Origin of the sequence: Shimia sp. R9_3, from assembly GCF_017743755.1 — a bacterium.
Lineage (GTDB): Bacteria > Pseudomonadota > Alphaproteobacteria > Rhodobacterales > Rhodobacteraceae > Shimia.
Genome location: NZ_JAGHRP010000001.1, coordinates 1 through 57,671 on the forward strand (window position 1 = coordinate 1; position 57,671 = coordinate 57,671).

Here is a 57,671-nt window from a genome sequence, read left to right on the forward strand (position 1 = left end):
GAAAAACTTCCTAGCGCAACCCGCTGATACTGCTCGATATTTCCAGAACTTCCCAACCCAGAGCCTCGCTCCCCGCCAGTCCGTCCCGCCGTTGTGCGCCTCAGCGCCGCCGGTGAAGGGGGTTCTAAGGTTATCACCCACCAGCCGCAAGCGCTTTTTTCACTTTTTTCCCAAATTCAAAAACTTTCTTGCAAAAATAAACAATATCAATGACCTAACCAACCAAAACCACACCCAAAAACCCACAAACCATACCCAAACCAACACAAAACAACCTTATCCACAGAGTAACCCACAGACTCGTGACGGACTCGGCCAAAGACTCGCTTCAGGAGTCGCCTGAGATACGCTGAAGACTCGCCACAAAATCAGAACGATCTCCCGAAACACCACACGCAACGCCAAACCATAACGTCGGTATCACGTCGGTAACGCATACGTTTCGCGGAGGTGGAATAATCGGACCGCAGGACCCAACGGGCGCGAAAACGCAGAATCCGCAACGGGGGCAGAAGGCAAAAAGGGCTGCCCCGCTCTATATGAGCGAAGGCAGCCCTTGGCGCCAAACTGGCGGCGGCCGGGGGAGGGAAACAGCCGCCGTCCGGTTTATGGCTGCTGACGCGTTGCGGTGATCACCACGTCGCGAATGTTCACGCCCTGAGGCTGGGCATACATAAAGGCTGCGGTGCGGGCGATGTCGTCTGCTACCAGCACGCCACCCATGCTGTCTTTCCAGGCTTCATAACCGTCGATGATCTCCTGATCGGTGGTGTGACCCAGAAGTTCGGTTTCCACGGCACCGGGGCAGAGACTCATCACACGCACATTTGCGTCGGCCACTTCTTCGCGCACGTTTTCACTGATCGCGGAAACCGCAAATTTGGTGCCCACATATGCGGCGTGGTTCGGGAAGGACTTTTTGCCCGCAATAGAGGAGACGTTGATGATGGTGCCGCTGTTGCGCGCCTTCATGTCGCCAAGCACGGCCTGCATGCCATTGAGCAGAGCAACAACATTGAGGTCATACATGCGCTGCCATTCCACCGGATCTTGGGTGTCGATCTGACCCAGCAGCATCACGCCTGCGTTGTTGACCAAACAATCCACCGGACCATAGGCGGCCTCTGCCTCGGAGATCGCGGCGCGGAAAGCGGCGGCATCGGTCACATCCACCTTGCGGCAGAGCGCATTGGGCAGACCCAGCGCTTCAATTTTCTCAACACGACGCGCAACCAGCAGCAAAGGGTGGCCCGCTTCGGAGAAACGCTTTGCCATGGCGGCCCCGATACCGGAGCTGGCACCAGTGATAACAATAAGACCTTTGGTGTGTTCGGACATTTCACTCTCCATATGATGTGCGGCTCTGGGCCGTTTGATCTGACAGGGAGATAGGACCGTTGGCGCATTTGGTGAATGATGCATTCTGTCGAAGACTTGCGCATTCCTATCAATTGGGCGCAAAAGCCCCGAAACGATCGGGCAAAACATGATCTATTGCACCTCAGGCACATGAGGTTTGGCACAGGGAGCCAGAGAATGCAGCATTTGGAAGCGGTGAAAGCACAACATGGCTTTGGCCCCGGGGCGGGGTATGTGGCAACGCAGCTGCCGCAGGTGCAGTTCTTCTGGTCCACACAGACCGTGCCGCGCGCGCCGCTGATCTATAATGCGGGCATTGTGCTGATCCTGCAGGGCCACAAGATCGGCTATCTGGGCGATCACGTCTTTACCTATGATCCGGACCATTATCTGGTGGTCAGCCTGCCGACCCCGTTTGACTGCGCCACCTTTGCCACCGCAGAGGACCCGATGCTGGGGCTCTTCATCAATATTGAGCCTGCCGAGCTGCGCAGCCTTGCACCTCTGGTGGACAGCGACACATTGAGCCCGACCGCCGCGCCTCTGGGGCTGTCCCCTGCCCCTGTGGATGCCGAACTGAAAGGATCGGTTGACCGGCTGCTCAAGGCGCTGTGCTCTGAGGCGGAAAGTCAGGCTTTGGGAAATGGCATTGTGCGCGAGATTCTGTTTCACGCACTCAAAGGGCCCCATGGTCCGGCGCTGCAGGCCTTGGCCAAGTCCGATTCACATTATGACCGGGTGGCGCGCAGCATCACATTGATCCGCGAACACTACCCCGACAACATCAGCGTGGATGCTTTGGCGGAAACCGCAGGCATGAGCGCGCCGGTGTTTTACCGCGCGTTCAAGAGCATCACGGGATCATCCCCCTTGCAGTATCTGAAGGCCACGCGCCTGAGCCGGGCCAAAGGTCTGTTGCTGGAAGGCGGCATTGGCGTGGCCGAGGCGGCACATCGGGTGGGATATGAAAACGCAGCCCATTTCAGCCGCGAATTCAAAAAGCATTTTCAGGTCAGCCCCAAAGAGGCGCAATCATCAGGTTATCATCCGATTGATCTGTGATCGCCCGACGGTGAGCTGAGAGGGCCGGTTTAGAACTCCGCCCAGATGTCGGCCGCCGCGCTGCCATCATCAAAGGTGATCGCCGGGGCCGGGGCCGCAGCCGTTGCAGCCGCCGGGGCTGCGGGCTTGGGCTGAGCGGCTTTGGCTTTGGCGGGCGCGGGTTTCGGCTTTGGCTTCGGTGCTGAGGCCGCTTTGGCGGGCGCATCATTGGCTTCGGCCACTGGAGCCTCTTCGGCAGTCTCAACAACTGGGGGCGTCGGACGTTTGCGCGCCGCTGCATCAATATTGAAACGACCCACCAGATCCGCAAGCTGCGTGGCATCGCCTTTGAGCATGTGGCCTGCGGCAGTGGCCTCTTCGACCATGGCCGCGTTTTTCTGTGTGACCAGATCAAGCTGAGAGACACCGGCGTTGATTTCACCCAGACTTGCGGATTGCTCCACCGCGCCTTCGGCAATGTCAGACACCATCTGGGAAATGCTCGCCACACGTTCGGTGATGCTGTTGAAGGACTCGCCGCCCTTGCCCACCAGCTCAACGCCCTGTGCCACCAGCTTGGAGGAGTCTTCGATCAGGTTCTTGATTTCCATTGCCGCCTCAGAGGAGCTGTGGGCCAGATTGCGCACCTCGGAGGCCACAACCGCAAAGCCACGGCCCGCATCCCCGGCGCGCGCGGCCTCGACCCCGGCGTTCAGGGCCAGCAGGTTGGTCTGAAAGGCGATGTCATCAATCACCGAGATGATCTGTGCGATCTGGCTGGAGCTGCGTTCGATTTCGGTCATGGCCTGAACCGCGTTTTGCACCACGGCGCCGCTGCGTTCGGCCTCGGATTTGGCCTCATCCATCGCGCTTTCCACGCTGCGGGCGCCTTCGGCGGCGGCTTTCACAGAGGTGGTCAAGTCATCCAGCGCGGCGGCGGTTTCTTCCAGTGTGGCCGCCTGGCTTTCGGTGCGTTTGGAAAGATCGTCAGAGGCCTGACTGATTTCACCGGCACCATTGCGGATCGAGCCTGCGGCCTCGATCACCTCGGTCATGGTCTGGCTGAGGTTGGCGATGGAGGCGTTAAAATCTGTCCGCAGCGCTTCGTAGTGCTCCGGGAAGGAGGTGGTGATGCTGGCCGCCAGATCCCCTTTGGACAGGCTGGAAAGATGGGCGGAAAGCGTCTGCACCACTTCGCTCTGGGCGGCATCGCGGCGTTTCTGCTGTTCTTCCAGCGCGCCCTGACGCACCAGCGCATCGCGGAACACAGCCACCGAGCGGGCCATATCCCCCACCTCGTTTTTGGTCTCTGTGAACGGGATGTCGCTGTCGGTGTCGCCATCCGCCATAGTGCCCATACGGGTGCTGAGCTGATTGAGCGGGCGGGTCACGCTGCGGGTGATAAAAAAGGCCGCAATCCCCAAAATCAGGAGCGTGCCAGTCAGCGCTGCGATGGCTTCGTTGCGCAGCAGAGCCAGATCGGCCTCGATGTCAGAGACATAGGCGCCGGTGCCGATCGCCCAGCCCCAGGGCTCAAACTGCAGCGCATAGCCCAGTTTGGCCTCGGGCTCATCGCTGTCCGGTTTGTTGAAATGATAGAGCACGCTGCCATGGCCGGTTTCAAAGGCGGCGTTGTAGAGCGCCTCAAACAGGCGCAGACCGTTCACATCCTCCAGTTCGCGCTGGCTGGTGCCGATCCAGTTGGGCCGGTGGGGGTGCACCTGCATGATGTAGTTCTTGTCAAAGACAAAGAGATAGCCGGTTTCATCATAGGAAAACGTATTGAGACGTTCGCGGCCGATGGCCTGTGCCTCTTCCAGCGTGTAGGCGCCGGATTGCACGCCGGCGTGCAGATCGTCGAGCAGGCTCGCGCCGATTTCCGTGATGTGGTGCAGTTCCTTTTCGCGCATGGTTTCGATGGAGCTGCGCATGTGGGTCTGCAGGATGGTGGTCAGGCCAACGGACAGGGCAAGCGCCAGCACCGCAAGCGCCACGATGCGGGTGGAGAGTTTGGACAGGAAGGTTGGCATAATTTGGCGGCCCCAATTTAGAAAAGAGTGTGCTTACTTTTTTGGTAGGACCGCAGAGGTTAAGGCCGACTTACTGTGTGTCATTGAGCAGGGCATTTGGGGCTCGGATGGGACGATCCGCAGCAAAGTGCACAAAAAACGCGCAAAGTTGAGACGCGGAAAACCGCGCGGTTTCAAATGATTAAAACATCTTTGAGTTGTGCGTCTCTCGCCCTCACCTCAATACCTAAAATTCTTCCGATTTCAGGTTGTTTTTGCGGTTTGGGCGCGGGGGGCTAGCGGAATGCCGTTGGATGGCTGGGGGGATGCAAAGAAAAACGCGGCCCCTGAGGGACCGCGTTCTTCGTGGTGTAGGAGGGCAGAGGGTTTAGAATTCCGCCCAGATGTCGGCCGCTGCATTGCCATCATCAAAGGTGATGGCCGCCGGTTGGCGCGCAGGCTCGGCCTTGGCGGGCTGCTCTGCGGCGGGTTTGGGCGCTGCCGGTTTTGGTGCTGCGGCCTTTGGTTTGGCGGCAGGTTTGGCAGCTGGTTTCTCAGAAGAGGTCACAGCTTTCACCACAGGGCGTTTGGCTTTGGCGGCGCCGAGGTCGAAGTTGTTGACCAGATCCACCAGACGCGCCGCATCGCTTTTGAGCAGGTGACCGGCGGCGGTGGCCTCTTCGACCATGGCGGCGTTCTTCTGGGTCACGTGATCCAGCTGGGACACACCGGCGTTGATTTCGCCCAGACCAGTGGATTGCTCCACCGCGCCTTCGGCGATGCCTGACACCATCTGGGAAATCTTGACGACGCGCTCCACAATGCTGCCCAGCGCTTCGCCGGTTTTGCCAACCAGATCCACACCCCGTTCCACATGTTTGGAGGATTCATCAATCAGCGCCTTGATCTCGTTTGCCGCCTCAGAGGAGCTGTGCGCGAGCTGGCGCACCTCGGATGCCACAACCGCAAAGCCACGGCCAGCATCGCCTGCGCGGGCGGCCTCAACCCCGGCGTTCAGCGCCAGCAGGTTTGTCTGGAAAGCGATGTCGTCAATCACCGAAATGATCTGAGAAATCTGGCTGGAGCTCTGCTCGATCTCGGTCATGGCTTTGACCGCGTTCTGAACAATCTCGCCGCTGAGCTCCGCTTCGTTTTTGGCATCCGCCATGGTGGATTCCACATCACGCGCGCCGGTGGCGGCGGATTTGACCGAGTCAGTCATGTCATCCAGCGCCGCAGCGGTCTCTTCCAGCGTTGCCGCCTGGCTTTCCGTCCGTTTGGACAGATCGTCAGAAGCCTGGCTGATCTCATCTGCACCGTTGCGGATGGAGCGGGCCGACTCGACCACTTCGGTCATGGTCTGGCTGAGCGTGGTGATGGAGGAGTTGAAGTCTGCGCGCAGCGCTTCGTAATGCGACGGGAAGCGCTCGATGATTTTGGCCGACAGATCGCCTTGAGCCAAACGTGACAGATGGCTGGAGAGCGTGGTCACAACTTCGCTTTGCGCGGCGTCGCGCTCTTTTTGTTCTTCTTCCAGTTCTTTCTGACGCACCAGCGCATCGCGGAAGACACCCACGGTGCGGGCCATGTCGCCCAGCTCGTTCTTCGTTTCGGTGAACGGGATGTCGCCGTCGGTGTCACCCTCGGCCAGATCATTCATGCGGTTGCTGAGTTTGCCCATCGGGCGGGTGACGCTGCGGGTCAGGACGACGGAGGCCACAACCAGAAGCACCAGTGTGATGCCAAGCACCATCAGCGCCTTGTTGCGGATTACTGCGATCTCGGCGTCGATGTCGGACACATAAGCGCCGGTGCCGATCACCCAGCCCCAAGGTTCAAAATACCGGATAAAGCCAATTTTGGCTTCCATCACATCGCTGCCCGGCTTGATGAAGTGATAGATCAGCGTACCGGCACCGGTGGCGCGGGTCGCGTTCTTCAGCTCCTGATAGACATAGATCCCGTTGGTGTCCTGAAAATCCTTGCGGTTCACACCAACGGTTTCTGGTGCAACGGGGTGGGCCTGAATGACGTAGTCATCGTCAAAGGCGTAGACATAGCCATTCTCCCCAAAAGCCATGTTCGAGAGGCGTTCGCGCGCCAGATCTTTGGCCTCTTCTTCTGTGTAGCGACCCGCTTGAACATCGCTTTCAAGATCTTTGAGCAGGTTCACACCAATTTCGGTGATCGCGTGCAGCTGCTGGTCACGCATGCTTTCTGCTGCGCGGGTGGCCTGATTTTGCAACACGATGGTCAGCACAATCGACAATGCCAGCGCCATAGCGGCGAGTGCAGCGATACGCGTGGAGATTTTGTGAATGAATGGGGGCATGATTTCGGGATTCCTACACCAACCGATACTTTTGGAGGCGGGAGATAGGGGGCACCGGGTTAATGTTCGCTTACTGCCAGAGGGCGATTTTCGCGGCGCGATTGGTGAATTTTCTCGGCGAGACGGCAAAAACCGATTGGTGCCTCAAAACGACCGGTGTGAAAGCCAGTGACAACAAGGGCTTAGGTCAAGGCAAAGCGGGCTGAAGAAATAGAGAGAATGCGAGAGGAATTCTCAGCGGCGCACAACGTTTTTGCCCGCCCTTCAGGAGCGGGCGAAACTGGCCGCCCGGCAGACAAGCGCAGAGACGTCAGGCGGCGCTGCGCAGGGGGCCTTTTTTAGGGTGGCGCATCTGACGTTTGGGCAGGCGGCGCAGGGCGATCAGGCCGACGATCACGATCAGATAGACATAAGGCTCATACTGAAAGCTCTTGATCTGCATGATGTAGTGGATGCCGCCCAGCAGCACGGCGAGGTAGGTCGCCTTGTGCAGTTTGCGCCAGTTGGGGCCGAGCTTGCGCACGGAGCGGTTGTTGGAGGTCACCGCAAGCGGCAGCAGGATCAGCAGAGAGGCCATGCCCACGATGATATAGGGGCGTTTGGCGATGTCCGCCCAGACCTGGCTGAGGATCTGAACATCGAGCACCATCCAGACCAAAAAGTGCAGCAGGATGTAGAAAAAGCTGATCACCCCAAGCGCGCGGCGCCAGCTGAGAAAGTTCAAAGGGGTGAAACGGCGCAGCGGGGAGACCAGCAGAACCGCCACCAAGACCTGAAGACCCGCCTTGCCCAGCGCGTGCTCCATCGCCTTGACCGGATCCACGCCCAGACCGCCGGTGAAGCCCGCATAGAGCAGCCAGACCGGATAGGCGGCCCCGACAAGATATAGCAGCCAGCTTGGTGTTTTGCGAATGGCGGTGTTCAGAGCGTCAGTCATCGCTACCTTCCCCGTATGTTTCGCCACGCTGGATCGGCGGGCACGGCGCGGTGCCGTATGAGCAGAACACACAGCAATCGCCGGGCAGCGGTTTGATCAGCCCGTCACAGGAGGGGCATTCCAGAAAGAAAAGGCAGCTGTCCTCAGGCATCTGATGTGCCTCCTCGTGACCGCAATGCGGGCAGATCACTTGGGATATGAGGATCAGCCCCTGCATCCGGCTTAGTAGTTCTTCCGCAGGTCCATGCCTTCATAGAGGCCGGCCACTTCTTTTTCATAGCCGTTGAACATCAGCGTCGGGATGCGTTTGGCAAAGAAGCCGCCACCGATCGGGCGTTCAGACGCCTGAGACCAGCGCGGGTGATCCACCTGCGGGTTCACGTTGGAATAAAAGCCGTACTCGCTTGGGATCGACTTGTTCCAGCTGGTGGGCGGCTCTTTGTCCGTCAGCGTGATGCGGACAATGGATTTGATCGACTTGAAGCCGTATTTCCAAGGCACCACCAGACGGATCGGCGCGCCGTTCTGGTTTGGCATGGGTTTGCCGTAAATCCCGGTGGCCATCAGCGTGAGCGGGTGGTTGGCCTCGTCCAGACGCAGGCCTTCGACATAGGGCCATTCAAGGAAAGGCTGGCGCTGGCCGGGCATTTCTTCCGGGCGGTAGAGCGTTTCAAAGGCCACGTATTTTGCCCCGGACTGCACACCGGCGAGATCCAGAAGGTCTTTCAGCTCAAAGCCGTTCCAAGGCACCACCATGGACCACGCCTCAACACAGCGGAACCGGTAGATGCGCTCTTCAATCGTCATCTTGGACATGATGTCGCTCAGCGCGTAGTCGCCCGGATTGTCCACCATGCCGTCGATCTTGATCGACCAGGGTTTGGTGGTCAGCGCAGCGGCGTAGCGGGCCGGGTCTTCCTTACGGGTGCCGAACTCATAGAAGTTGTTGTACTGGGTGATGACGTCAAATGGCGTTGGCTCCAGCGTCTCGGCGGCGGCCTGTGCCTTGGGCGCGATGGTTGCAAGGCCAAGACCGGCCATGCCTGCCATGATCTGACGGCGGTTCAGATAGGCGGACTTTGGGGTCACATCGTCATGTGTGAGGTCGTTGGTCCAGCGGTGGGCCATGTAGAGTCTCCTTTGTCTTGAGGAGAGACATAGCGCATTTGCCCCCCCAATCGCCACAAAGACAGGCCACACCAGCGGTCACGATGATGTGGGCGGGCTGTAATGTTTTGGTGCGGCCCTCGCCTGCCCTGCCAAACAGGAGGACAGGCGCGCGGCGCGGTCAGACGCTTTCGGGGCGCGGGAAGACCTCGTTCATCGGCACGGAGCGGCCGTTTTCCTGCACCAGACGCACGTGGCGGCGGCGCAGTTTGCGCGGATCAGACACGCCCACGGAATGTGAGAGCACCTCGACCTCTTTCACGATGGCTTTGGCATAATTGGCCACGCGCGGGGCCTTGCGGTCCACCACGAGACCTTTCTGGAACCGCGGGTCATGAGTGGTGATGCCGGTTGGGCAGGTGTTTTTGTTGCACTTGAGCGCCTGAATGCAGCCCAAGGAGAACATGAAGCCACGCGCAGAGGTCACAAAATCCGCGCCCGCCGCCAAGGCCCAGGCCACATCGCCGGGATTCACCAGCTTGCCTGACGCGATCAAGCGCACGCGATCCTGCAGGCCGAATTCTTCGCGCAGATTGGCCACCAGCGGCAGCGCTTCGCGCACCGGCATCCCCACCAGATCCATCAGCGGCATGGGGGCCGCACCGGTGCCGCCTTCGCCGCCGTCAATGGTGATGAAATCGGGCGCAAAATCCGCGCCGCGCCGGGTGATGGCTTCAAAGAACTCCCGCATAGTGGTTTCCGCGCCCACCACGGTTTTGATCCCGACCGGCTTGCCTGTGACCTCGCGCACATGGGTGAGCATGTCGATCAGGTGATCAAAGCTGTCGATTTCGCGGTGGCGGTTGGGGGAGATGCCATCCTGCCCGACTTTGAGGCCGCGAATGGCGGCGATTTCCTCGGTCACCTTCTCGCCGGGCAGAATGCCACCTTTGCCGGGCTTGGCCCCCTGCGCCATTTTGATTTCAAACATGCGGATGGCCTCGTGGCTGGCTACCTCCGCCAGTTTGGCATCATCCAGACCACCGTGTTCATCACGCACGCCAAACTTGGCCGTGCCGATCTGAAACACCAGGTCGCAGCCGCCCTCATAGTGAAATGGCGACACGCCGCCCTCCCCGGTATTGAGCCATATCCCAGCCTGCGCCGCACCCTGGCTGAGCGCCTGAATAGCGGGTTTGGACAAGGCACCGTAGCTCATGCCCGAGATATTGAAGAAAGAAGGCGCCAGATAAGGGGTGCGGGCGGTTGGCCCGATCAGCAGAGGCTCTGATTTGGCATATTGGTCATCGAGCGGCGGGAAAGGATCATTCACAAAGATCGGCGTGCCCGGCACGCTGAGGTTGCGGGTGGAACCAAAAGCAATGGTGTTGGATTTGCCTTCGCCGGCGCGCCCGACCCATTCCCGCTGCGCACGGTTGAAGGGCAGCTCTTCGCGGTCCATGGCAAAGAAATACTGGCGGAAAAATTCACCAAGCTCCGAGAAGATATGGCGGAAGCGTCCGATCACCGGATAGTTGCGGCGGATGGCGTCTTCGGTCTGGCTGCGGTCGACAACAAAGAGGACAAGGGCCAGAAGCACCAGAGCGGCAAAGATCAAAACAAAGACGAGACCCAGCACTTCGACGATGTCAAAGGCGGTTTCCATTGAGGCTGCCATTTCCATAGGTGGCGCTCCTTATGATTATTTTGGCCTTAAAGTGATCTTATGTGGCCCAAGGGGCAAGTCACGATCAGACAACAAATGCGTGTGTTGGGCGACAAACAGCGCGCAACGTTGCGAGGTCAGGAGTTTCGATCTAGGCTGATCTTACTGTTTCTGAGCCCGCAAATCCTGCCTTTCTTCCGCCTATGGGGATCATTTATGAGATCGCTGCGGTGGGGCTGCGTATTTTGCAGGATGTTGGGCCATTTGTGCGCTGCGCGATATTCAGCGCTTTGTTTATTGAGTGGATGTGTCTCATGTTATTTATCACCAATCGTTTTCCCACCCAAAGCATTCGCAGCCGTAAGGGCCGCCGCTTTACCTTTGATCTGGACAACAACGCGCCGTCCAACTCGGTGTTTTACTGCGAGACGGGCGCGGATGGGCACCACACGGAGATCACCAGCGATGAGTTGTTGAAGCGGGTGCGCGAAAGCCAGCGCCGTCAGATCCTGCTCTATGTGCATGGGTTCAACAATCTGCCGGATGTGGTGTTTGAGCGTGCCGCCGAGCTGCAGGCGTTTTGTGATGCGGCCAAACCCAAGGAAGTTCTGGTGCTGCCGCTGATCTGGCCCTGTGACAACGGGCTGGGTGTCGTGCGGGATTATTGGGATGACCAGAAATCCGCCGACCAGAGCGGCTATTCCTTTGCGCGGGTGCTGGAGCGGTTCATGAAATGGCGCAACAGCGCGGACAATGAGCCCGAGGTGGCGCCATGCCTGAAGCGGATCAATCTGATTGCGCATTCCATGGGCAACCGGGTGCTGCGCCAGACTCTGGTTGCCTGGGATCAATATGACCTGGCCGCCGGCGTGCCGCTGTTGCTGCGCAACACATTTATGGTGGCCGCCGATGTGGTGAATGAGACCGTGCATGAGGGCAAGCCCGGCGCGCTGATCAGCCATGCCTCGCGCAATGTGGTGGTCTACTACGCTTCAGACGATCTGGCCTTGCGGGCCAGCAAGGCGGCAAACCTGCGCAACAAGGTGGCATCCCGGCGGTTGGGGCATACGGGGCCGGAAAACATCGGCCGCACGCCGCGCAATGTGTTTCAGGTGGATTGTGACGATGTGAACACCAGCTATGACACCCCCACCGGGCATATGTATTTTCTCGACGACGGAGGCGGCAAGAAGCCGGGCAAGGTGTTCAACCACATGTTTGACTGCATCCTGAACGGGCGGGTATTCCCCGATGACCCCGATCAGCGCTCGATCATTTTGAAGTAAGCCCCAGCAGGCCCGGCAGCGCACGCATTTCGTCAAAGACGTCGTCACAAATCGGCATGAGGCGGGTCGGGTCTGTGTCTGCGGTGAAGCCCAAGGTACGCATGCCTGCCGCTTTGCCTGCGCGGGCACCGCTGGGGCTGTCTTCCACCACCACGCAGTTTGCAGGGGCAATGCCCGCATCGGCCGCAGCCTTGAGATAAACGTCAGGTGCGGGTTTGGGGTTAGTCACATCTTCGCGGGAATAGATGCGGCCTGCGAGACGTGAGGCGATGCCGCAGCGGGTGAGCGTGATCTCCATTTTGGCATGCGGGCCGTTTGAACAGACCGCATAGGGAATACCTGCAGCATCCAATGCATCGAGCGTGTCAATGGCGCCGGGGATCGCGGCGACCTCGGAGGCAAGGCGCGCAAACATTTCCGCGTAGATCAGATCAATCCAATTGTCCTCAAGGGTGGCCCCAAGACCGCGCACTGTTTTGGCAACGCCCGCGATGGTGCCGCCGACAAAGAGGTCTATGACCCGGTCATGGGACACTTGCAGGCCGCGCGCGGCGAGGTTTTCCACCAGCAGCGCGTTGGTGACAGGCTCACTGTCCACCAGCACGCCGTCACAATCAAAGAGAACAAGATCTGGGGTCATGGGCATGTCAGGCGGTGCCCGAAACCATTTGGGCGGAAGCAATGGCGTGGCGGTCTGTCATGCCGGAGACAAAATCGGTGATCCCATGGGCGGCGGTATAAGGATTGCTCACGTCACGCAGATCCAGGCCAAGGGCGCGGACAAGTTGCGCCTCGTAGCTGGGCAGCGCGTCTGCGTTCCAGTTGTTTTGGCGCAGCGCTTCATAGACCGGCAACACGCCATCAAGCACCCGCCAGATTGCGTTGCGGCCCTGAATTTCCAGCCGCGTTTTACGCGGGGCGGTAAACAGGCGCTCGCGTGCAGTTTCCTTGATGCGCGCGAAGGCTTCATTTTTGTCCGACACGGCAATCAGCTCATCTGAGAACTGGCCGGACAGGATGGCATCGTGATGGGCGATGAAGGCGGCCACACAGGCGTCAATCGCGCCGCCAATGGCGCGGGCGCGCAGGTAGCTGATGCGCTCATAAGGCGTGTAGGCGGATTGATCGCGGTTGGTCAGACGGCAGAGCGGCGCGAGCAGCTGCTCCACCCGTTCAAGGCTGAGGTCGCCGGCAGAGTAGCCGTCTTCGAGATCCACAATGTTGTAGCAAATGTCGTCTGCCGCCTCGACCAGATAGACCAGCGGGTGACGCCGCCACCAGAGGCTGCCATCAGGTGCGGTTTCTTCGGGCAGGCCCAGCGCCTGTGCCACGGTTTTGAGCGTGTCATATTCGCTGTGAAAGGCGCCAAACTTCTTCGCGCCCACATAAGGCGCCTTGCCGCCATTGGCCGCTTTCAGCGCGGCGGAGGTGCTCGCCGTCATTGGGTATTTGGTGAAGGCTCCAAGTACGGCGTTAGACAGACGCATACCGCCCTCGTTGCGGTACATTTCCAGCCGGGTGACGATGCGAAAGCCCTGTGCGTTGCCTTCCAGCGGGGTGAATTCCGCCTGCTTGGCGGGGTCAAAATCCGCAAATAGCCCCTTGTTTGCCGCAAATTTTTCAGCAAACCAGCCGCCCATGGCCTCTTCGCCTGAGTGGCCAAATGGCGGATTGCCAATATCGTGTGCCAGACAGGCCGCGTGGACGATGCCCGCGATCTTGGGCGCTTCGCCAGCGGTCAGATGCCCCTGCTCTTCCAGCCAGCTGCCAACTTTCATACCCAAGGTGCGACCGACGCTGGCGACCTCCACCGAGTGGATCATGCGGTGGCGCAGGTGATCGTGCTCATAGAGCGGGTGGACCTGTGTTTTGTTGGCGAGCCTGCGAAACGGCGCAGAGAAGGTGATCCGGTCGGCATCCTGCACGAAGTTCTGGCGAAGGGGGTCTTCCTGTTTGCCAATGTCAGAAGCGCGGTCGGTGTTGATCAGGGTGTGCCAGTCCAAAATGTGAGGTCCGTTTGTCTGTCAGTGAAGTCTGTGGGTGAAAAGAAAAAGCCCGCTGCGGACAGCGGGCTTTCTGGAAGATTTCAGATCAATGCACAACCGCATCGTCGGGTTTTGATTGCCCGGAAGTGCCAAGCCGGTCGCCGATGATCAGCCCATCCGCCCCGGCGCTAACCGGGATGGTGTCGCCGTCTTTCACATCCCCCGCCAGCAAAGCCTCGGCCAGCGGGTTTTGCAGGGCGCGCTGGATCACGCGTTTGAGTGGGCGGGCGCCGAATACCGGATCATAGCCTTCATCGGCAAGCCATTTCTGCGCGCCTTCGTCGAGCTCGATGCCGATTTTGCGGCCTGCGAGACGTTTCTTCAGGCGGGCGAGCTGGATCTCGACGATGCCATCCATATCGGCGCGGGCGAGACGGTCAAAGATGATGGTCTCATCAAGACGGTTGAGGAATTCGGGGCGGAAGTGAGCCCGCACCGCATCCATCACATCACGCCGCGCATCAGAGGCATCCGCGCCCTCGGGCAGCTGGCTGAGCGCCTGTGCGCCAAGGTTGGAGGTGAGGATGATCAGCGTTTGCTTGAAATCCACCGTGCGGCCCTGGCCATCGGTTAGCACACCATCATCAAGCACCTGCAAAAGCACGTTGAAGACATCGGGGTGGGCTTTCTCGACCTCATCAAACAGCACCACCTGATAGGGGCGGCGGCGCACGGCCTCTGTCAGCACCCCGCCTTCGTCATAGCCGACATAGCCGGGAGGCGCGCCGATCAGGCGGGCGACCGCGTGTTTCTCCATAAATTCAGACATGTCGATGCGCACCATGGCGCTGTCGTCATCAAAGAGGAAGTCGGCCACGGCCTTGGTGAGCTCGGTTTTCCCCACACCTGTCGGGCCGAGGAAGAGGAAGCTGCCAAGGGGGCGGTTTTCATCGTTGAGGCCTGCGCGGGCGCGGCGCACGGCGTTGGACACGGCGGTGACCGCTGCATTCTGACCAATCACGCGGGCGTGTAGGTCGTCTTCCATGCGCAGGAGCTTTTCGCGCTCGCCTTCAAGCATCTTGGAGGTTGGGATACCTGTCCAACGCTCGACCACCTGGGCGATCTGTTCCGGGCGCACGGCTTCTTCCACCGTCATTTCGCCTTCGCCGTTTTCGGCCGCATCCAGCTGTTTCTCCAGATCCGGGATCACGCCATAGCTCAGCTCACCCGCGCGGGCGAGATTGCCTTCGCGTTTGGCGATGTCAAGATCGGCGCGGGCTTGATCCAGCGCTTCCTTGATGTGCTGCGCGGAGGCGAGCTTGTCGCGGCCCGCCTGCCATTTGGCGGTCAGCTCGGCAGACTTCTCCTGCAGATCGGCGAGGTCTTTCTGCAGGGTTTCTAGACGGTCCACAGAGGCGGCGTCATCCTCAAGCTGGAGAGCCTGTTCCTCGATCTGCAATTGCAGGATCTGGCGGTCAAGCGCGTCGAGCTCTTCGGGTTTGCTGTCCACTTCCATGCGCAGGCGCGAGGCGGCCTCGTCCACAAGGTCGATGGCTTTGTCCGGCAGAAAGCGATCGGTGATGTAGCGGTGGCTGAGCGTGGAGGCCGCGACCAGCGCAGAGTCAGAGATGCGCACGCCGTGGTGCAGCTCATATTTTTCCTTGATGCCGCGCAGGATGGAAATTGTGTCTTCCACTGTGGGCTCTTCAACCATCACCGGCTGGAAACGCCGCGCAAGGGCTGCGTCTTTTTCCACATATTTGCGATATTCATCGAGCGTGGTGGCGCCGATGCAATGCAGCTCGCCACGCGCCAGGGCCGGCTTGATCAGGTTGGCCGCATCCATTGCGCCCTCTGACTTACCTGCCCCAACAAGGGTGTGCATCTCGTCGATGAAGAGGATGATTTCGCCTGCGGCCTCAGTGACTTCGGTCAGAACGGCCTTCAGGCGTTCCTCAAATTCACCACGGTATTTTGCGCCTGCAATCAGCGCGCCCATGTCGAGCGCCAGCAGCTTCTTGTTGCGCAGGGATTCCGGCACGTCACCGTTGACGATGCGCAGGGCCATGCCCTCGGCAATCGCGGTTTTACCCACGCCCGGTTCCCCGATCATCACCGGGTTGTTTTTGGTACGGCGGCTGAGCACCTGCATGGCGCGGCGGATTTCATCGTCGCGGCCTATGATCGGATCGATTTTGCCTTCGCTGGCGCGTTCGGTCAGATCCTGGGCGTATTTCTTGAGCGCTTCATAGCCGTCCTCTGCCGACGCGCTATCAGCGGTGCGGCCTTTGCGGATGTCGTTGATGGCGGCATTGAGCGCTTTGGCGGTGACATTGCCTGCCTCAAGCGCGTCGCGGGCTTTGGATTTCACCATCACCAGCGCCATCAGGATGCGCTCCACCGGCACAAAGCTGTCGCCCGCCTTCTTGGCGAGGCTTTCCGCCTCCGAAAGCACTTTGGCGGAGGTGTTTTCCAGATAGGGCTGGCCGGTGTCTCCCGACACCTGCGGCTGTTTGTCGACAGCGGCATCGACGGCCTCGCGCACACGCGCGGCGTCACCACCGGCGCGGGAGATCAGATTGGCGGCGAGCCCCTGATCGTCGTCCATCAAAGCTTTCAAAATATGTTCGGGCACCAGACGCTGGTGGTTTTCCCGCATCGCGATCGTCTGCGCCGCCTGAATGAAGCCGCGCGACCGCTCCGTGAACTTGCTCAAGTCCATGGTCATTCTCCTTCTCATAAGCGCCCGATTGCCGATGACGCCCGCTTTGCGGCACGCCCGGTTGTGGGCCTCATCAAAGATGTGGGATGCGGCGTGTGTCAGGTCAAGATTGCCAGACAGGAATTTGCATTCGTCTCAACAAATGCGGGAATTCCAGTGCGAAAAGGGCACAAAAATTCCCCTAAATTGAGACAATTTTCGCCCTATTTTCGCGCCAGACTGAACGTCGAACAGAATGTTTATGGGGGTGGCATGCCATGCATGTGACAGAAATTCAGATCACCAACCCGATGTATCGCCAGACACTGGGCGAGTTGACGGCTGTGGTGAGCCTCAGCAGTGCATCGCGTGATGTGCGGGTGCATTGCGCAGTACCGGCAGAGGACAGCACCGAGCCGCAGAAAGGCGCCGGACGGCTGGCCTTGATCCGCGAAGCGCTGCGGCAGCTGCGCCGGATGCCAGAGATGCGCACCGGCCGCGAAGAGCTTTCCTTTGCGCCGGGTGTGTTGCCAAGCGAGGGCTGATCCGCCCCAAAGGGGATCCATTGAGCCTCCCGATGGGGAGGCTTTTTGCGTTTCTGGGCCTTTATCGGGGTTTCCGGGGCCTGCCCTGAAGCACGCAGGCTTGCCGGAGCGGGGATGAGGCGTTAGAAGGCGCACGTTTGCTTTGTGCCACCCTAAATTGCTGGAGACCTCCCATGAGTTCAGACGACCGCCTGATCGTAGCCCTTGACGTGCCCAACGCCCTGCAGGGTTTGCAGCTTGCAGAGCAGATTGGCGATGCCGTGTCTTTCTATAAGATCGGGCTTGGCATGCTGACCGGAGGCGGGCTGGCGCTGGCCAATGAGCTGAAAGACGAGCACGGCAAGCGCATCTTTCTGGACATGAAGCTGTTTGACATCGGTGCCACCATTGAGGCGGCGGTGCGCGGGCTGGCGCAGTTTGATCTGGATTTCCTGACCGTGCATGGCGACCCCCATGTGGTGGCTGCAGCCAAAGAAGGCGCGGCGGGCAGCAATCTGAAAATTCTGGGTGTGACCATCCTGACATCGCTGGATCGCGGTGATCTGGACAACTGTCTGATCAAAGAGGGCGAGATCAAGGACTTGGTGCAGGAGCGCGCGGGTCGGGCGTTTGACGCGGGCGCGGATGGCGTGATTGCCTCCCCTCAGGAAGCCGCACTGATCCGGGCCTTGCCGGAATCTGAGGGCCGCCTGATCGTGACCCCCGGCGTGCGCCCCGCAGGCGCAGCACTTGGTGATCAGAAGCGCGTGGCCACACCAGCCAACGCGGTGGCAGATGGCGCTGACCACATTGTGGTGGGCCGTCCGGTCTGGACCGCAGAAGACCCGCGCGCCGCAGCGCAAGCCATTGTGACAGAACTGGCCTCTGCTCAGGCCAAGCGCCCCAACCGCTAAGCCAAAGCCTGCGCGCCGCCCCTGTCAGGCGGCGCGACTGCTGCTATATTGAGGCTCCGAGACTCACACGAGAGACGCGCGGATGCCCGCATTTTGCCGAGACTGCCTGACCGAGAGCCAAAGCGCGGCGCGCTGTGGCCACTGTGGCAGCATGCGCATGATTTCCCATCCGGAGCTGTTTGATCTCTCTATCGCGCATATGGATTGTGATGCGTTTTATGCGAGCGTGGAGAAGCGCGACAATCCGGAGCTGGTGGACAAGCCGGTGATCATTGGCGGCGGGCGGCGCGGCGTGGTCTCGACCGCCTGTTATGTGGCGCGCATTCGCGGGGTGCGCAGCGCCATGCCGATGTTTCAGGCGCTGAAACTCTGCCCCGAGGCGGTGGTGATCAAACCGCGCATGTCGGTCTATGTGGAGGTCAGCCGCGCCATTCGCGCAATGATGGACGCGCTGACCCCGGTGATTGAGCCGTTGTCGCTGGATGAGGCGTTTCTCGACCTCACCGGCACCACGAAGCTGCATGGCGCGCCGCCAGCGGTGATGCTGGCGCGGCTGACAAAACGCATGAAAGACGAGCTGGGGATCACCGGCTCGATTGGGTTGTCGCACAACAAGTTCCTCGCCAAAGTGGCCAGTGATCTGGACAAGCCGCGTGGATTTTCGGTGATTGGCAAGGCCGAAACCGCTGACTTCCTGAGTGACAAGCCGGTGCGGATGATCTGGGGGATTGGTCCGGTGGCGCAGGAAAGCCTTGAGCGGGCGGGCATTCGCACCTTCACCGACCTGCTGCGCTGGGATCAGGAAGACCTGATCGCGCGGTTTGGCAACACCGGCTATCGGCTGTGGCATCTGGCGCGGGGGCAGGACAAGCGCAAGGTCTCTGCCCATGCGCCGATGAAGAGCATCAGCAATGAGACCACGTTTTTTGAGGACACCGCCAGTCTGGATGTGCTGGACGGGCACATCTGGCGGCTGTCGGAAAAGGTGTCGGATCGGGCGAAAGCCAAGGATCTGGCGGGGCGGGTGGTGACCTTGAAGCTGAAGCGCGCCAATCACAGCACGATCAGCCGCCGAGTGAGCCTGCGGGACGCGACACAGATGGCGGACACGCTCTATCGCACCGCGCGCGGGCTGTTTGATCAGGTCGGCAATGAGGGGCCTTACCGGCTGATCGGGGTGGGGCTGGCAGATCTGGTGCCCGCCACGCAGGCGGATCTGTCAGGTGACCTGCTCGATCCGCAGGCGGTGCAGCGCGCCAAGGCAGAGCGCGCCACCGATGCGATCCGCGCGAGGTTTGGCGCGGATGCGATCCAGAAGGGGCGTGGGATACGGTGAGGGAAAGGGCAGCGCCCGACCGCGGGTGGGCGTTCGAACGCTTGGTCATTGCCACATAGCCTGCAAATCTGCGCCAGATTCAGAGAGATTGGCTGACCTGTCAAAAGCGCCCGCCCATGGGGGCGGACGGGCGCTGCCCGTGCCGCAAGCGACACGGGCGTTGGTTTTGGATCAATCGTATTTGCGCTGGTCTTCGATGACGATGCCATCTTTGGGCAGGCTGCCCGGCGCGACGATTTCCACTGTGCCTTTGAGCTTGAGTGCATCCACAACGGAGGCCCCGTAGGCGGCCGCATCACCAACCGGAGATTCAATCTGCACCGTCATCACATCCATCTCACCTGAACGCGTGGCGATGACGCGCGCCTTTGCGATCTCGTCATGTTTGGCCACCAGTGCCGCGACCTGCTCTGGCCGCACAAACATGCCTTTGATCTTGGCGGTCTGGTCGGCGCGACCCATCCAGCCTTTGATGCGCATGTTGGTGCGACCACAGGGGCTTTCGCCCGGGAGGATTGCGGAAAGATCGCCGGTGGCAAAGCGGATCAGCGGGTAATCAGGGTTGAGCGTGGTCACCACCACTTCGCCCACCTCACCCGGCGCGACTGGGGTGCCGGTGCCCGGCGTGACGATTTCGACAATCACGCCTTCGTCGATGATCATCCCCTCCATGGCCTCAGATTCATAAGCAATCGAGCCCAGATCAGCGGTACCGTAGCCCTGAAGACAGGTGATGCCGCGATCGGCATATTCCTGACGCAGCGAGGGGAAGAGCGCGCCACCGCCGACGGTGGCCTTGGTGATCTGGAGTTTTTCGCCCATCTCCTCAGCTTTGTCCAAGATGAACTTGAGATAGTCGGGCGTGCCCGCATAGGCGGTGGTGCCGATGTCCACAGCGGCGCGGACCTGCATTTCGGTCTGCCCCACACCTGCGGGCAACACTTTGGCCCCCACGGCGCGGGCGCCGCTTTCAAACATCATACCCGCAGGGGTCAGATGGTAGGAAAAGCAGTTGTGCACGATGTCCGCCGCGCCAATGCCCACCGCATGCAGCACGCGGCCAAAGCGGAACCAGTCGTGGCTGGTGCCGCCGGGTTCATAGATCGGACCCGGAGACTGGAACACATGGGCGATGTTGGGATTGCTGAGATCGGCAAAGCCGCCCAAGGGGCCTGCGGCTTTCTGCGCGGCACCAAGCTCTGATTTGCGCAGCACGGGGAGGTCTGCCAGCGCCTGAGCCGAGGTGATCTTGGCCGGATCCACATCCGCCAGACTGGCCGCAAAGCCCGGCAAGGCCTTGGCGCGGGCCAGCTGCGCAGGCAGGGCTGCGCTCAGATCGGCGGCGCGCTGATCGGCGCTGCGGGTTTCCAACTCATCAAAAAAGCGGCTCATGTTGCCATCCTTTATGTGCTCTGCCGCCATGCGTGCGGCCAAAGATTTCTTGTGCGCGCGCTGAGAGAGAGCGGCGCGAGACGGGAAGTGGGTGCCCGGTCAGACCGGGCAGAAAGGGAGGCTGAGGTCAGCTCAGCCAGCGTTTGCGGCGACGATAGGAGCGCACGTCGCGGAAGGATTTGCGGCCTTCTTCAGACATGCCGAGATAAAATTCCTTCACATCCGGGTTTTCGCGCAGTTCGGCGGCAGGGCCATCCATCACCACGCGGCCGGATTCCAGAATATAGCCATAATGGGCAAAGCGCAGCGCCACATTGGTGTTCTGCTCTGCCAGAAGGAAGGTCGCGCCTTCTTTCTCATTGAGGTCTTTCACGATGGTGAAGATTTCTTCCACCAGCTGCGGTGCAAGGCCCATGGAAGGTTCATCCAGCAGAATACATTCCGGGCGGCTCATCAGCGCGCGGCCAATGGCGACCATCTGCTGCTCCCCGCCGGAGGTATAGCCCGCCTGCGATTTGCGGCGCTCTTTCAGGCGTGGGAAATAATTGTAGACCATCTCGAGATCTGCGGCGACTTCGCCACCGCTGCGGGTATAGGCCCCGGTCAGCAGGTTCTCTTCGACCGTGAGGTGCTCAAAGCAGTGACGGCCTTCCATCACCTGAATGACGCCCTTTTTCACCAGCGCTGCCGGATCAAGATCGGCCACAGGTTCGCCGCGATAGTTGATCGTGCCTTTGGTGACCTCGCCGCGCTCGGAGTGCAGCAGGTTTGAGATGGCCTTCAGCGTGGTGGTTTTGCCTGCGCCATTGCCGCCCAGCAGTGCGGTGATGCCGCCCTTGGGAACCGAGAGGCTCACGCCTTTCAGCACAAGGATCACGTGATTGTAGATCACCTCGATGTTGTTGACCTCCAGAAGGGTCTCTTCGGTGCGACCAGCGTCAAGCATAAGCGTTGTCTTTCGTCTCAGGATCAGGGTGCCCCGGCCAGCAAGTTCCGGCCGGGGCGGTTGGGTTTGCGCGGGGCTTACTTACAGGCCGCTTCGATGTTGTTTTCAGCGGCGTAGGCTGCGGAATCTTCCGCCACCAGCGCGCCGATCACCTCACCGTCGGTCTCTTTAAAGTCAGAGATCAACGACCAGGTCTGATTGGCCGCGTCCCACTGGGTCACACCAACGAGGCCCGGGCCACCGTGGTTCTGACAGGAGACGTTGAAGGCCGGACCAAAGTTCGGCATGCCGAGCGCGGTCATTTTGGCCTCATCAATCTGCAGCGCTTCCATGCCGTCACGCATCTGGCTTGGAGTGATGTCGGCTGTACCGTGGATGCCTTGAGCGGTTTTGGCCGCCTCAGCTGCGAGCATGGCGGCATACATGCCACGGTTATAGAGCACGTTGCCGACCTGATCGCCTGCACCTGCCGCTTTGCCCGCATCAACAACATACTTCTGGATGTCGTCAAAGATCGGGAAGTCACGGCCCACGTTGTGGAAGGTCAGCGCCTTGAAGCCATCGGCCTTCGCGCCCGCTGGCAGCACGTCATGCTCTGCACCGGACCACCAGATGCCGATGAAGTTTTCCATCGGGAAGCGGATGTTGGCGGCTTCCTGAACCGCAACCTGGTTCATCACGCCCCAGCCCCACATCAGAACAAAGTCCGGACGTTCGCGGCGGATCTGCAGCCACTGGGATTTCTGCTCCTGACCGGGGTGATCCACCGGCAGCAGGCTCAGCTCATAGCCGTGCTTTTTCTGCAGCTCTTCGAGCGTGCGGATCGGCTCTTTGCCGTACGCGGAGTTGTGATAGACCAGCGCAATTTTCTTGCCCTTCAGGTCACCGCCATTGGTCTCAAGCAGGTAGTTCACCGCACCGGAGGCACCATCCCAGTAGTTGCCAGGGTAGTTGAACACGTGGCTGAAGACTTCGCCGTTGGCGGCAGAGGTCCGGCCATAGCCCATGGAGTGAATCGGAATGTCATCCGCGGTCGCTTTGGGGATCAACTGATAGGTGATGCCGGTGGAGAGCGGCTGATAGACCAGCGCGCCTTCGCCTTTGGTGGATTCGTAGCATTCCACACCTTTGGCGGTGTTGTAGCCGGTTTCACATTCGATCATGCGGATCGGAACGCCACCAATGCCGCCATCACGCTCGTTCAGCAGAGTGAAGTAATCTGCGTAGCCATCCGCGAAAGGAATGCCGCCTGCAGCGTAGGGGCCTGTGCGGTAGCTGAGTGATGGGAACACCAGATCGGCCATTGCCGGGGCTGCCGCCATCACCGCGCCGAGCGCCATGGATGCGAATTTCAATTTCATCGGGTTTCTCCTCCCTTGGTTTTTGTCCGATGGTGAGCGCAAGGCCTCCCCGCCCCGCGCGCTGGTCATGGCCCCGCCTTAATGCGGGAAGGGCCACAACCTCAGCTTCTCCTTGGCCACGCGCCAGAGCTGCGCCAGACCATGGGGTTCTGCGATCAGGAAGACGATGATCAGCGCCCCCACGATCAGGAATTCGAGGTGTGCGGCGATATCGGTCGGCCAGCCAAGGCCCCCCACCAGCACGTTTTTCAGCAGGACCGGCATCAGAACCAGGAAGGCTGCGCCGGCAAAGGAGCCAAAGATCGAGCCCAGACCGCCGATGATGATCATGAAGAGCACCAGAAAGGACTGGTTGATGCCAAAGGCTTCGCCCACTTCCACCGCGCCCAGATAGACCGAGAAGAACAGCGCCCCCGCAACACCGATGAAGAAGGAACTCACAGCAAAGGCAGAGAGCTTGGCCTTCAGCGGGTTCACACCGATGATCTCAGCGGCGATGTCCATGTCGCGGATCGCCATCCATTTGCGCCCCTGCATGCCGCGCGTCAGGTTGCGCGCCACAATCGCCAGCAACGTGAGGATCACGAGGCAGAAGAGATACGGCGCCCAGGCGGTGGTGTTCGGACCGGTCACGGCGATGCCAAACACGGTGCGTTCCGGTGCGGAGATCTGACCGGAGGCGGAGTAGTTGTAAAACCACGGCACCCGGTTGAAGAGCCACACAAGGAAGAACTGTGCCGCCAGTGTGGCCACCGCCAGATAGAAGCCTTTGATGCGCAGCGATGGCAGACCAAAGAGCACGCCGACCAGCGCGGTCACGCCGCCTGCAAGCAGCACGTGGATGAAAATGTTGATCTCCGGGAAAGAGGTCATGAGCTTGTAGCAGGCATAGGCCCCCACCGCCATGAAGCCCCCGGTGCCCAGGCTGACCTGCCCGCAATAGCCCACAAGGATGTTCAGACCAATCGCCGCGATCGCGTAGATCAGGAACGGCAGGAAGATCGCGTTGACCCAGTAGTCATTGATCAGGAACGGCACCGCGCAGAAGGCAAAGAGCATCACCGCATAGTACCGATAGCGATCAAAACGGATCGGGAAGGTTTGGTTGTCGTCGGCGTAGTTCGTTTTGAAGTCGCCCGCTTCACGATAGAACATCAGCTGTTCTCCTCGTTATATTCTCTTTCAAGATGGGACCGGTCCGCCCGGTTCCCCTTTTTCGCATAGCCCGTGGCCTCTGAGTGCCGCACAAGCTTGAGGTAACACCACACTCCCAGCGCTCCCCCTGTCGCCGCGAGGACCGCGGCGGTGGTCATTTGCCCCGCATCAGCCGGGTCCGCCGTGATGGCGAGGTAGCCGAAGGCCCAGAAACCGGACCAGGCGATGACGTTCAGGATGGCTAGAAGTTTTGGCATATCCTGTGAGACCTTTCGTTTCAGACCCTCTCGATGATTTTTTCCCCAAACAGGCCCTGCGGCCGGAAGACGAGGAAGACGAGTGCCAGCACATAGGCGAACCAGTTTTCGGTTGCGCCGCCGACCAGCGGGCCGATGGTGAATTCAAAGAGCTTTTCACCGACACCGATGATCAGGCCGCCGACAATGGCACCTGGGATCGAGGTGAAGCCGCCCAGCATCAGCACCGGCAGCGCCTTGAGTGCGATCAGCGAGAGCGAGAACTGCACACCGGATTTGGCGCCCCACATGATGCCCGCCACCAGCGCGACAAAGCCTGCCACGGACCAGACCATGACCCAGATGAAGTTGAGCGAGATGCCCACCGACAGCGCGGCCTGGTGGTCGTCGGCCACTGCGCGCATGGCGCGGCCCTGTTTGGTGTACTGAGAGAACAGCACCAGTGCGATCACGAGAATGGTGGCGATCACCGTGGCAACCAGATCGAGCTGATCCAGGAAGAAGCCGTAGAAGTTCTCGTTGCCCATGCCGAGCCACTGGGTGTTTTCCTCAATCCAGAAGCTGCCGCCCTGGGGTAGGCCCACATCCAGCGTCTTGATGTCAGAGCCCCACATCAGGTCGCCAAAACCTTCGAGGAAATAAGCGAGACCAATGGTGGCCATGAACAGGATGATCGGCTCCTGATTGACCAGATGGCGGAACACAAATTTCTGCACCGCCCAAGCGAGGAACACCATAACACCCATGGTCAGAAGGATCGCCAGAATCGCGGGCACATGCCAGCCAAAGTGGTGGATTTCCGTGCCGAGTGCCGCGTTGATCAGATGCGCAAAAGGCACCTGCCCTTTCATGATCCCCACAAGGGTCGCCGCAGAGAACAGCGCCATCACACCCTGGGCGTAGTTGAAGATGCCGGAGGCTTTGTAGATCAGAACGAAGCCCAGCGCGACGAGCGCATAAAGCACCCCTGCCATCAGGCCGTTAAGCACAACCTCGGTGCCGTAGAGAAGACTTTCAGGCATCACAAACGCCTCCGAATTTTTCTTTGAAGTCAGGGATTTGCTTAGTCATGAGCCACCCCCAGATAGGCGTCGATCACATCCTGGTTGTTGCGCACCTCATCTGGTGTGCCGTCCCCGATCTTCTTGCCGTAATCCATCACCACCACGCGGTCCGAGAGATCCATAACCACGCCCATATCGTGCTCGATCAGCGCGATTGTGGTGCCAAATTCATCATTCATATCAAGGATAAAGCGGGACATGTCCTCTTTCTCCTCGACGTTCATCCCGGCCATTGGCTCATCCAGAAGCAGGATAGACGGTTCCGCCGCCAGAGCGCGCGCAAGCTCGACCCGTTTCTTCAAACCGTAAGGCAGACGCCCAACCGGTGTTTTGCGGATGTGCTGGATTTCAAGGAAGTCGATGATGCGTTCCACAAAGGCGCGGTTCTCCACCTCTTCCTGCTCGGCTTTGCCTTTCCAGAGCGCCTGCTGGATGAGATTGGCGTTCATCTGGCGCAGACGGCCGGTCATCACGTTATCAAGCACGGACATGCCCTCAAACAGCGCGATGTTCTGGAAGGTGCGGGCGATGCCCTGTTGCGCCACCTGATAAGGTTTCATCGGCGGACGCTTTGCGCCTTTGTACCAGACCTCGCCTTCCTGAGGCACATAGAAGCCGGAGATCACGTTCAGCATTGAGGATTTGCCCGCGCCGTTGGGGCCGATGATCGCACGGATCTCGCCTTCGCGGATGTCAAAGCTGATGTCGGTGATCGCCTTCACCCCGCCAAAGCGCAGAGTGATGTTTTTCATTTCCATGACCACACCGCCAATGGTGCGGCCGTCGTCGGTGACGAAGCTGTCGTTGCTCATATCATTCATTCTGCTGCCACCTTGCTGGCCACGGGCACCACTGCGGCGTCGCGCAATTCAAGCGTGGCGCGGATGCTGCCTTTGCGGCCGTCTTCATAGGTCACTTCGGTTTCGGTTGAGACCGAGCTGGCGCCGCCATAGAGCGCATCCACCAGATCCTTGAATTTGTCGGCCACAACCGCACGGCGCACTTTGCGGGTGCGGGTCATTTCGCCGTCATCCGCATCCAGTTCCTTGTGCAGGATGAGGAAGCGGTGAATCTGACAGCCTGCCAGCATCGGGTCATCGGCCACGGATTTGTTGACCGTTTCCACATGGCTCTGAATGGACTCAAGCACCTTCGGATGGCCTGCGAGCTCCTGATAGGAAGCATAAGGCACGTTGTTGCGCTCTGCCCAGTTGCCCACCGCCGTCAAGTCGATGTTGATGAAGGCCACGCAGCGATCCTTGCCGCTGCCAAAGAGCACGGCCTCAAGAATGTCAGGATAGAACTTCAGTTTGTTCTCGACATATTTGGGCGCGAACATGGAGCCATCGGCCATTTTGCCCACGTCTTTGGCGCGGTCGATGATGCGCAGGTGGCCGGTGTCTTTTTCAAAGAAGCCAGCATCACCGGTTGCCACCCAGCCTTCCGCGTCCTTGGTGGAGGCGGTGCTTTCGGGGTTGTTGTAGTATTCCACAAATACACCGGGGCTGCGGTAGTGGATTTCGCCGGTGTCGTCGATTTTGATTTCCACATCCGGGCTTGGCACGCCCACGGTGTCCGCGCGCACCTGACCGTCCGGCTGGGCGGTGATAAAGACGGTGGCTTCGGTCTGGCCGTAGAGCTGTTTCAGGTTGATGCCGAGGGAGCGGTAGAACTCAAAAATCTCCGGACCAATCGCTTCGCCCGCCGTGTAGCCCACGCGCACGCGGCCAAAGCCGAGCGTGTCTTTCAGCGGGCCGTAGATCAGCATATCGCCCAGTTTGTATTTCAGACGGTCCATGAAGGGGACAGGGTTGCCGTCCAGAATATCGCCGCCCACTTTTTTGGCGTGCTCCATGAAGTTGTGGAACATGCGCCGCTTAAGGGAGCCTGCGTCTTCCATGCGGATCATGACGTTGGTGAGCTGGGTCTCAAACACGCGCGGCGGGGCGAAATAGTAGGTCGGCCCGATTTCGCGCAGGTCGGTCATCATAGTGTCTGCGGATTCAGGGCAGTTCACGCAGAAGCCTGTCCAATACGCCTGACCAATGGAGAAGATGAAATCCCCAACCCATGCCATCGGCAGATAGGCGAGGATCTCTTCGCCCGCTGTGAGCTTGTCAAACTCGGAAGAGTTCTTCGCGCTCTCGATCACGTTGCGGTTGGAGAGCACCACGCCTTTGGGTTTGCCTGTGGTGCCTGAGGTGTAGAGCATCACGCAGGTGCTGTCATAGGTCAGCTTGCCACGGCGCGCCTCAAGATCGGTGATCCATTCATCCCGTGCTGCGAGGCCCTGCGCCTGAATGTGGCTGAATTCATGCAGCTGGTGGTGATCATACTTCCGCAGCCCGCGCGGATCGACGTAGATCATATGTTCGAACTGATGCAGGCTGTCCTGAATGTCGATGATCTTGTCGACCTGTTCCTGGTCTTCGACGATGGCGTATTTGGCGCCGCAGTGACCGAGGATATATTCCATCTCCTCTGCCGCGCTGTCCTGATAGACCGGCACCGGCACCGCGCCCACGGACTGGGCGGCAACCATCGACCAGTAAAAATAGGGGCGGTTGCGGCCGATGATGGCGACAAAATCGCCCTCCGACACGCCCAGATTGATCAGGCCGAGCGCGAGCGCTTCGATTTCTTCTGCTGTCTTTGCCCAAGTCCAGGTCTGCCAGATCCCAAACTCTTTCTCCCGGTATGCGTCTTTATCCGCAAATTGGGTGGCGTTCCGCTGCAACAGCGCCGGAATGGACGCGAGTCCGCCGGTCGCCTGTGACGACTGTGCCAAATTTCTTTCCTCCCTAAAGCTCGCCCTATTGGTGTTTTGAGCAAGCCAAAACCGTCGAAACGATTCCTCCCCTCACAGTGGGGCTCAGAACAGGCTGCGGGTCAACTTTTTCCTTAACATTTCCTAAACCTTACGAATTGTAACAGCGCGCATTTCGGGCTTTCGCTGGCCCCGAAACCGGTGTTAGCGATAAGAAAAGGAGAGCTGAATGGCGCATGTGAAAGGGGAAACGCAGGCGATGACCGTCGCCGGGCTGAACCTGATCAAACAGGCTCTGTCGATCTATGACAGCGAGCTGAAACTGGTTGTGGCCAATGCGCGCTTTCGCGAGATGTTCTCTATTCCCAAGGGGTTGATGCAACCCGGGGCGACCTTTGCCGACACCATCGCCTTTCTGATTGAGAATGGCGAATACGGCCCCATTGCCGAGGCTGAGAAGGCGGCGTTCATTCAGGACCGTGTGGAGCGGGCGCTGGCGTTTGAGCCGCATTACTTTGAACGAAAGCGCGCCGACGGGCGCTGGATCAGCGTGGAAGGCTCACCTCTGCCTCAGGGGGGCTGGGTTGCGGTTTACACCGATATCACCTCCACCAAACGGCAGGAGGCGCTGCTGCGCGCGCGCTCTGAGGAGCTGTCAGATCAGGTGCTGCAATATGCCGAGGAGCTGTCTGCCACCAACCGGGAGATGGAGAGCACGGTCAACACGCTGGAGGAGGTCAAGCGCCAGTTGACCGAGAGCGAGGCGCGGATGCGGCTGACGGCGGAGATGATGCCGGCCCATATCGCCCATGTGGGGCCGGACTGGATCTACACCTATTCCAACCGCCGCCTCAGCGCGGTGATCCCCGGGCGCCCCTCAGATATTGTGGGCATGCGGGCCGAGGAGGCGCTTGGCGAAAGCGCCTTTCGCGCGATCCGCCCCCATCTTGAGGCGGCCTTTCGCGGCAAGGCCTCGGTGTTTGAGTTCAACGAACATCCCAGCACGCGGCGGATCCGCGTGGCCTTTACGCCGGATGACAGCGAGGGCGCGGCGCGCGGGGTCTATGTGCTGTCAATGGACATCACCGAGGAAACCCAGACCCGCGTGGCCCTGCAACAGACCCGCCGCCGTGAAATCGCGGCGCAGATGACAAGCGGCTTGGCGCATGATTTCTCCAACCTCTTGACCATCATTCTTGGCACCCAGCGCAAGCTGCAGAAGATGGGCCTGCCGGAGGAGGCGCAATCGCTGATTGAGGCCACCTTGGGCGCGGCGCGGCGTGGGGGCACGCTTCTGGACAATCTGGCCAATGTCACCGGCCCGCGGGTGCCCAAGCTGGCGGCTACGGATATGGCGGGCTTTCTGTCTGATCTGGAGACGCTGGCGCGTCCGACGGTCGACAAGAAGGTGGCGCTGATCATTGAAAACAACATTCCTGACGGCGCGCTGATGGTGGATCCGGCGATGTTGCAGGATTCTCTGGTGAACCTGCTCTTGAATGCTGCCCATGCCTGTGGCGCCGGGGGGACAATTCTGTTGATTGCCGAGCTGGTGCAGAACACCTGGGTGCAATTCACGGTGCGCGATACCGGGCCGGGCTTTTCTGACGAGGCGCTCAGCCGCGCGCTTGATCCGTTCTTCACCACCAAGGGCGCGGAGGGGTCGGGCCTTGGGCTGGCGATGGTCTATGACATGACCAAGCTGGTGGGGGGCGACATCAAGATCGGCAATGCGGTGAATGGCGGGCAGGTGATCCTGCGGCTGCCGCTGCGCCGTGCGGTGCAGGATGCGACGCCCGGGCTGGCGCTGCTGGTGGAGGACAACCCCGATCTGCGCGGGCTGATACGCGACATGCTGACCGATATGAAACACACGGTGATTGAGGCCGCCAGCGTGGATGAGGCGCGGGTGCTGCTGGATCAGGTGCCGGAGATCAAGCTGGTGCTTTCCGATATTTCGCTGGAGGGCGAGGCCACAGGTGTTGACCTGATCCGCGAGGTTGGGCGGGAGCGTGTGCCAACTTACCTTATGACCAGCTTGCCCCAGAGCCACACGCTCTATATCGAAGGGGCGGCGCGGGCGCCGGTGCTGCCCAAACCCTTTACGGCCAAACAGTTAGACCAATTTTTGCACCCGAAGTGAGACCCTGTTTATGACTGCTCCGCTTGTCACCATTCTGGACGATGAACCGGATATCCGCATGATCCTTGCGGATGCGCTGGAGGATGCGGGCTTTCGCACCATGGCGTTTTCGCGGGCCACCGAATTTGAAGCTGCTCTGAAATCCACCACGCCGGATGTCTGCCTTGTGGATCTGGGCTTGCCGGACAAAGACGGGCTGACGTTGGTGCATCGGCTGGCGCTGGAGGTCGGCGCGGCGGTGATCATCATTTCCGGGCGCGCGCAGGTGCAGGACCGGATCACCGGGCTGGAACTGGGGGCGGATGACTACATCATCAAGCCTTTTGACCCGACCGAAGTGGTGGCCCGTGTGCGCGCACGGCTGCGCAAAGACCGTGCGGCTGCGCCGGTGGCGGTGGCCAATACCGCCGAGTTCAACGGTTGGACCGCCTATTTTGACCGCTATGTGCTGGAAGATGAAACCGGCGCGGAGACAACGTTCAGCCATGCGGAAGGCGAGGTGCTGCGGCTGTTTCTGGACAGCCCCAAACGGCTGATCAGCCGGGCGCAGATGCAGGAGACTTTGGGCGGCGCGGCGGGCGAGAGCTTTGACCGGGCGATGGATGTGCGGATTTCGCGCCTCCGCACCAAATTGCAGGAAGACCCCAAAAATCCGCGCCTTATCAAAACGATCTACGGGGCCGGGTATATTTTCCTTGGGGATGTGAGCTGGCGCTGACGCTGCGCATGTAGGATCTCCGTGCGCGATCTACACTATATGTAGATTTTCCACCCAAAATAGCGTAGACTGATATCAGGCGGCAACCAGAGGCCGCAAAATGCGGGCTGCTTTGCAGAATGGGGCAGACAGCGCGCGCACAGGCGGGCTGGGAAGCCACCAACGGGACAGCCGCGACACGCTGGGCGCGGCAGCACCTCGGGGACAGATACAACAAAAGGTCACTCCCGCCTTCCCCGCAGACCAGACCATCGGCTGCGGGGAATTTTTATGCGCCTCATGGTCTCTTTTGCGGTCAGCCCTTTTGCTTCCATCAAAAGAAAAGGCGCGCCCGATGACGCGCCTTCCTAAGTCTATGTGCCTCAGGTTTATTTCACCGCGAGGGTTTTCCAGCCGCCGTTTTCCACAACGGACACCACAACCACATCCGCGCCGCGGTGATCATCTGGGCCGTAGGTGATCTGCACATCGGTCAGCTCATCGGCGTAGTCCAGAGATTCCATGGCAGCGAGGAAGCTTTGATGGGTGAGGTCGGCACCGGCGGCTTCGAGCGCGCGCACCACAGTGTCTGCGGCGGAGTAGCCAAGCATGGCAAAACCCGAGGCGGGCTGGTCAAATTTCGCTTTGTAATCCGCGATGAATTTGGCCGGTACAGGATCGGCCGCGCGCTCATACAGATCACGCCAGCCCGCAGCGGCATAAAGCCCGTCGGTCACGCCACCGGGCACCTGTGCCACCGGCTCCAGAAAGCCTGCGGAGGTGTTGAGGAATTTCACATCGGTCCAACCGAGCTTTTTGGCGGTGCCCACCACGGTGATGCCCTGACGCACGCCCAGCGCCATGGTGACGATGTCACATTCTGCCGCTTTCAGCTTGGTCAGGGAGCCGACAAAATCCAGCTCATCCGGCTTGTGTGTGGTCTCGCCTGCCATGGTGAGGCCCAGCGTTTCGGCCGCATCGGCGGTGGATTCCGCGATCTCCTTGCCGAAGTCAGACGGGATGTACATGGAGCAGACTTCTTTGGCGCCAAACTCCTCGGCCAGATAGGTCACACCCACCTGCACCTGATCGTAATAGCTTGAGAAAGCGATGAATTTATTGTCGACCGGATCCTGCAGCATCTGGCGCGCGGCCGAAAGCGGGCCGATGTTGGGAATGCCTTTGGGGTCCAGCAGTTTGAAACCTGCTGTGTTCATCGGCGTGCCAAGGCTGAGCAGCATCGCAAAGACCTTGTCGCGGTTGAGCAGCTTGTTGTAGCCCTGCATCGCGCGCGGGATCTGGTAGCCGTTGTCCTCCACAACAAACCGGATCTGACGCCCGTGCACGCCACCAGCGCTGTTGGCTTCTTCAAAGCGCATATTGGCGCCGTTCACCGCCGGAACACCCACGGCGGCAAAAATGCCACTGAGGTCATTGACCGAGCCGATCACCACTTCGCTGTCGCTCACGCCCTGCGTGTCCGCAGCGACCTGAGACGCCAGCGCCGCCGCGCCAACCGCCAGTGCAGTCGTCAGATGTTTCATAGTTTCCTCCCGTTAATCTGTGGTCTGAGGCCACGTGAATGCGTGGCAGTTTGCGTTTAACTTGAACCGCTTATTCGCTGCCTCTCCCGAGTGGTCGAACGCGAAAAGCGATCCGCATGCCTGAGGTAAAACGCGAACTGCCTCAGTACATCTCCTCAATCAGGCTTGCGTGTTTCTTCTCCACAAAGCTGCGCTTGAGCTTCATGGTGGCTGTCAGTTCTTCGTCCTCTGCGGTGAGCAGCACGTTGATAAGACGGAAATCCTTGATCTGCTCGACGCGGGCGAACTCCTTGTTGACCGCATCCACCTCTCCCTTGATGAGGTCGACCACATCCTGCGCCGCGCAGAGCGAGGCAAAATCGGAAAACGGCACTTTGCGGTCCTGGGCGTATTTCTCCACGTTTTCCTGATCGATCATGATCAGGCAGCTGAGGTATTTGCGCGCATCGCCAATCACCACCGCATCGGAAATATAGTGGCTGAATTTCAGGCGGCTTTCGATTTCAGCAGGCGTGATGTTCTTGCCGCCAGCGGTGATGATGATGTCCTTCAGACGCCCAGTGATGGTGACAAAGCCGTCCTCATCGACGCGGCCCACATCGCCGGTGCGCAGCCAGCCGTCAGCGGTGAAGGTCTCTGCGGTTTTTTCATTGTTGCGCCAATAGCCCTGAAAGTTGTTGAGACCCATGGTCTGGATTTCGCCATCCTCGGCAATGCGCACCTGAAAGCCGGGGCAGGATTTGCCCACGGTGCCGATCTTGTTTTCATCAGGCAGGTTGATGGAGCAGAGCCCGGCGTTTTCGGTCATGCCGTAGCCCTCAAGCAGGGTCACGCCAATGGCCCAATACCAGCGGATCAACTCTGGTGAAATCGGCGCCGCCCCAGTGCCGCCACGGCGCATTTTGTCCATGCCAAGCATCCGGCGCAGGTTGCGCAGCACCAGAAAATCCCAGACCGCATAGTTGATCTGTGTTGCCATCGGAACGGGTTTGCGTTCGAGCAGGTAGTCTGCGCGTTTGAGCCCCGCCTTGACCGCCATGGAAAAGGCAAAACGGCCAATCGGCGTGGCCTCCTGCGCCAGTACGAGAACTCGGGAATAGATCTTTTCCCAGACACGCGGCACGGCTGTGAAATGCGCGGGCGAGACCTCGCGCAGGTTGTCAAACACCGTCTCCGGGCTTTCGGCAAAATTCACCGTGGCCTTGCCGGCAATCGGGAAATAGGCCGACACATTGCGCTCCAGAATATGACAGAGCGGCAGGAAGCAGAGCTGTTCGTCTTTGTCAGAGGTCGGCAAGGCGTGTGCGCCAGAGACACAGGCGGAGATGATGTTTTCCTGAGACAGCATGGCCCCTTTGGGCATGCCTGTGGTGCCGGAGGTGTAGATCAGAAGCCCCGTGTCATCGGGCTTGGCCTTGGTGATTTCGGCCTCAAACATGCCGGGGTTTTCAGCCGCAAAAACGCGCCCGGTATCATAGAGGTCTTCGATGAAGACGCATTTTTCGTGGCGCAGGTCGTGCAGCCCGTCCTGATCCAGAATGATGACCTTCACCACATGGCTGGCCTGATCCTCGATCTCCAGAAACTTATCAAGCTGCTCGTCGTTTTCCACAAACAGGAAGCGGCTGCCGCTGTCGCGTAGAAGGTATTCGAGCTGGCTGGCGCTGTCGGTGGTGTAAACCCCTGAGGCGATGCCGCCGACACATTGAATGCCCATGTCGGCATAGAGCCATTCCTTGCGGTCCTCGGACAGGATCGAGACCACCTCGCCGCGCTCAAGGCCCAGCGCGCGCAGGCCCATGCCGATCCATTTGGCGTGCTCCCAATAGTCGCGCCAGGAGTAGCTTTGCCAAATGCCGAGGTCTTTTTCGCGGTGCGCCGTGCGGGTGCCCAGCTGCTCGCAGCGTTTCTGAAACAGGCGCACCATGGTGTCGCAGCCGTCCACCAGCGCGGGGCGCTGACCGGGAATGGCGGAGACAATCACCCCGTTGATTTCAACCTGTTCCGGCGGGCGGGATGTGTTGAGAATGTTCATGTCCAATCCTCCCTCAGCGCCACGTTTTCTTGCGTTTCCAGCGGCGCTCACCGCGCGCACCTTCTTCCTGATGGCCAAGATAGAAGGCTTTGATGTCTTCGCTTTCCATCAGCCGGTCGGCGGTGTCGTCCATCACGATGCGGCCCACCTCCATGACGTAGCCCACATCAGCCAGCTCCAAGGCGACCTTGGCGTTTTGCTCCACCAGCATCATGGTCACGCCTTCATCTTTGTTCAGGCGGCGCAGAATTGCAAAAATCTCCTGCACCAGCAGCGGAGACAGGCCGAGGGACGGCTCATCCAACAGCATGATCTTGGGCCGCAGCATCAGGCCGCGCCCAATGGCGAGCATCTGTTGCTGACCACCCGATAGCGTGCCCGCCTCCTGATGGCGGCGCTCGGCGAGGATGGGGAAATAGTCAAAAACCATCTGCCGGTCTTTTTCGATTTCCGCCTTATCCGCGCGGGTGTAGGCCCCAAGCGAGAGGTTTTCATCCACCGTTAGAAGCGGGAAGACCTCGCGGCCTTCGGGCACATGCACGATGCCTTCCTGCACCACCTTGTGCGGCTCCATGCCCTGAATCTCGCGGCCCTCAAAGACCACCTGGCCTTTTTCAGGGTCCATGATGCCGGAGATGGTTTTCAGAAGCGTGGATTTGCCTGCGCCATTGGCCCCAAGCACGGTGACCACCTGCCCCTTTTCCACCTGAAGCGAAACGCCCCGTATCGCCATGATCGGGCCGTAGAAGCTCTCGATGTTTTTGATATCAAGCACTGTTTCGCCCATCACGCCGCCCCCGCGCCCAGATAGGCCTCAATCACCGCCGGATCAGATTGCACCTGCGCGGGCGTGCCTTCGGCCAGTTTGGCCCCATCCGCCAGCGCAAGCACGCGGTCTGACACACCAGAGACCAGCCCCATGTCATGCTCCACCATCAGAACGGTGATGCCCATCTGTTTGCGGATGTCATCGATCCACCAGCGCATGTCCTGGGTTTCTTCGACCGACAGACCGGAGGCAGGCTCATCCAGCAGCAGGAGTCGTGGGCCGGAGGCAAGCGCGCGGCCCAGCTCGACCACTTTGCGCACGCCGTAAGGCAGACCGGCAATCATCTTGTCGCGGTAGGGTTGGAGATCGAGGAAATCGATCACCTCCTCCACCGCTTCGCGATGGCGTTTCTCCTCCCGCCTCGCCTTGGGGGTGAAGAGCATCTCCTGCACCATATTGGTCTGGCGGTGACGGTGCCGCCCTACCAGAAGGTTCTGCAGCACCGTGGCGTGGTCAAACAGCTCGATGTTCTGAAAGGTGCGGGCGATGCCCAGATCGGCGACGGAATCCGCGTTGCGCGCCAGCAGGTCATTGCCGTCAAAACTGATCGATCCGGCATAGGGATCGTAAAACCGCGAGATCAGATTGAAGACCGTGGATTTCCCCGCGCCGTTGGGGCCGACGATGGCGTAGACCTCGCCTTCTTCCACCGAAAAGGTCAGATCGTTGACCGCAACCACACCGCCGAATTTGAGCGTCGCGTTGGTGATTTCCAATAGATGGCTCATCTCAAACGCTCCGTCTTCAGGTAGCTTTTCTGGCGTTTGAACATGTCTTTGCGGGCAAACGGGAAGAGCTCAAACCAGATGCGGATTTTCATCCAACGCCCGTAGATGCCCATGGGTTCAAACAAGATGAAGAGGATGAGGATCATGCCAAAGACGCCGGTTTCCAGCCCCGGGATGGCGACCGAGCTGCCGCCGATCAGGTCTTTGGTGATCGATAGGAACTGCGGTAGGAAGGCGACCACCACCGCGCCAAAGAAAGCGCCGTGGATGGAGCCAAGGCCGCCGATCACGATCATCATCAGGAGCGTGATGGAGATCACGATGGAGAAGGTCTCGTTATTGAAGGCTCCCGCGTAGAACCCCATCAGCGCCCCGGCCAAGCCTGTGATCGCACAAGAGATGCCAAATGCGGCGGCCTTGGTGCGGGCGATGTGTACCCCCATGGCGGTGGCGGAGACCTCGCTGTCACGCACCGCGGCAAAGGCGCGGCCCAGCGGCGCGCGAAGTAGATTGCGATAGCCCAGCGTGCAGAGGATCGTGACCGCAAGCACCAACCAATAGAAACGATCCGGTGTGGTCCAGCGCTCGATCTCGATGCCGAAGATGGTGATCATCGGGGCAAATTTGCCCGACACGCCATCGGTGACCGGCTCCATCAGCACGATGATGTCATCGGCCAGAATGGAGAGCGCGATGGTGGCAATGGCGAGATAGATGCCGTGCAGGCGGATGGCGGGAATGGCGATGATGGTGCCAACAACGCCGGTGAGGATGCCTGCGGCGGGGAAGGCGATCAGGAAGGGCCAGCCCTGCTCCATGAAGATCACGCAAGAATAACAGCCCAGCGCAAGGAAGGCCGCGTGGCCGAGGCTGGCCTGTCCGGTCTGTCCAGTGAGCAGCATCAGCCCCAGACCGGCAATGGCCCAGATCAGCACGTTGGTGACTTCGCCAAGGTAAAATTCGTCAATCAACCAGGGCAGCAGCACTGCGATGACAATCAGCGCGGCATAGACGCAGAAGCTCCAGAGGTCCGGAAAGAGGCGGATGTCATGGTCATAAGAGGTTTTGAAATGTATCCGCATCGGCTCAGACCTTCTTGGTGCGGACCTGTGAGAACAGGCCGTGGGGTCGGAAGACGAGCACGAAGAGCAAGAGCGCATAAGGCGCGATCTGGCTGTATCCGGCGGCGAGATAGCGCGCGGCGAAGGGTTCGATCACCCCCACAATCAGCCCGCCCATAAGCGCGCCGGGCAGGCTGCCAAAGCCACCGATGACAGCGGCGGCAAAGGCCTTGATGCCCAAAAGCCCGGCGTTGGGGTCAATCGCACCTTTGGAGGCAAAGAGGATGCCAGCAACCGCTGCGGTTGCACCGGATAAGCCCCAGATCATGCCTTGCACCCGTTTCACCGGAATGCCCATGAAGTAGGCCGCCATCTGGTTTTGGCTGGCCGCCTGCATCGCGAGCCCCAGCTTTGTGCGCTGAAAGAACTGATAGAGGAAAAAGGTCAGAAGCACAGTGACAACAATCACCGCGATGTCGGCCATGCCCAGCACCACACCGCCCACATTGAAATCACCAATCGCAAGCGGGCTTTCCAGCGTCTGCGGCTCGTGGCTCCAGATCGCACCGGCGACAAACCGGATCACAAAGCCCAGCGCGATGGTGAGGATCACCACGGCGACCTGACTTTGCCCGAAGAGATGGCGCAGCACAAAGAAATCAAGCAGATAGCCCAGCACCGCCATGATGGCGATGGCCAGAGGGGCCGCCACCCAGAAGGGCAGCCCCATGTAATGCGCATTCGTGAGGCCCAAAGTAACAAAGGCGCCGAGCATCATGAAATCGCCTTGGGCGAAATTCACCTGTTCGGTCGCCTTATAGATCAGCACGAAGCCAAGCGCGATCAAGCCATAGACACAGCCGTTCGCAAGCCCGCTGACGAGCAGTTGCACAACTTCCAATGTTTCCTCCCATGCCGACATTTTTTTGTCAGCTTTCCAGAATCAGTGTCCGGAGGTAATATTGTTGCGTCAAGCCTCCCGCTTGACGAATTCTTGAAAACCCCCGTTACTTCACCCTATTTTTGCATACGCCTCCGTAGGTTAGCGCCTTTTCAACCCTTGCTAGATACCGCGGTGCCGCAAAAGCCATTCGGTGTGACAACCTGCATCGCCGAGAAACTCGGTCAATGCGCGGTCCCGTTTCATGAAAAGCCCGAGGTCCATCTCGTCGGTCATGCCGATGCCGCCATGCATCTGCACCCCCTCTTCCGTGGCCTGCTGCCCCACATGGGCCATCTTGGCCTTGGCGGCGCGGCTGAGCGCTTCGGCCTCGTCGCTGCCCGCATCAATGGCGTTGAGCGCGCGGGCGATCAGCGAGCTGGTCTGTTCCAATTCGCAGTAAAGATCCGCCGCGCGGTGCTGAAGCGCCTGAAACTGGCCAATCAACAGGCCAAATTGTTTGCGGGTGCGCAGGTATTCAAAGGTCTGCTCTGCGGCGGCTTTGGCCACGCCGAGTTGCTCTGCGGCGGTCACCGCACGGCCCAGACAGAGCGCATGATCCAAGGCCTGTTGCGCCGCTGCCCCCGTGGCGAGAACCGCCTCTTTGGGCACAGATACCTCATCCAAGTGCACCAGCGCCGCATTGCGGTGATCCAGAAGCAGCTGCGGTGTGATCACAACCCCTTGGGCCGCCGGATCCACCAGCACGAGCGCCAGCCCCTCCGCGGACTGGGCCACCACAATGAGACGGTCTGCGCCGCTGCCATCCACCACAAAACTCTTACGACCCGTCAAAGTCAGGCCGTCGCCCGTTTGGGTCAGCGTGGTTGTGATCCGGCCGGGGCGGTGTTTGGCCCCCTCTTCCAGCGCCAGCGCCACAATGGCAGCCCCGCGTGCAATCTTTGCCCCCCATTCCGAGAGCGCCGCGCCGCCGGTCTGGCGCATAAGGGACGCCGACAGAACCGCCGTCGAAAGAAACGGGGCCACCGTCAGGTTGCGCCCGATCTCCTCGGCAATCACGCCTGCAGCCCGCGCGCCAAAATCCGCGCCGTCGACCTCTTCAGGCAGCAGAATGCCCATCCATCCCAGCTCCGCGAACTCGGAAAGGATCGCGCGGTTATCGCCGTGCCCAGCGCCGTTTTCACGCAAGGCCCGAAACGCCGTGATCGGGTGGGATTTGCTGAGATAGGCGGCGGCGGCATCGGCCACCATCTGGTGATCGTCATTTAAGATTTCCATCTCCGCCCCTCCTCAGCTTGGCAAATTCAAAATGGCTTTGGACAGGATGCCCAGCATCACCTCGGAGGTGCCGCCTTCGATGCTGTTGCCTTTGGAGCGCAGCCAATCCTGCGCCGCCTGCCCCGCGTCATTGGTAGGGCCTTCCCACACGAGATCCTCAGCGCCACCCGCTGCGACCCGCAAGCTTTGGCGGCGCTTGTTGAGTTCGGTGCCGAGATATTTCAATTCCGCAGACCGCGCGCCCAGCTCGTTGCCCGCCCGCATGTAGGCGCGGGTCATGTCCACATGGGCGTCAAAGGCCATCTCATCCACCAGAAAGCGCCCCAGCTCTGCCCGCATCATCGGGTCATCCAGCCGCCCGGCGTCATCCAGCCCAATGGCCTGCGACGCATCAGCGATCAGATCGGTTTTGGCAAAGATCGCCGCATCAGAGCCGCCGATCATCTCCCGCTCATGGGTCAGCAGATATTTGGCAATGGTCCAGCCCTGCCCCCGCGCGCCGACGATCTGATCCTTGGGCACCTGCACCGCGTCAAAGAAGGTCTCGCAAAACGGCGATGCGCCGGAGATCAGCTTGATCGGTTTGGTGGTCACCCCCGCGCTGGCCATGTCAAACAGCAGGAAAGAAATGCCGGTGTGCTTTTTGGCGTTAGGTTCAGTGCGCACCAGACAGAAAATCCAATCCGCCTTATCGGCATAAGAGGTCCAGATCTTCTGGCCGCTCACCTCAAAATAGGCGCCCTTGTCCTCGCCTTTGGTCTGCAGACTGGCCAGATCGGAGCCCGCGCCCGGCTCGGAATAGCCCTGACACCAGCGGATCTCTCCGCGCGCGATTTGCGGCAGGTAATGGCGCTTCTGCTCTTCCGTGCCAAAGTGCAGCAATGCCGGCCCCAGCATCCAGATGCCAAAGCTCTGCAAAGGCGGGCGCGCATTGATCCGCGCCATTTCCTCGGCCAGCACCTTCTGCTCAGGCCCGGACAGGTCGCCGCCGCCATAGGCCTTGGGCCATCCCGGCACGGTCCAGCCGCGCGCCGCCATCACATCCAGCCATTCCTTTTGCGCGGATGACTGGAACACAAAGTGACGCCCGCCCCAGCAGATGTCATTCTCGCCCATCGGCGTGCGCATCTCGGCGGGGCAATGGGTGGCCAACCAATCCCGTGCCTCTTGGCGGAATTGCGCCAGATCCGTCATTTCAAACCCTCCCTGCTCAGCCGCAGGCTTGAAATGACAGGTGCCCGGCGGTGATCTTGCAGGGGCGATGCAAACATACTACTTAGTATGCTGTCAATTCAGCCCGTGACGCCGACGTAGCGTCAAGCCAGCCGCGCAGGAGCCTCTGTTGAGCCCCACTTCGCCCCCAATCAGTCGGTCAAAATCCGAAATACTGGACGCGGCTGCACATGTTTTTATGACACTTGGCGCCGATGCGGCCTCCATCGACGATGTGGCGCGCCACCTTGGCGCCACCAAAGGCCGAATCTACCACCACTTCCCCTCCAAAGGCGCGTTGCTGGGCGAGGTCTGCCTACGCGCTGCGGCTTTTGCCCATGAGGCGGTGGCCCCGGTGATCGACGCGCCGCTCCCGCCAGAGGAAAAACTGCGCCAAATGATCCTTGCGCATGTGCCCGCCGTGCTGGGCACGCTGCCCTATCACAAGGTGATCATTCAGTCCTATCTCGGCATCATGCAGAAATCGACGACCGCGCAGGAACGTGCGCTTTTTGACGGGATCCGCGCGGAACGCGCTGCCTATCAGGATTTGTTCCGCACCGTCATTGCAGAAGGCATGGAAGCTGGCCGGTTCAAACAACAGAACCTCTCCATCGCGCTGCAATCGCTGTTACTCTTGGTGAATGCGCCGGTGTTCTGGTATCAGCCGCGTGCCGATGAGCCTGAGGAATTCATTCCCGATCTCGCGGCACAGCTCGCGGATATGGCGATCGCCTCTTTGACGTAGGCTGCGCCTGCCGCTAGGTGCAACTGCCCCCTCTAGCCGCGCATGAAGGCGCCACGGGCGCGCTTTGGATATTTGGGGAATGAGAAGTCTTTTAAGACAATCTTAAACTTAAGTTGCCAAGATGTTCTGGCGGCACAGGCTGGGAAGCCGATGGCCGTGAATGAGAAGCGCCTCAATGTCCTGCGAGCCGCGCGCGTGGCGTCTGGCGGTGACATTGAGGCGCGCTTGGCTTCTCATTCTCAAAATATCCCCGCCAGAGGCATTCCGCAAAATGCCACCAGCGGATTGGTCTGCGATGGCGCGTCAGCCGATCAAACCGGCTTTCTGGAACAGGGCTTTCACGTCTGCCTCCGGGCGCGCGCCATAGTGGCTGATCACCTCTGCCGCCGCGATGCAGCCCATTTTGCCGGAGGTTTCCAGCGACTGTCCGGTGGCCACACCATAGAGGAAGCCGCAGGCAAATTGATCCCCGGCGCCGGTGGCGTCGACCGGCACGATTTCGTTCACAGAAACGGTGGCTTCTTCTGCGCCGCTGAGCAGCACAACGTCTTTGCCCGAGCGGGTGCAGACCACCATGCCCGCGTCCTGTGCCGCCTGCTCAAGCGCGGTGCTGAGATCCGTCTGATAGAGCGAGGCCCATTCGTGCTCATTGCCGATCACGAAATCCAGCTCTTTCACCAGACGGCGGAAATCGTCGCGGTGGCGCTCCACGCAGAAAGGGTCAGAGAGGGCGATGCCCGCCTTGCCGCCGCCATCGCGGCAGAGTTTGGCGGCGCGCTCAAAGGCTTCTTTGCCTTTGGGTTTGTCATAAAGGTAGCCCTCAAGGAACAGGAGCTGCGCCTGACCGGCCACATCGTCAGAGACATCATCCGGGCCCACCTCAGAGGAGATGCCCAGATAGGTGTTCATCGAGCGCTCGCCATCCGGGGAGACAAAGATCATGGAGCGCGAGGTTGGCAGCTCTCCGCCCGGCACAGGCGGGTTCACAAAGTCGGTGCCGCCAGTCTCCATGGATTGCGCGTAGAACTGGCCCAGCGCGTCATCATGCACACGGCCGATGAAGGCGGTGGACAGCCCCAGCGCACCGAGGCCCGCGAGCGTGTTCGCCACCGAACCACCCGGCGCCTGTGTGCGGTTGGTCATCGCCGCATAGAGCATCTCGCCGCGCTCTTTTTCCACAAGCTGCATGATGCCTTTCTCGATCCCCATAAGATCCAGAAAGCTGTCATCCGACTGGCTGATCACATCGACAATGGCGTTGCCGATGCCGACAACCTGATAGTTTTTCATAGGTTTTTGTCCTCAAAAAGGCAGAGATCGCGGATGAGACAGGTGCCACAGAGCGGCTTGCGTGCTTTGCACACATAGCGGCCATGCAGGATCATCCAATGATGGGCGTGGAGTTGAAAATCCACGGGGATATGGTCTTCGATGACACGCTCAACCGCCACCACATCTTTGCCCGGGCAGACGCCGGAGCGGTTGCCAAAGCGGTAGATGTGGGTGTCCACGGCCTGGGCCGGATATTGCCACCACATGTTCAAAACCACATTGGCGGTTTTGCGGCCCACACCGGGCAGGCTTTCCAGCGCGGCGCGGGAATTGGGCACCACGCCGTCATACTGGTCCACCAGAATGCGGGAGAGCTTGATCACATTCTTGGCTTTGTTGCGGTAAAGACCAATGGTCTTGATGTGCTCGATCAGAGCGTCTTCGCCCAAATCCAACATTTTTTGTGGGGTGTCGGCCACCTTGAAGAGTTCTTTGGTGGCGCGGTTCACACCGGCATCGGTTGCTTGCGCAGACAGCGCGACAGCCACCACCAATGTATAGACGTTGACATGGTCAAGTTCGCCTTTGGGGTGGGCCTCAGCTGCCTCAAACCGGGTGAAGATCTCGCGGATCGTGTGGTAATCAAGTTGCTTTGCCATCGCGGCCTGTTTTGCACGGGCCTGCGCGGTGAAACAACCCCGCAGAGGGCAGGCAGAGCACGCGAAGGAGAATCGTCGCACCTGTTTCAGGTTGCATTGCCCCTCCTTCAGACCGAACTCAGGGTGAGGGCACGGCAAATCTGACGGGGCAGTATTGTGCGCCATGCATATGATCGATTTCTTGGCGATTCCCTTTTGTGGGCGCCGCAGTGCAGAACCCCTGTGGCTGGCAGGCCACAGCAATCCGGGGTCAACACGCCCCGAAACAAGGGAAAAACACAGCATTTGTGATGCCGCACTGCCGACAACGAAAGTTTGTATAAAATACACGTATTAAGAGAGGGTGAATCCGTGGGCATTTGAGCCAATTTGGAATTTTCATTACCAGACAGTCACTTATCCACCTGTGGATAGATTCTTTTTCTGAATCATCTGAGTCAAGATCGAAGTTCAGTTGCCCGCGTGAGCACCAGCTTGCTAGTTTCTCACAGCGATTCACATCGCCTTGGGGGGGACAGACGCTGACACATTATGGCTTTGCCATGCCAGCCTGCTGATCCGGTTACATCGTAGATGTAACTTTATCAGTTGGCAGGGTGCCTGCTGTTCCAACAAATCTGCGCTTGCGCATTTAGAGAAGCTCAACCGGGGAATAGGGACCCCCGGAACGGTTGAGGTTTGTCTAATTTGTTGCCGTTTTGGCCTCCGGACGACGTGATCTCGGGACAAAACTATGACTGGGCTCAGCCCGGCGCGACGGAACTTTTGAAGGAACACGGGGACAGATGACCGAAGATAAATGGGGCGATATTCAACAAGACCTTCTCAAGACGGTTGGCCAAAACAATTTTAAAACCTGGATCGAGCCCGTCGATCTTGCCGACCTGAACGAGGGTGTCGCCACCTTCCACGTGCCGACCAATTTTATCGGCAACTACGTATCGCAAAACTATGGCGATCTGATCATGCACCAGCTGAACCAAGCGGGCGCAGGCGTTCAACGCATGCAATTTAAAGTTGCAGATCAGCAACCTCGTCGCGCGACTGCGGCGGCGGCCGCGGCACCTGCTGCGACGCCTGCAAGCGGCGCAACCAGCCTGAGTGCGTCCGCGAAGGCCGCAGCGGGCTCTGACACCGAGATGACCGGTGCCCCGTTGGACGCACGCTTCACCTTCGACAGCTTTGTGGTCGGCAAACCAAACGAATTGGCCAATGCCGCAGCGCGCCGTGTGGCCGAGGGTGGCCCGGTGACATTCAACCCGCTGTTCCTCTATGGTGGCGTGGGTCTGGGTAAGACACACTTGATGCACGCAATCGCCTGGGAGTTGCAGGCGCACCGTCCCGATCTCAACGTGCTTTACCTCTCTGCCGAGCAGTTCATGTACCGTTTTGTGCAGGCGCTGCGTGACCGCAAGATGATGGATTTCAAAGAGCTGTTCCGCTCTGTGGATGTTTTGATGGTGGATGACGTCCAGTTCATCGCCGGCAAAGACAGCACGCAGGAAGAGTTCTTCCACACTTTCAACGCGCTGGTGGATCAGAACAAACAGATCATCATCTCGGCCGACCGTGCGCCCGGTGAGATCAAGGATCTGGAAGACCGCATCAAGAGCCGCCTGCAATGTGGCCTCGTGGTTGACCTGCACCCAACCGACTATGAACTGCGCCTCGGCATCCTGCAGAACAAGGTGGACAGCTACCGTCAGCAATATCCTGAGCTGCAGCTCGCGGATGGCGTGCTGGAATTCCTGGCGCATCGCATCTCCACCAACGTGCGCGTGCTGGAAGGCGCGATGACCCGTCTCTTTGCGTTTGCCTCACTGGTTGGTCGCGAGATCACCATGGAGCTGACGCAGGACTGTCTGTCTGACGTGCTGCGCGCCTCTGAGCGCAAGATCTCTGTGGAAGAGATCCAGCGTAAGGTGGCCGAGCACTACAACATCCGCCTGTCTGACATGATCGGCCCCAAGCGTGTACGCACCTTTGCGCGTCCACGTCAGGTGGCGATGTATCTGTGCAAACAGCTGACCTCGCGCTCCCTGCCGGAAATCGGCCGTCGCTTTGGCGGACGGGACCACACCACGGTCATGCATGGCGTGAAGCGGATCGAAGAGCTGCGCAGCTCTGACGGGCAAATCGCAGAAGATCTGGAAATGCTGCGTCGGGCGCTGGAAGCCTAAGCGGCAAACCCGCATCAAACGCCAAATACGTTACCAAAACGCCGCGTCCGCATGGGCTGCGGCGTTTTCATTCCCCCAATACGCTTGACGGCCCTTTCGAAGTGGCCGACAAAACCAACAAAACACTTGTGTCGGCAAGGGATGTCGCTAATTTGCCCTTCCCGGCAATCGGAGGACGATGGGATGAAGATCAGTATCGAACGCGCCGTGCTGCTGAAAGCAGTGTCGCAAGCGCAGTCTGTGGTAGAGCGTCGCAACACGATCCCGATCCTGGCAAACGTTCTGATCGAGGCAGAAGGGGACACGGTTCAGTTCCGTGCAACCGATCTGGACATTGAGGTCGTGGACAAAGCCAACGCCATGGTGGAGCGCGCCGGCGCAACCACAGTGGCCGCAACCACCTTGCATGAGATTGTGCGCAAGCTGCCCGATGGCGCGCTGGTCACGCTGACCGATGACAGCGCCGCTGGCCGCCTGACCGTGGATGCGGGCCGCTCCAACTTCTCGCTGGCGACGCTGCCGCGCGAGGATTTCCCGGTGATGGCTTCCTCAGAATACAGCGCAAACTTCTCCGCCCCCGCTCCGGCGCTGCGGCGGTTGTTTGACAAATCCAAGTTTGCGATCTCCACCGAGGAGACCCGCTATTATCTGAACGGTGTCTATATGCACGTTGCGGATGCAGACGGCGGCAAGGCGCTGCGGGCTGTGGCAACGGACGGTCACCGTCTGGCGCGGATCGACACCGATGTGCCTGCGGGCGCGGCGGATATGCCCGGCGTGATCGTGCCGCGCAAAACCGTGGGCGAGCTGCGCAAGCTGCTGGATGACGATGAGATGGAAATCGCGGTCTCGGTCAGCGAGACCAAAGTGCGCTTTGCCACACCGGATATCACCCTGACCTCCAAGGTGATCGACGGTACCTTCCCCGACTACAGCCGCGTGATCCCGCAGGGCAACACCCGCAAGCTGGAAGTGGATGCTGCTGAGTTTGCCAAGGCGGTGGACCGTGTGGCGACTGTTTCCTCAGAGCGCTCCCGTGCGGTGAAGCTACAGTTGGATGAAGACCGTCTGGTGCTGTCGGTGAACTCGCCAGACAGCGGTGCGGCGGAAGAAGAGCTGGCCGTGGCCTACAATGACGAGCGTCTGGAGATCGGCTTTAACGCGAAATACCTGCTGGAAATCGCCAGCCAGGTGGACCGTGAAAATGCTGTCTTCATGTTCAATTCCGCAGGCGATCCAACCCTGATGCGCGAAGGCAATGACACCTCCGCAGTCTATGTGGTTATGCCGATGCGGGTTTGATCGGCTTGCGTCGATGCCTCTGGCTGAGAGATTTTCGCAGAATAAGAAGCGCAGCAAATGTCTGAGCTTGCTCTAAAATCCCTCAGCCTGTCTCACTTCAGGTCTCACAAAAAAGGCGCTCTTCAGTGTGATGGGCGCCCTGTGGCGCTGTTTGGGCCCAATGGGGCGGGCAAGACCAATATTCTGGAAGCGGTTTCGCTGTTTTCGCCAGGCCGGGGCATTCGCCGGGCCAGCGCCGAAGAGATGACCCGACGCCCGGAGGCGATTGGCTGGAAGATCTCAGGCCTGCTGCAATCGGGCCAGACCGCTTATGAAATCGACATTCGCTCCGAGAACGGCGCCGCGCGGCAGGTGCAGGTGGACGGCAAAGCCGCGCCACAGGTGCAGCTGGGACGGCTCGCGCAGGTGCTGTGGCTGATCCCTTCGATGGACCGGCTGTGGATTGAGGGCGCGGAAGGGCGGCGGCGGTTTCTGGACCGCATGACGCTGAGCTTTTTCCCGGATCATGCAGAGCATTCGCTGGCCTATGAAAAAGCCATGCGGCAGCGCAACCGGCTGCTGAAAGAGCAGCTCAATGATGCCCATTGGTATATGGCCCTTGAAAAGCAGATGGCCGAGAGCGGCGCGCGCATTCACGCCGCCCGTCAGCAAACGGTCGAGAGGTTGAGCCTTGCGCAAGGCCAAGCGGAAACCGCCTTTCCCACGGCCGAGCTGGAACTGATCCAGTCAGAGGGCAGCATGCCGGACAGCCGCGAGGATCTGGCCGAGGCGCTGGCGGAAAGCCGGTTTCGTGACATTGCCGCCGGGCGCTCGCTGGTGGGGCCGCACCGCACCGATATGCTGGGCACCTACCTCAGCAAAGGCGTTCCGGCAAAAGACTGCTCCACGGGCGAACAGAAGGCGCTTCTGGTGTCGCTTATTCTGGCCAATGCGCGGGCGCTGGCCGAAGACCTTGGCGCGCCGCCCCTGCTGCTTCTGGATGAGGTGGCGGCCCACCTTGATCCCAACCGCCGCGCCGCACTTTATGACGAGATTTGCACCCTTGGGGCACAGGCCTGGATGACCGGCACGGAGCGCAGCCTGTTTGACGCTTTGGGCGCGCGTGCGCAGTACTTTGAAGTCACTGACACGGATGGGATTTCCCAGCTTTCCGAGCACGCCTAGCCGACACCGCTTTCGTTGCGGAAAATTTGGCCATTTGCGTGACAACCCCGCCCAAACCCGATATAAATTCGGGAAATCAAAAAGGGCGACATGAATGTCTGATAACGCGCAAAATCCCGAGCAATATGGCGCGGATTCCATCAAAGTTCTCAAGGGTTTGGAAGCGGTCCGCAAACGGCCGGGCATGTATATCGGTGACACCGATGATGGCTCGGGTCTGCACCATATGGTTTACGAGGTTGTCGACAACGGCATTGATGAGGCGCTGGCCAACCACGCAGACCATGTTCGGGTGAAAATTCATGCCGACAGTTCGGTCTCTGTCTATGACAACGGCCGCGGCATTCCGGTGGATATTCACCCCGAAGAAGGCGTCTCTGCGGCCGAGGTGATCATGACCCAGCTGCACGCCGGCGGTAAATTTGACAGCAACTCCTATAAGGTTTCCGGCGGTCTGCACGGCGTGGGGGTTTCGGTTGTGAACGCGCTGTCGGTGTGGCTTGAGCTGCGCATCTGGCGCAACGGCAAGGAGCACTACGCCAAGTTTGAGCACGGCGATTGCACCGAGCACCTGCGCGAAGTGGCGGAATGTGGCGATGAGACCGGCACCGAAGTGCGCTTCATGGCCTCGACCGAGACGTTTTCCAACATCGAGTACTCCTTTGACACGCTGGAAAAGCGCCTGCGCGAGCTGGCCTTCCTGAACTCCGGTGTGCGCATCATTCTGGAAGATGAACGCCCCGCAGAACCGCTGCGCACCGAGCTCTATTACGACGGCGGTGTGAATGAATTTGTCAAATATATCGACCGCCACAAGACGTCACTGATGGAAGCGCCGATCTATGTGAAAGGCGAGAAAGACGACATCGGCGTTGAGGTGGCGATGTGGTGGAACGACAGCTACCACGAGAACGTGCTGCCCTTTACCAACAACATTCCGCAGCGCGATGGCGGCACGCATATTGCGGGCTTCCGTGGCGCGCTGACCCGCACCCTGCAGAAATACGCGCAGGAAAGCGGTGTTGCGAAGAAAGAGAAGATCACCTTCACCGGCGATGATGCGCGGGAGGGTCTGACCTGCGTGCTGTCCGTGAAAGTGCCGGATCCGAAGTTCAGCTCGCAGACCAAAGACAAGCTGGTGAGTTCCGAGGTGCGTCCTGCGGTTGAAGGGCTGATGAACGAGAAGCTGACGGAGTGGTTTGAGGAAAACCCGCAGACCGCGAAGATGATCGTTTCCAAAATCCTTGAGGCGGCCCATGCCCGTGAAGCGGCCCGTAAGGCGCGCGAGCTGACGCGGCGCAAGACGGCGATGGATGTGAACTTCCTTGCCGGTAAGCTCAAGGACTGTGCGGAGAAAGACCCATCGAAGACCGAAGTCTTCCTCGTGGAAGGGGATTCTGCGGGCGGATCTGCGCAAACCGGTCGGGACCGGATGACACAGGCGATCCTGCCGCTGCGCGGTAAGATCCTGAACGTGGAGCGCGCGCGCTTTGACCGGATGCTGAGCTCGCAGGAGATCGGCAACCTTGTGATGGCGCTTGGCACCGGCATTGGGCGCGATGAATTCAACGTCGACAAGCTGCGCTACCACAAGGTGGTGATCATGACCGATGCGGACGTGGACGGTGCGCACATCCGGACGCTGCTGCTGACCTTCTTCTATCGTCAGATGCCGGAGCTGATCGAGAAAGGGCACCTCTATATTGCGCAGCCGCCGCTTTACAAAGTGGCGCGCGGCAAGTCCGAGGTGTACCTGAAAGATCAGGGTGCGCTGGATGACTATCTGGTGAATCAGGGCATTGAAGGCGCGGTACTGAAGCTGGGCAACGGCATGGAAATGACCGGCCAGGATCTGGCACGTGTTGTGACCGAGGCGCGGCAGCTCAAGCAGGTTCTGGACGCCTTCCCAACCCATTACCCGCGTCACATTCTGGAGCAGGCCGCCATTGCAGGCGCTTTTGTGCCGGGCGCGGTGGACAGCGATCTGCAAGGTGTGGCCGATAAAGTGGCCAAACGTCTGGACCTGATCGCGCTGGAGTATGAGCGTGGCTGGACGGGCCGTATCACGCAGGACCACGGTATCCGTCTGGCGCGTATTCTGCGCGGTGTCGAAGAGGTGCGCACGCTGGATGGCCCGATGCTGCGCTCTGGTGAGGCCCGCAAATCCGGCAGCTTCACAGACAGCCTGCAGGAAGTTTACGGCACCCCGGCAACGCTGGTGCGCAAGGACCGCAGCCAGATCATCCACGGCCCTCTCGACCTGCTGAAAGCCATTCTCGCGGAAGGCGAAAAGGGCCTAACACTGCAGCGCTACAAAGGTCTGGGCGAAATGAACCCCGATCAGCTTTGGGAAACCACGCTGGACCCGGATGCCCGCACACTGTTGCAGGTGAAGGTGGAAGATATGGCGGAAGCCGATGACCTCTTCACCAAGCTGATGGGCGATGTGGTGGAGCCACGTCGCGAGTTCATCCAGAAAAACGCGCTGAGCGTGGAAAATTTGGATTTCTAATCAGGTTTTCAGTCACAAAAAAACGCGGGGCCTTGGCTCCGCGTTTTTGTTTGGGTGATTGGAATGACGGCTGCGCCTTAGGCGGCGCGCTCTTCCTCTCGCACCGCAACATGTGCCGCCACAGCGCCGTTTTGTGAGAAGAACGCCACCGCCTCCATCAGGCGCGCCGCGCTTTCAGACAGCTGATCTGAGGCCCAAGCGGTGCCATCCACCAGATCCGCATTCTCGCGGGTCATTGTGTCCAGATCCTGGGCATAGGTGCTGAGTTGGCGCAGGCGTTCGGATTGGGTCTCGTTCATTTCAACGATCTCCACCAAAGTCTGATCCACCGCGTTGTTGGCGGATTGCACGTCGACGATCGAGGTCTTGGCTTCCTCAACCTCAGAGACACCCTCGGCCACTTTTTCCACGTTTGAAGCCACCAGTTCCGCCACCTGAAACGCGGCGTCGCTGGTACGTTGGGAGAGGTTGCGGACCTCTGAGGCCACAATGGCAAAGCCCCTGCCCGCGTCGCCCGCGCGCGCTGCTTCGACCGAGGCGTTCACAGACAACATGTTGGTCTGAAAGGCGATTTCATCAATCAGCGTGATGATGCTCTTGATCTCATTGGTGCCCGCCTCAACACCCGCCATGGCCGCGCTGGCGTGAGACACCACACCCACGGTTTCCTCGGCGCGTTTGTTGGCACGGCGTCCGGTCGCCATGGCATCCTGCGCGGCGGTGACGTTGGCCCCGACGGCGGTGCCGATCCCGCGCATCATATCGGTGCTTTGCTCCACGATCTGGGACTGGTGTTTGGTGCGGTCAGAGAGGTGGCGGGTTTCCTGATCAAGCGTCTTGGCGGTTTGGGCCACATGCTCGGCGGATTGATTGATCACCTGTACCGTTGCACTCATGCGCTCCAAGCTGGCGTTCAGCCCTGCGGCCACTTCGCCAAAGCTGCCAGAGTAATCCCGCTCAATGCGGCCGGACAAATCGCCTTTCGCAAGGCTTTGTGTCACGCTCTGCGCATCGGTCACAAAATCGCTCACCACCGTGCAGAGGTCATTCACGGTTTCGATCAGCGGCGCATTTTCTGAGGCGACCTTTGCGTCGGAAATCTCGATGCGTTTGTCGACTTGGCCTTGCGCAAAGGCGCCCACGACCGATTTGGCCTCCCCGAGCGCAATGTCGGAGCGCGCGACCCGAGCGGTTTCCTGTGCGATGGCCTCCTGTTCGACCTTGCGCGCCGCCGCTTCGCGCAGCTGGAGCCAGACCAGCCCCGCCACCACGACACCCGCTAAGACAAAGCCAATGGTCACGCCTGCGATCAGATCATTGTTCAGATCCGCGCGCACCACATAGGCCCCCATGATGTCGCCCAGCTGCCAATTGCGGGAGGGTACAATCCGGTTGTGGCAATCCACACAGGCCTGAGACTGCGCGACACTTGGGTAGATCGACAGGGAGGACAGACCGCCCTGATCCCAGATCAGGCGCTCCACAATCTCGTGGTTTTGCGTCTCCTGAAAGCCGGTGATCACGCCACGCACATAGGGGTCGTTTTCGATTGTGACCACCTCATGATCGGGCAGTCCGGGCATGGTGATTTCAAAGGCTTCGCTGCCATGTCCGCCGGCGGCGTTGAAGTTCGTCAGGCCTTCCTGACGGAAGCTCGCAGGTGCGGCTGCGCCGTCGCCGCGGTTGGTCACATAGCTTTTGAAGAAGGCCTGAATGACCTCAACCAGCGCGGCCTTTTCGGTGTTTGACTCATGATAGGCGCTGTAAATCGACATGCCTGTGCACAGTACTAGGATCGGAAGGGCGGCAAACACACTGAGCAACACGGTCCGGAAAGGCCCGTGTCGGTGATTGGCATTTTGTTTCATCAACGTCCTCTTTGGCAGGCCGCATCCGCTGTGGCGGCCTTACATTCGCGAATTTCTGGAGGGGGTGTTGGTGAAAAACCTTAAGAATCCGTTCGGCGGAAAAGGGTGTTCAACCCAAGGGTGCGGCGCACCTGATGTTACGATTAGCATCGCGAGAAAGTTCGCCAATTAATTGAGCATATCCCCCAGAAACGCTGCGATGATCCGCAGATCAAAACGCAAAGGAGAGCTGCAGATGGGCGGTTTTGCCGGTGATCTGTTCGATGGTTTTGCCAAGGCGCTGCTCGGCTTGCAGCACCACTTGGGCGGCGGCGCGCGCATCTTCGCCGGCGTCGTGGTGATGGAACTCCAGACCCAAGGCCTCTTTGAGATGGCCAAGCCCGTGCCCGCCATTGCCGCGAAACTCCGGCCAGGCTTTGCGGGCGATTTTCACGCTGTCCGCCCAATGCAATTTGGGTTTGCCAAGGCCTGAGGTGAGGCAGGCGGCGGTGATGGCCTTCTCGTCAAAGCCGCTGTGCTGCACCAGCAGATGGCGTGACAGCGCAGGGGCCATCAGCGGCCAGGCCTGCGCAAAGGTGGGCGCGCCGCGCACGGTGGCGGTACTGATGCCGGTGAGTTCGGTGTTGAAAGGCGCAAAGGGCTCTTCAGGGTCGATGTAGGTGGCGAAGGTCTCAATCGTGCCGTCCATACGCACCCCGGCGAGGCCGATCTGGCTGATGCTGTGGCGGTGGGCATTGGCGGTTTCCACATCCAGCGCAATGAAGCGAAAGAGGCCCTCAAGCATCGGCTGGTCAGGGAGAAAGGCGGTCATGAGGCGGCTCCGTAGAGGCATCGGCGCAGATGCGCGATGAGCTGGTCCGCTGCCTTTTGAAGCTGATCGCGGCGGGGTGCAAGGCGGGCGTAGGACCAAAGCCCCTGCACCGCCGTCATTGTGTAGTGGCCAAGGGCTTCGAGCTCTTCTGTGCTCAGAGGACTGCCCGCCTTGGCATTCTCGCGCGACAGCGCGGCGGTGAACCCAGCGGTGAGCCGGTCGGCATGGGCCAAGAGCTTGGCCTTGATGTCAGCCTCCTCTGCGCTGATCTGCCCCCATGTGCTGCAGACCAGACAACCGGTCACGCCGTCATCTGCCTGCCCTTCCTGCGAGATGGCAGCAGAGAGATAATCGGCAACGGCTTCCAACCCCGCATCCGGTGCCTCTACTGGGCCAAAAAGCGGGGTCACAACATGGGTTTGGTAATGATCCAGCACAGCGGAAAACAAGGCTTCTTTGCCGGAATAGTCACTATACAGAGAGCCGCGGCTGACCCCGGTTTCGCGCACCAGATCCCCCACGGACACCGCCCGATAGCCGCCTTTCCAAAAGGCCATCATCGCGTTGGTCAGCAGGTCTTGGCGGGTCTGGGACTGTGGTCTTGGCATTAGAACTCTTGTTTTGGAACGATCATTCCATTACGCTAATTCTGTTTCTCAAACAAGGATCAACAGGGGAGAGGCCCATGTCTACAGCGTTCCGCGAGAAAAAGAAATTTGCCACGGTGCATGGCAAACAGATGGCCTATATCAAGGAAGGCGAAGGGGATCCGATTGTCTTTCTGCATGGCAATCCGACCTCGTCTTATCTCTGGCGCAATGTGATGCCGCATCTGGCTGGCAAGGGGCGGCTGATCGCGCCCGATCTGATTGGTATGGGCGATTCCGACAAGCTCGATGACAGCGGGCCGGAGCGCTACACTTTTGTGGAGCATCGTCGCTATCTTTACGCGCTGCTGGAAACGCTGGGGGTGACGAAGAATGTCACGCTGGTGATCCATGACTGGGGCTCCGCCCTTGGGTTTCACTGGGCGCATAGCAATCCCGAGAAGGTCAAAGGCATCGCCTTTATGGAGGGCATCGTGGCCCCTGTGCCAAGCTGGGACAGCTTCCCTGCGGCGGCGCGCCCGATCTTTGAGGCGATGCGCTCTCCGGCAGGGGAAGAGATGATCCTTGAGCACAACACCTTTGTGGAAGCGATCCTGCCCGGCTCCATCCTGCGCGATCTGAGCGAGGAAGAGATGGCCGAGTACCGCCGCCCCTTTGCCAATGCCGGAGAAGATCGTCGCCCGACGCTGACATGGCCGCGCCAGATCCCGATCGCGGGCACACCGGCTGATGTAACCGAAATTGTGGCAGCCTATTCCGCATGGCTCAAGGAAAGTGATCTGCCCAAGCTTTTTGTGAACGCTGAGCCCGGTGCGCTGATCGCTGGGCCGGTGCGGGATTATGTGCGCAGTTTTCCGAACCTCAGCGAAGTCACCGTAGCAGGCAGCCATTTCATTCAGGAAGACAGCCCGGATGAGATCGGCACCGCCATCAAAGACTGGCACGCCACGCTCTGATCGCTGCCGCGCGCACACAAAAAAGCCGCCCCAGAGACCGGGGCGGCTTTTCTTTTTGGTATCTGGCCAATTTAGGCAGGCACGGCCGCGCCGGAGGCTTTGGCCGCGGCCATCTCACGCCGTTCATCGCCGCGGAAGAACACCAGATAGAACACCGGTGCTGCGATCAGCGTGAGGATGGTGGCAAAGGCCAGACCACCCATGATGGTGATCGCCATCGACACAAAGAAAGCGTCAGACAAGAGCGGTGCCATACCAAGGATGGTGGTGACCGCCGCGAGCATCACCGGACGCAGACGCGACACGCTGGCCTTCACGATGGCTTCGCGCAGGGGCAGGCCCTCTTCGCGCACAAAGTCGATCTCTTCCACCAGCACGATGCCGTTTTTGATCAGCATGCCGGAAAGGCTCAACAGACCCAGAAGCGCTGTGAAGGTGAAGGGCATGTTGGTGCCCAAGAGGCCCAGCGCCACACCGTTCACCGACATTGGCACCAGTAGCCAGATGATGATCGGCTGACGGATCGCGTTGAACAGAAGCACAGAGATCAGCACCATGATAAGCAGGCTGAGCGGGAGCTGCGCCGCAAGACTTTCCTGCGCTTCAGAGGAGTTCTCAAGCTCGCCGCCCCATTCCATCGTGTAGCCCACCGGGATCGGCATGGCCTCGATTGCGGCGGTGACTTCGGCCTGCACCTGTGCCGCTGTGAGATCGGGTGGAATATCCGCCCCAACGGTGATGGTGGGCAGCCGGTCGCGACGGTGCAGCAGGGTGTTCTGCGTCTCGTGCACAAAGCCGTCCACCATCTGCTCAACCGGCAGGAAGGCATTGGTGGTTGGCGAGTAGACCAGCTGATCCATCAGGCCAAAATCGCCTTCTGCCGGACGGCGCAGGATGATCGGGATTAGTCGCTCGTTCTCGCGGAAGACGCCGGTGGAGATCCCATCGGTGGAGAACTGTAGCATGCCTGCCAGATCTTCGCGGTTCACACCGGCGGTCTGGGCACGTTCTGTTGCGTAAAGCGGCTTGATCACCACCTCCTGCTCGCGCCAGTTGGTGCGCACGCTGAGGATATTGTCAGAGGCGTCTTTCAGAACCTGCTCAGCCTGAGTGGCCAGCGCGCGCAGCACTTTGGGGTCGCTGCCTGAGAAGCGCACCTGAATGGGGTCGCCACCGCCCGGACCAAAGATCAGGCGTTTGGTGCGGAATTCCCCCTCCGGCAGATGCGCGGCGGCAAAGGCCTCCAGATCCGCTTGCAGCGGCGGGATGGCCTCAAGGTCAGCTGTACGCACGATCAAATGCCCATAGCTTGGGTTTGACGGTTCAGACTCATAGGTCAGCAGGAAGCGGGTCGCGCCCTGCCCGACCACAGTGGTAAAGCTCTCCACATCGTCGCGCTCAGAGAGCCAATCTTCCACCTGCTTCATATGGTCAGAGGTGGTGCTGATCGGCGAGCCTTGCGGCAGCTTGTAGTGCACAAAGAAGAGTGGCGTGTTGCTGTCCGGGAAGAACTGCTGTTTGACCAAGCCAAAGCCCGCATAACAGGCCACAGTTACTGCCAGCAGACCGGGGATCACGAGCCAGCGCAGCTTCAGCGCCAAGCGCAGAGACCAGCCGTAGATGCGGAAAATGAAACCGCCATAGGCGTCTTCGCCACCCTCTTTCCCCTGTTTGAACAGATAGTGCCCCAGCATCGGTGTGACGGTCAGCGCCAGTAGCCAGCTCAGCAGCAGCGAAATGCCGATCACCGCAAAGAGCGAGAACAGGAATTCGCCGGTGGCGTCCGGGCTGAGACCAATACCCGCAAAGGCCATGATGCCGATGATCGTGGCGCCCAGCAGCGGGATCTGGGTTTTACCGGAGGCTTCGTCTGCGGCGTCGCGGGAGTTTTTGCCCCGCAGCATTGCAATCTGCATGCCTTCGGCCACCACAATGGCGTTGTCCACGAGCATGCCCATGGCAATGATCAGTGCGCCGAGCGAAATTCGCTCCATCTCGATGGAGAACATGCCCATGAAGAGGAAGGTGCCGACAACCGTCAAAAACAGGGTGACGCCCACCACAACCGCGGCGCGCCAGCCCATGAAGACCGCAAGCACTAGGACCACGATGGCCACAGACATGGCAAGGCTGATCAGGAAGTCGTTAGAGGCTTTGTCCACCACCAGATGCTGTTGATAGATCGGGTGCAACTGCACACCGGCGGGGATGTCTCCTGCCATCTCGGCCAGTTTGGCATCCACGCGGTTGCCCACTTCGACGATGTTTTCGGTCGCGATCCCGGCCACACCCAGCGTGAAAGCCTCTTCGCCGTCAAAGCGGATCACAACACTTGGGTCGGTCACGCGGTCGCGTGACACGCGTGCCATATCCACGAGGTTCACCACGTGGCCGCTTTGGCCCAGCGACAGACCCGCGATCGAATTCACCGTGTCAGAGCCGTCAGGGCGGATGATCCGTGTTTTAGAGGTGTCCGTGGTCACCGAACCCGCAGCAGTAACCGCATCGGAGTTTGCGATGGCGTTGGAGATGGCGGCCAGCGAAATGTTCTGGTTCACAGAGAGCGCCAGATCCGGCTCCACAAAGATGGCCTCTTCGGGCAGACCCAGAATTTCCACATCGGCCACGCCATCAACTGTCAGAAGCTCGCGCCGCAAGAAGGTGGAGAGGTCGTGTTTCTCAGCGTCGGTGTAGCCTTCGGCTGTGACCGCAAAGAAGATACCAAACACATCGCCAAAGGTGTCGTTCACCAGAGGCTCGCTGACGCCGGAGGGCAGACCACGCGATGCATCACGAATGCGCGCCCGCAGTCGTGTCCAGATGTGTTTCAGGTCTTCGCCGCCGTAGGTCGATTTGATGTGCACATCAATCCGTGAGGACCCCGGCTGGTTGGTGGAGGTGATATAGTCGATCTCCTCCATCTTCTGAATTGCGGATTCCAGCGGTTCAGAGACTTCCTCGGCCACCTGTTCGGCTGTGGCCCCCGGATAGGAGGTGATCACCACCGCCTGTTTGATGGTGAAG

The 57,671-nt window shown here is 59.9% G+C and carries 46 protein-coding genes (1 of these 46 running past the window's edge); 14 read left to right on the forward strand and 32 right to left on the reverse strand.

Going from position 1 to position 57,671, the window contains the following annotated elements; all coding sequences use genetic code 11:
* Window positions 1-343: hypothetical protein (locus tag J7412_RS00005; protein ID WP_209075853.1), on the forward strand; the 343-nt coding region annotated here is incomplete at its 5' end.
* Window positions 344-606: 263 nt separating this feature from the next.
* On the opposite strand, the gene J7412_RS00010 is transcribed toward J7412_RS00005, so the two are convergent.
* Entirely contained in the window at window positions 607-1,338 is a 732-nt protein-coding gene (locus J7412_RS00010) for an SDR family oxidoreductase (RefSeq protein WP_209075854.1), read from the reverse strand.
* A gap of 198 nt (window positions 1,339-1,536) precedes the next feature.
* Here J7412_RS00010 and J7412_RS00015 point away from each other — a divergent pair, with 198 nt between their 5' ends.
* The gene (locus J7412_RS00015; protein ID WP_209075855.1) at window positions 1,537-2,421 is read left to right on the forward strand and encodes an AraC family transcriptional regulator; all 885 of its coding nucleotides are present in this window, start codon (window positions 1,537-1,539) and stop codon (window positions 2,419-2,421) included.
* Between the two features lie 29 nt (window positions 2,422-2,450).
* Here J7412_RS00015 and J7412_RS00020 read toward each other — a convergent pair whose 3' ends face one another.
* The 6 genes from J7412_RS00020 to J7412_RS00045 all read right to left on the reverse strand — a co-directional run bounded on the left by J7412_RS00020 (window position 2,451) and on the right by J7412_RS00045 (window position 10,451).
* Complete coding sequence (locus J7412_RS00020) at window positions 2,451-4,430, reverse strand: methyl-accepting chemotaxis protein (RefSeq protein WP_209075857.1); 1,980 nt, start codon at window positions 4,428-4,430, stop codon at window positions 2,451-2,453.
* Between the two features lie 367 nt (window positions 4,431-4,797).
* On the reverse strand, window positions 4,798-6,741 hold the full coding sequence (locus J7412_RS00025) for a methyl-accepting chemotaxis protein (RefSeq protein ID WP_209075859.1): 1,944 nt from the start codon (window positions 6,739-6,741) through the stop codon (window positions 4,798-4,800).
* Between the two features lie 310 nt (window positions 6,742-7,051).
* Window positions 7,052-7,678 carry a protein-methionine-sulfoxide reductase heme-binding subunit MsrQ gene (msrQ, locus tag J7412_RS00030; protein WP_209075863.1) on the reverse strand — a complete coding sequence of 209 codons (627 nt, stop codon included), beginning with the start codon at window positions 7,676-7,678 and terminating at the stop codon, window positions 7,052-7,054.
* Window positions 7,671-7,895: a GDCCVxC domain-containing (seleno)protein gene (locus tag J7412_RS00035; protein ID WP_209075866.1), complete on the reverse strand. Its 225-nt coding sequence runs from the start codon at window positions 7,893-7,895 to the stop codon at window positions 7,671-7,673. The genes msrQ and J7412_RS00035 overlap by 8 nt, the downstream gene beginning before the upstream one ends.
* Before the next feature lie 5 nt (window positions 7,896-7,900).
* The gene (gene msrP / locus J7412_RS00040) at window positions 7,901-8,806 is read right to left on the reverse strand and encodes a protein-methionine-sulfoxide reductase catalytic subunit MsrP (protein WP_209075869.1); all 906 of its coding nucleotides are present in this window, start codon (window positions 8,804-8,806) and stop codon (window positions 7,901-7,903) included.
* Between the two features lie 160 nt (window positions 8,807-8,966).
* Window positions 8,967-10,451, reverse strand: a complete 1,485-nt coding sequence (locus J7412_RS00045; protein ID WP_209077454.1) for an FMN-binding glutamate synthase family protein — start codon at window positions 10,449-10,451, stop codon at window positions 8,967-8,969.
* Between the two features lie 314 nt (window positions 10,452-10,765).
* Here J7412_RS00045 and J7412_RS00050 point away from each other — a divergent pair, with 314 nt between their 5' ends.
* Complete coding sequence (locus J7412_RS00050; RefSeq protein WP_209057446.1) at window positions 10,766-11,737, forward strand: alpha/beta hydrolase; 972 nt, start codon at window positions 10,766-10,768, stop codon at window positions 11,735-11,737.
* Here J7412_RS00050 and J7412_RS00055 read toward each other — a convergent pair.
* The 3 genes from J7412_RS00055 to clpB form a co-directional block, all read right to left on the reverse strand.
* Window positions 11,724-12,377, reverse strand: coding sequence for an HAD family phosphatase (locus J7412_RS00055; protein WP_247743703.1), 654 nt, complete (start codon window positions 12,375-12,377; stop codon window positions 11,724-11,726). The two genes, J7412_RS00050 and J7412_RS00055, sit on opposite strands and share 14 nt — an antisense overlap.
* 7 nt (window positions 12,378-12,384) lie before the next feature.
* Window positions 12,385-13,740, reverse strand: coding sequence for a dGTP triphosphohydrolase (dgt, locus tag J7412_RS00060; protein WP_209075872.1), 1,356 nt, complete (start codon window positions 13,738-13,740; stop codon window positions 12,385-12,387).
* An 88-nt stretch (window positions 13,741-13,828) separates the two neighbouring features.
* The gene (gene clpB / locus J7412_RS00065) at window positions 13,829-16,444 is read right to left on the reverse strand and encodes an ATP-dependent chaperone ClpB (RefSeq protein ID WP_209075876.1); all 2,616 of its coding nucleotides are present in this window, start codon (window positions 16,442-16,444) and stop codon (window positions 13,829-13,831) included.
* 257 nt (window positions 16,445-16,701) lie between these two features.
* On the opposite strand from clpB, the gene J7412_RS00070 reads away from it, so the two are divergent.
* From J7412_RS00070 to J7412_RS00080, 3 genes are all read left to right on the forward strand, one after another.
* Entirely contained in the window at window positions 16,702-16,968 is a 267-nt protein-coding gene (locus J7412_RS00070; protein WP_209057454.1) for a hypothetical protein, read from the forward strand.
* 173 nt (window positions 16,969-17,141) lie between these two features.
* Window positions 17,142-17,861 carry an orotidine-5'-phosphate decarboxylase gene (gene pyrF, locus J7412_RS00075; RefSeq protein WP_209075880.1) on the forward strand — a complete coding sequence of 240 codons (720 nt, stop codon included), beginning with the start codon at window positions 17,142-17,144 and terminating at the stop codon, window positions 17,859-17,861.
* Window positions 17,862-17,943: 82 nt separating this feature from the next.
* Window positions 17,944-19,197: a DNA polymerase IV gene (locus J7412_RS00080; RefSeq protein ID WP_209075882.1), complete on the forward strand. Its 1,254-nt coding sequence runs from the start codon at window positions 17,944-17,946 to the stop codon at window positions 19,195-19,197.
* Window positions 19,198-19,368: 171 nt separating this feature from the next.
* Here J7412_RS00080 and J7412_RS00085 read toward each other — a convergent pair whose 3' ends face one another.
* The 8 genes from J7412_RS00085 to J7412_RS00120 all read right to left on the reverse strand — a co-directional run bounded on the left by J7412_RS00085 (window position 19,369) and on the right by J7412_RS00120 (window position 28,160).
* On the reverse strand, window positions 19,369-20,589 hold the full coding sequence (locus tag J7412_RS00085; protein ID WP_209075883.1) for an AMP-binding protein: 1,221 nt from the start codon (window positions 20,587-20,589) through the stop codon (window positions 19,369-19,371).
* Window positions 20,590-20,716: 127 nt separating this feature from the next.
* Window positions 20,717-21,535 (reverse strand): ABC transporter ATP-binding protein, encoded by an 819-nt coding sequence (locus J7412_RS00090; RefSeq protein WP_209057476.1) that lies wholly within the window; start codon window positions 21,533-21,535, stop codon window positions 20,717-20,719.
* 77 nt (window positions 21,536-21,612) lie between these two features.
* On the reverse strand, window positions 21,613-22,896 hold the full coding sequence (locus tag J7412_RS00095; protein WP_209075885.1) for an ABC transporter substrate-binding protein: 1,284 nt from the start codon (window positions 22,894-22,896) through the stop codon (window positions 21,613-21,615).
* A 78-nt stretch (window positions 22,897-22,974) separates the two neighbouring features.
* On the reverse strand, window positions 22,975-24,051 hold the full coding sequence (locus J7412_RS00100; protein ID WP_209057480.1) for a branched-chain amino acid ABC transporter permease: 1,077 nt from the start codon (window positions 24,049-24,051) through the stop codon (window positions 22,975-22,977).
* On the reverse strand, window positions 24,051-24,308 hold the full coding sequence (locus tag J7412_RS00105) for a hypothetical protein (RefSeq protein WP_209057482.1): 258 nt from the start codon (window positions 24,306-24,308) through the stop codon (window positions 24,051-24,053). The genes J7412_RS00100 and J7412_RS00105 overlap by 1 nt, the downstream gene beginning before the upstream one ends.
* A gap of 20 nt (window positions 24,309-24,328) precedes the next feature.
* Window positions 24,329-25,330: a branched-chain amino acid ABC transporter permease gene (locus tag J7412_RS00110; protein WP_209057484.1), complete on the reverse strand. Its 1,002-nt coding sequence runs from the start codon at window positions 25,328-25,330 to the stop codon at window positions 24,329-24,331.
* Window positions 25,331-25,371: 41 nt separating this feature from the next.
* Complete coding sequence (locus J7412_RS00115; RefSeq protein ID WP_209057486.1) at window positions 25,372-26,193, reverse strand: ABC transporter ATP-binding protein; 822 nt, start codon at window positions 26,191-26,193, stop codon at window positions 25,372-25,374.
* Window positions 26,190-28,160, reverse strand: a complete 1,971-nt coding sequence (locus tag J7412_RS00120) for an AMP-binding protein (protein WP_209057489.1) — start codon at window positions 28,158-28,160, stop codon at window positions 26,190-26,192. Before J7412_RS00120 ends, J7412_RS00115 begins: the two co-directional genes overlap by 4 nt.
* Before the next feature lie 208 nt (window positions 28,161-28,368).
* Here J7412_RS00120 and J7412_RS00125 point away from each other — a divergent pair, with 208 nt between their 5' ends.
* Complete coding sequence (locus tag J7412_RS00125; protein WP_209075888.1) at window positions 28,369-30,282, forward strand: PAS-domain containing protein; 1,914 nt, start codon at window positions 28,369-28,371, stop codon at window positions 30,280-30,282.
* A 10-nt stretch (window positions 30,283-30,292) separates the two neighbouring features.
* The gene (locus J7412_RS00130) at window positions 30,293-31,000 is read left to right on the forward strand and encodes a response regulator transcription factor (protein ID WP_209075890.1); all 708 of its coding nucleotides are present in this window, start codon (window positions 30,293-30,295) and stop codon (window positions 30,998-31,000) included.
* Between the two features lie 368 nt (window positions 31,001-31,368).
* On the opposite strand, the gene J7412_RS00135 is transcribed toward J7412_RS00130, so the two are convergent.
* From J7412_RS00135 to J7412_RS00170, 8 genes are all read right to left on the reverse strand, one after another.
* A complete protein-coding gene (locus tag J7412_RS00135; protein ID WP_209075892.1) occupies window positions 31,369-32,523 on the reverse strand; it encodes an ABC transporter substrate-binding protein in 1,155 nt (384 codons plus the stop codon).
* A 142-nt stretch (window positions 32,524-32,665) separates the two neighbouring features.
* On the reverse strand, window positions 32,666-34,558 hold the full coding sequence (locus tag J7412_RS00140; RefSeq protein WP_209075894.1) for a long-chain fatty acid--CoA ligase: 1,893 nt from the start codon (window positions 34,556-34,558) through the stop codon (window positions 32,666-32,668).
* A 13-nt stretch (window positions 34,559-34,571) separates the two neighbouring features.
* Window positions 34,572-35,345: an ABC transporter ATP-binding protein gene (locus tag J7412_RS00145; protein WP_209075896.1), complete on the reverse strand. Its 774-nt coding sequence runs from the start codon at window positions 35,343-35,345 to the stop codon at window positions 34,572-34,574.
* The gene (locus J7412_RS00150; RefSeq protein ID WP_209075899.1) at window positions 35,345-36,115 is read right to left on the reverse strand and encodes an ABC transporter ATP-binding protein; all 771 of its coding nucleotides are present in this window, start codon (window positions 36,113-36,115) and stop codon (window positions 35,345-35,347) included. Before J7412_RS00150 ends, J7412_RS00145 begins: the two co-directional genes overlap by 1 nt.
* Complete coding sequence (locus J7412_RS00155) at window positions 36,112-37,197, reverse strand: branched-chain amino acid ABC transporter permease (protein ID WP_209075901.1); 1,086 nt, start codon at window positions 37,195-37,197, stop codon at window positions 36,112-36,114. Before J7412_RS00155 ends, J7412_RS00150 begins: the two co-directional genes overlap by 4 nt.
* 4 nt (window positions 37,198-37,201) lie before the next feature.
* Window positions 37,202-38,077, reverse strand: a complete 876-nt coding sequence (locus J7412_RS00160; RefSeq protein WP_209077456.1) for a branched-chain amino acid ABC transporter permease — start codon at window positions 38,075-38,077, stop codon at window positions 37,202-37,204.
* 162 nt (window positions 38,078-38,239) lie between these two features.
* Window positions 38,240-39,355, reverse strand: a complete 1,116-nt coding sequence (locus tag J7412_RS00165; RefSeq protein ID WP_209075904.1) for an acyl-CoA dehydrogenase family protein — start codon at window positions 39,353-39,355, stop codon at window positions 38,240-38,242.
* Window positions 39,356-39,367: 12 nt separating this feature from the next.
* Window positions 39,368-40,549 (reverse strand): acyl-CoA dehydrogenase family protein, encoded by a 1,182-nt coding sequence (locus J7412_RS00170; protein ID WP_209075906.1) that lies wholly within the window; start codon window positions 40,547-40,549, stop codon window positions 39,368-39,370.
* A gap of 148 nt (window positions 40,550-40,697) precedes the next feature.
* Here J7412_RS00170 and J7412_RS00175 point away from each other — a divergent pair, with 148 nt between their 5' ends.
* Window positions 40,698-41,315: a TetR/AcrR family transcriptional regulator gene (locus J7412_RS00175; RefSeq protein WP_247743704.1), complete on the forward strand. Its 618-nt coding sequence runs from the start codon at window positions 40,698-40,700 to the stop codon at window positions 41,313-41,315.
* A gap of 303 nt (window positions 41,316-41,618) precedes the next feature.
* On the opposite strand, the gene J7412_RS00180 is transcribed toward J7412_RS00175, so the two are convergent.
* Together J7412_RS00180 and nth are read right to left on the reverse strand one after the other, a co-directional pair.
* Entirely contained in the window at window positions 41,619-42,605 is a 987-nt protein-coding gene (locus J7412_RS00180) for an adenosine kinase (protein ID WP_209075908.1), read from the reverse strand.
* On the reverse strand, window positions 42,602-43,246 hold the full coding sequence (gene nth, locus J7412_RS00185; protein WP_209075910.1) for an endonuclease III: 645 nt from the start codon (window positions 43,244-43,246) through the stop codon (window positions 42,602-42,604). The genes J7412_RS00180 and nth overlap by 4 nt, the downstream gene beginning before the upstream one ends.
* 785 nt (window positions 43,247-44,031) lie before the next feature.
* Here nth and dnaA point away from each other — a divergent pair.
* The 4 genes from dnaA to gyrB all read left to right on the forward strand — a co-directional run bounded on the left by dnaA (window position 44,032) and on the right by gyrB (window position 50,404).
* Window positions 44,032-45,426: a chromosomal replication initiator protein DnaA gene (gene dnaA / locus J7412_RS00190; RefSeq protein WP_209075912.1), complete on the forward strand. Its 1,395-nt coding sequence runs from the start codon at window positions 44,032-44,034 to the stop codon at window positions 45,424-45,426.
* Between the two features lie 183 nt (window positions 45,427-45,609).
* The gene (gene dnaN, locus J7412_RS00195) at window positions 45,610-46,728 is read left to right on the forward strand and encodes a DNA polymerase III subunit beta (RefSeq protein ID WP_209057553.1); all 1,119 of its coding nucleotides are present in this window, start codon (window positions 45,610-45,612) and stop codon (window positions 46,726-46,728) included.
* Between the two features lie 57 nt (window positions 46,729-46,785).
* Window positions 46,786-47,892: a DNA replication/repair protein RecF gene (recF, locus tag J7412_RS00200; RefSeq protein ID WP_209075915.1), complete on the forward strand. Its 1,107-nt coding sequence runs from the start codon at window positions 46,786-46,788 to the stop codon at window positions 47,890-47,892.
* A 94-nt stretch (window positions 47,893-47,986) separates the two neighbouring features.
* Complete coding sequence (gyrB, locus tag J7412_RS00205; protein ID WP_209075917.1) at window positions 47,987-50,404, forward strand: DNA topoisomerase (ATP-hydrolyzing) subunit B; 2,418 nt, start codon at window positions 47,987-47,989, stop codon at window positions 50,402-50,404.
* 77 nt (window positions 50,405-50,481) lie between these two features.
* On the opposite strand, the gene J7412_RS00210 is transcribed toward gyrB, so the two are convergent.
* The 3 genes from J7412_RS00210 to J7412_RS00220 all read right to left on the reverse strand — a co-directional run bounded on the left by J7412_RS00210 (window position 50,482) and on the right by J7412_RS00220 (window position 53,691).
* Complete coding sequence (locus tag J7412_RS00210) at window positions 50,482-52,272, reverse strand: methyl-accepting chemotaxis protein (protein WP_209075919.1); 1,791 nt, start codon at window positions 52,270-52,272, stop codon at window positions 50,482-50,484.
* A gap of 211 nt (window positions 52,273-52,483) precedes the next feature.
* Window positions 52,484-53,083, reverse strand: a complete 600-nt coding sequence (locus J7412_RS00215) for an exonuclease domain-containing protein (protein ID WP_209075921.1) — start codon at window positions 53,081-53,083, stop codon at window positions 52,484-52,486.
* Window positions 53,080-53,691: a TetR/AcrR family transcriptional regulator gene (locus J7412_RS00220; protein WP_209075922.1), complete on the reverse strand. Its 612-nt coding sequence runs from the start codon at window positions 53,689-53,691 to the stop codon at window positions 53,080-53,082. Before J7412_RS00220 ends, J7412_RS00215 begins: the two co-directional genes overlap by 4 nt.
* 77 nt (window positions 53,692-53,768) lie before the next feature.
* Here J7412_RS00220 and J7412_RS00225 point away from each other — a divergent pair, with 77 nt between their 5' ends.
* Window positions 53,769-54,647: a haloalkane dehalogenase gene (locus tag J7412_RS00225; protein ID WP_209075924.1), complete on the forward strand. Its 879-nt coding sequence runs from the start codon at window positions 53,769-53,771 to the stop codon at window positions 54,645-54,647.
* Between the two features lie 71 nt (window positions 54,648-54,718).
* On the opposite strand, the gene J7412_RS00230 is transcribed toward J7412_RS00225, so the two are convergent.
* Window positions 54,719-57,671 carry the 3' portion of an efflux RND transporter permease subunit gene (locus J7412_RS00230; RefSeq protein ID WP_247743705.1) on the reverse strand. The gene runs 122 nt beyond the window's last position, so only the last 2,953 of its 3,075 coding nucleotides appear in the window; its start codon lies off the right edge, out of view; its stop codon occupies window positions 54,719-54,721.

Bases quoted from the DNA above. Each gene is read 5' to 3' on its own strand.
- J7412_RS00010 (WP_209075854.1), bottom strand. From the start codon at position 1,338: ATGTCCGAACACACCAAAGGTCTTATTGTTATCACTGGTGCCAGCTCC.
- J7412_RS00015 (WP_209075855.1), top strand. From the start codon at position 1,537: ATGCAGCATTTGGAAGCGGTGAAAGCACAACATGGCTTTGGCCCCGGG.
- J7412_RS00020 (WP_209075857.1), bottom strand. From the start codon at position 4,430: ATGCCAACCTTCCTGTCCAAACTCTCCACCCGCATCGTGGCGCTTGCG.
- J7412_RS00025 (WP_209075859.1), bottom strand. From the start codon at position 6,741: ATGCCCCCATTCATTCACAAAATCTCCACGCGTATCGCTGCACTCGCC.
- msrQ (WP_209075863.1), bottom strand. From the start codon at position 7,678: ATGACTGACGCTCTGAACACCGCCATTCGCAAAACACCAAGCTGGCTG.
- J7412_RS00035 (WP_209075866.1), bottom strand. From the start codon at position 7,895: ATGCAGGGGCTGATCCTCATATCCCAAGTGATCTGCCCGCATTGCGGT.
- msrP (WP_209075869.1), bottom strand. From the start codon at position 8,806: ATGGCCCACCGCTGGACCAACGACCTCACACATGACGATGTGACCCCA.
- J7412_RS00045 (WP_209077454.1), bottom strand. From the start codon at position 10,451: ATGGAAACCGCCTTTGACATCGTCGAAGTGCTGGGTCTCGTCTTTGTT.
- J7412_RS00050 (WP_209057446.1), top strand. From the start codon at position 10,766: ATGTTATTTATCACCAATCGTTTTCCCACCCAAAGCATTCGCAGCCGT.
- J7412_RS00055 (WP_247743703.1), bottom strand. From the start codon at position 12,377: ATGACCCCAGATCTTGTTCTCTTTGATTGTGACGGCGTGCTGGTGGAC.
- clpB (WP_209075876.1), bottom strand. From the start codon at position 16,444: ATGGACTTGAGCAAGTTCACGGAGCGGTCGCGCGGCTTCATTCAGGCG.
- J7412_RS00070 (WP_209057454.1), top strand. From the start codon at position 16,702: ATGCATGTGACAGAAATTCAGATCACCAACCCGATGTATCGCCAGACA.
- pyrF (WP_209075880.1), top strand. From the start codon at position 17,142: ATGAGTTCAGACGACCGCCTGATCGTAGCCCTTGACGTGCCCAACGCC.
- J7412_RS00080 (WP_209075882.1), top strand. From the start codon at position 17,944: ATGCCCGCATTTTGCCGAGACTGCCTGACCGAGAGCCAAAGCGCGGCG.
- J7412_RS00085 (WP_209075883.1), bottom strand. From the start codon at position 20,589: ATGAGCCGCTTTTTTGATGAGTTGGAAACCCGCAGCGCCGATCAGCGC.
- J7412_RS00090 (WP_209057476.1), bottom strand. From the start codon at position 21,535: ATGCTTGACGCTGGTCGCACCGAAGAGACCCTTCTGGAGGTCAACAAC.
- J7412_RS00095 (WP_209075885.1), bottom strand. From the start codon at position 22,896: ATGAAATTGAAATTCGCATCCATGGCGCTCGGCGCGGTGATGGCGGCA.
- J7412_RS00100 (WP_209057480.1), bottom strand. From the start codon at position 24,051: ATGTTCTATCGTGAAGCGGGCGACTTCAAAACGAACTACGCCGACGAC.
- J7412_RS00105 (WP_209057482.1), bottom strand. From the start codon at position 24,308: ATGCCAAAACTTCTAGCCATCCTGAACGTCATCGCCTGGTCCGGTTTC.
- J7412_RS00110 (WP_209057484.1), bottom strand. From the start codon at position 25,330: ATGCCTGAAAGTCTTCTCTACGGCACCGAGGTTGTGCTTAACGGCCTG.
- J7412_RS00115 (WP_209057486.1), bottom strand. From the start codon at position 26,193: ATGAATGATATGAGCAACGACAGCTTCGTCACCGACGACGGCCGCACC.
- J7412_RS00125 (WP_209075888.1), top strand. From the start codon at position 28,369: ATGGCGCATGTGAAAGGGGAAACGCAGGCGATGACCGTCGCCGGGCTG.
- J7412_RS00130 (WP_209075890.1), top strand. From the start codon at position 30,293: ATGACTGCTCCGCTTGTCACCATTCTGGACGATGAACCGGATATCCGC.
- J7412_RS00135 (WP_209075892.1), bottom strand. From the start codon at position 32,523: ATGAAACATCTGACGACTGCACTGGCGGTTGGCGCGGCGGCGCTGGCG.
- J7412_RS00140 (WP_209075894.1), bottom strand. From the start codon at position 34,558: ATGAACATTCTCAACACATCCCGCCCGCCGGAACAGGTTGAAATCAAC.
- J7412_RS00145 (WP_209075896.1), bottom strand. From the start codon at position 35,345: ATGGGCGAAACAGTGCTTGATATCAAAAACATCGAGAGCTTCTACGGC.
- J7412_RS00150 (WP_209075899.1), bottom strand. From the start codon at position 36,115: ATGAGCCATCTATTGGAAATCACCAACGCGACGCTCAAATTCGGCGGT.
- J7412_RS00155 (WP_209075901.1), bottom strand. From the start codon at position 37,197: ATGCGGATACATTTCAAAACCTCTTATGACCATGACATCCGCCTCTTT.
- J7412_RS00165 (WP_209075904.1), bottom strand. From the start codon at position 39,355: ATGGAAATCTTAAATGACGATCACCAGATGGTGGCCGATGCCGCCGCC.
- J7412_RS00170 (WP_209075906.1), bottom strand. From the start codon at position 40,549: ATGACGGATCTGGCGCAATTCCGCCAAGAGGCACGGGATTGGTTGGCC.
- J7412_RS00180 (WP_209075908.1), bottom strand. From the start codon at position 42,605: ATGAAAAACTATCAGGTTGTCGGCATCGGCAACGCCATTGTCGATGTG.
- nth (WP_209075910.1), bottom strand. From the start codon at position 43,246: ATGGCAAAGCAACTTGATTACCACACGATCCGCGAGATCTTCACCCGG.
- dnaA (WP_209075912.1), top strand. From the start codon at position 44,032: ATGACCGAAGATAAATGGGGCGATATTCAACAAGACCTTCTCAAGACG.
- dnaN (WP_209057553.1), top strand. From the start codon at position 45,610: ATGAAGATCAGTATCGAACGCGCCGTGCTGCTGAAAGCAGTGTCGCAA.
- recF (WP_209075915.1), top strand. From the start codon at position 46,786: ATGTCTGAGCTTGCTCTAAAATCCCTCAGCCTGTCTCACTTCAGGTCT.
- gyrB (WP_209075917.1), top strand. From the start codon at position 47,987: ATGTCTGATAACGCGCAAAATCCCGAGCAATATGGCGCGGATTCCATC.
- J7412_RS00210 (WP_209075919.1), bottom strand. From the start codon at position 52,272: ATGAAACAAAATGCCAATCACCGACACGGGCCTTTCCGGACCGTGTTG.
- J7412_RS00215 (WP_209075921.1), bottom strand. From the start codon at position 53,083: ATGACCGCCTTTCTCCCTGACCAGCCGATGCTTGAGGGCCTCTTTCGC.
- J7412_RS00220 (WP_209075922.1), bottom strand. From the start codon at position 53,691: ATGCCAAGACCACAGTCCCAGACCCGCCAAGACCTGCTGACCAACGCG.
- J7412_RS00225 (WP_209075924.1), top strand. From the start codon at position 53,769: ATGTCTACAGCGTTCCGCGAGAAAAAGAAATTTGCCACGGTGCATGGC.